At 68.8% G+C, this 56309-nt stretch carries 51 protein-coding genes (2 of these 51 only partly in view); 29 read left to right on the forward strand and 22 right to left on the reverse strand.

The annotated features are described in order from the left end of the window. A protein-coding gene (locus STARVERO_RS18355) for a sigma-54-dependent Fis family transcriptional regulator (protein ID WP_159600620.1) crosses the window boundary here: on the reverse strand, positions 1-1547 show its 5' portion. 442 nt of this gene lie to the left of the window's left edge; only the first 1547 of its 1989 coding nucleotides appear in the window; its start codon is at positions 1545-1547; the stop codon falls past the left edge of the window. Between the two features lie 296 nt (positions 1548-1843). Between STARVERO_RS18355 and STARVERO_RS18360 the strand changes: the two genes are divergently transcribed. Genes STARVERO_RS18360 through STARVERO_RS18390 form a run of 7 tightly spaced genes read left to right on the forward strand, consistent with a single transcriptional unit; the run spans position 1844 to position 8413 of the window. Next, positions 1844-2902 (forward strand): ATP-NAD kinase family protein, encoded by a 1059-nt coding sequence (locus STARVERO_RS18360; RefSeq protein ID WP_159600622.1) that lies wholly within the window; start codon positions 1844-1846, stop codon positions 2900-2902. A 26-nt stretch (positions 2903-2928) separates the two neighbouring features. Next, a complete protein-coding gene (locus STARVERO_RS18365) occupies positions 2929-3912 on the forward strand; it encodes a thiamine pyrophosphate-dependent dehydrogenase E1 component subunit alpha (RefSeq protein ID WP_144341187.1) in 984 nt (327 codons plus the stop codon). 44 nt (positions 3913-3956) lie between these two features. Next, a complete protein-coding gene (locus tag STARVERO_RS18370; RefSeq protein ID WP_144341188.1) occupies positions 3957-4976 on the forward strand; it encodes an alpha-ketoacid dehydrogenase subunit beta in 1020 nt (339 codons plus the stop codon). Positions 4977-4999: 23 nt separating this feature from the next. Further along, positions 5000-6115 carry an acetoin dehydrogenase dihydrolipoyllysine-residue acetyltransferase subunit gene (locus STARVERO_RS18375; protein ID WP_159600624.1) on the forward strand — a complete coding sequence of 372 codons (1116 nt, stop codon included), beginning with the start codon at positions 5000-5002 and terminating at the stop codon, positions 6113-6115. Between the two features lie 60 nt (positions 6116-6175). Next, on the forward strand, positions 6176-6961 hold the full coding sequence (locus tag STARVERO_RS18380; RefSeq protein WP_144341190.1) for a glucose 1-dehydrogenase: 786 nt from the start codon (positions 6176-6178) through the stop codon (positions 6959-6961). Positions 6962-6970: 9 nt separating this feature from the next. Continuing rightward, positions 6971-7324, forward strand: coding sequence for a carboxymuconolactone decarboxylase family protein (locus tag STARVERO_RS18385; protein ID WP_159600626.1), 354 nt, complete (start codon positions 6971-6973; stop codon positions 7322-7324). 15 nt (positions 7325-7339) lie between these two features. Continuing rightward, a complete protein-coding gene (locus STARVERO_RS18390) occupies positions 7340-8413 on the forward strand; it encodes a 2,3-butanediol dehydrogenase (protein WP_144341192.1) in 1074 nt (357 codons plus the stop codon). A 141-nt stretch (positions 8414-8554) separates the two neighbouring features. On the opposite strand, the gene STARVERO_RS18395 is transcribed toward STARVERO_RS18390, so the two are convergent. Beyond that, entirely contained in the window at positions 8555-9433 is an 879-nt protein-coding gene (locus tag STARVERO_RS18395) for a LysR family transcriptional regulator (protein ID WP_159600628.1), read from the reverse strand. Between STARVERO_RS18395 and STARVERO_RS18400 the strand changes: the two genes are divergently transcribed. The 6 genes from STARVERO_RS18400 to STARVERO_RS18425 all read left to right on the forward strand — a co-directional run bounded on the left by STARVERO_RS18400 (position 9411) and on the right by STARVERO_RS18425 (position 14187). Beyond that, a complete protein-coding gene (locus STARVERO_RS18400; protein WP_200837861.1) occupies positions 9411-10397 on the forward strand; it encodes a transporter substrate-binding domain-containing protein in 987 nt (328 codons plus the stop codon). The two genes, STARVERO_RS18395 and STARVERO_RS18400, sit on opposite strands and share 23 nt — an antisense overlap. A gap of 26 nt (positions 10398-10423) precedes the next feature. Then, entirely contained in the window at positions 10424-11242 is an 819-nt protein-coding gene (locus STARVERO_RS18405; RefSeq protein ID WP_244616817.1) for an amino acid ABC transporter ATP-binding protein, read from the forward strand. Further along, the gene (locus tag STARVERO_RS18410; RefSeq protein WP_144341196.1) at positions 11239-11913 is read left to right on the forward strand and encodes an amino acid ABC transporter permease; all 675 of its coding nucleotides are present in this window, start codon (positions 11239-11241) and stop codon (positions 11911-11913) included. The genes STARVERO_RS18405 and STARVERO_RS18410 overlap by 4 nt, the downstream gene beginning before the upstream one ends. Before the next feature lie 37 nt (positions 11914-11950). Then, the gene (locus STARVERO_RS18415; RefSeq protein WP_159600630.1) at positions 11951-13402 is read left to right on the forward strand and encodes an MmgE/PrpD family protein; all 1452 of its coding nucleotides are present in this window, start codon (positions 11951-11953) and stop codon (positions 13400-13402) included. Between the two features lie 67 nt (positions 13403-13469). After that, positions 13470-13814 carry a YidH family protein gene (locus STARVERO_RS18420; protein ID WP_159600632.1) on the forward strand — a complete coding sequence of 115 codons (345 nt, stop codon included), beginning with the start codon at positions 13470-13472 and terminating at the stop codon, positions 13812-13814. A gap of 7 nt (positions 13815-13821) precedes the next feature. Then, a complete protein-coding gene (locus STARVERO_RS18425) occupies positions 13822-14187 on the forward strand; it encodes a DUF202 domain-containing protein (RefSeq protein WP_159600634.1) in 366 nt (121 codons plus the stop codon). Between the two features lie 56 nt (positions 14188-14243). Here the strand turns inward: STARVERO_RS18425 and STARVERO_RS18430 are convergent, their stop codons facing one another. The 3 genes from STARVERO_RS18430 to STARVERO_RS18440 all read right to left on the reverse strand — a co-directional run bounded on the left by STARVERO_RS18430 (position 14244) and on the right by STARVERO_RS18440 (position 19732). Next, the gene (locus STARVERO_RS18430) at positions 14244-17708 is read right to left on the reverse strand and encodes an autotransporter domain-containing protein (RefSeq protein WP_159600636.1); all 3465 of its coding nucleotides are present in this window, start codon (positions 17706-17708) and stop codon (positions 14244-14246) included. A gap of 372 nt (positions 17709-18080) precedes the next feature. Further along, complete coding sequence (locus STARVERO_RS18435) at positions 18081-19106, reverse strand: helix-turn-helix domain-containing protein (protein WP_159600639.1); 1026 nt, start codon at positions 19104-19106, stop codon at positions 18081-18083. 182 nt (positions 19107-19288) lie between these two features. Beyond that, complete coding sequence (locus STARVERO_RS18440; protein ID WP_159600641.1) at positions 19289-19732, reverse strand: SRPBCC family protein; 444 nt, start codon at positions 19730-19732, stop codon at positions 19289-19291. A 275-nt stretch (positions 19733-20007) separates the two neighbouring features. Between STARVERO_RS18440 and STARVERO_RS18445 the strand changes: the two genes are divergently transcribed. From STARVERO_RS18445 to STARVERO_RS18470, 6 genes are read left to right on the forward strand one after another with little or no spacing between them, the layout of a single operon-like run. After that, on the forward strand, positions 20008-20424 hold the full coding sequence (locus STARVERO_RS18445; RefSeq protein ID WP_144341203.1) for a VOC family protein: 417 nt from the start codon (positions 20008-20010) through the stop codon (positions 20422-20424). Between the two features lie 12 nt (positions 20425-20436). Continuing rightward, positions 20437-21522, forward strand: a complete 1086-nt coding sequence (locus STARVERO_RS18450) for a WD40/YVTN/BNR-like repeat-containing protein (protein WP_159600643.1) — start codon at positions 20437-20439, stop codon at positions 21520-21522. 20 nt (positions 21523-21542) lie between these two features. After that, positions 21543-21830, forward strand: coding sequence for a ubiquitin family protein (locus STARVERO_RS18455; RefSeq protein WP_244616818.1), 288 nt, complete (start codon positions 21543-21545; stop codon positions 21828-21830). A gap of 26 nt (positions 21831-21856) precedes the next feature. Further along, entirely contained in the window at positions 21857-22228 is a 372-nt protein-coding gene (locus STARVERO_RS18460; RefSeq protein ID WP_144341206.1) for a YciI family protein, read from the forward strand. Then, entirely contained in the window at positions 22225-23490 is a 1266-nt protein-coding gene (locus STARVERO_RS18465) for an RNA polymerase sigma factor (RefSeq protein ID WP_159600647.1), read from the forward strand. Before STARVERO_RS18460 ends, STARVERO_RS18465 begins: the two co-directional genes overlap by 4 nt. Before the next feature lie 43 nt (positions 23491-23533). Continuing rightward, positions 23534-24106, forward strand: coding sequence for a hypothetical protein (locus STARVERO_RS18470; RefSeq protein ID WP_159600649.1), 573 nt, complete (start codon positions 23534-23536; stop codon positions 24104-24106). A gap of 7 nt (positions 24107-24113) precedes the next feature. On the opposite strand, the gene STARVERO_RS18475 is transcribed toward STARVERO_RS18470, so the two are convergent. After that, on the reverse strand, positions 24114-25385 hold the full coding sequence (locus STARVERO_RS18475) for a lipase family protein (RefSeq protein ID WP_159600651.1): 1272 nt from the start codon (positions 25383-25385) through the stop codon (positions 24114-24116). A gap of 310 nt (positions 25386-25695) precedes the next feature. Between STARVERO_RS18475 and STARVERO_RS18480 the strand changes: the two genes are divergently transcribed. Continuing rightward, positions 25696-25893, forward strand: coding sequence for a hypothetical protein (locus tag STARVERO_RS18480; protein ID WP_144341210.1), 198 nt, complete (start codon positions 25696-25698; stop codon positions 25891-25893). Positions 25894-25945: 52 nt separating this feature from the next. Here STARVERO_RS18480 and STARVERO_RS18485 read toward each other — a convergent pair whose 3' ends face one another. Continuing rightward, on the reverse strand, positions 25946-26953 hold the full coding sequence (locus STARVERO_RS18485; protein ID WP_159600653.1) for an AraC family transcriptional regulator: 1008 nt from the start codon (positions 26951-26953) through the stop codon (positions 25946-25948). An 82-nt stretch (positions 26954-27035) separates the two neighbouring features. Between STARVERO_RS18485 and STARVERO_RS18490 the strand changes: the two genes are divergently transcribed. Further along, positions 27036-28292, forward strand: coding sequence for an MFS transporter (locus STARVERO_RS18490; protein ID WP_159600655.1), 1257 nt, complete (start codon positions 27036-27038; stop codon positions 28290-28292). 24 nt (positions 28293-28316) lie between these two features. Here the strand turns inward: STARVERO_RS18490 and STARVERO_RS18495 are convergent, their stop codons facing one another. Beyond that, on the reverse strand, positions 28317-28919 hold the full coding sequence (locus STARVERO_RS18495; protein WP_159600657.1) for a TetR/AcrR family transcriptional regulator: 603 nt from the start codon (positions 28917-28919) through the stop codon (positions 28317-28319). A 62-nt stretch (positions 28920-28981) separates the two neighbouring features. Between STARVERO_RS18495 and STARVERO_RS18500 the strand changes: the two genes are divergently transcribed. From STARVERO_RS18500 to STARVERO_RS18515, 4 genes are all read left to right on the forward strand, one after another. Beyond that, positions 28982-29959 carry an alpha/beta hydrolase family protein gene (locus tag STARVERO_RS18500; RefSeq protein ID WP_200837863.1) on the forward strand — a complete coding sequence of 326 codons (978 nt, stop codon included), beginning with the start codon at positions 28982-28984 and terminating at the stop codon, positions 29957-29959. Between the two features lie 67 nt (positions 29960-30026). Continuing rightward, entirely contained in the window at positions 30027-30443 is a 417-nt protein-coding gene (locus tag STARVERO_RS18505) for a DoxX family protein (protein WP_144341214.1), read from the forward strand. Between the two features lie 91 nt (positions 30444-30534). After that, the gene (locus STARVERO_RS18510) at positions 30535-31314 is read left to right on the forward strand and encodes a VOC family protein (RefSeq protein ID WP_159600659.1); all 780 of its coding nucleotides are present in this window, start codon (positions 30535-30537) and stop codon (positions 31312-31314) included. 66 nt (positions 31315-31380) lie between these two features. Beyond that, on the forward strand, positions 31381-32310 hold the full coding sequence (locus STARVERO_RS18515; RefSeq protein ID WP_159600661.1) for a LysR family transcriptional regulator: 930 nt from the start codon (positions 31381-31383) through the stop codon (positions 32308-32310). A 53-nt stretch (positions 32311-32363) separates the two neighbouring features. On the opposite strand, the gene STARVERO_RS18520 is transcribed toward STARVERO_RS18515, so the two are convergent. Beyond that, entirely contained in the window at positions 32364-33218 is an 855-nt protein-coding gene (locus tag STARVERO_RS18520) for an SDR family oxidoreductase (protein ID WP_159600663.1), read from the reverse strand. Between the two features lie 92 nt (positions 33219-33310). Between STARVERO_RS18520 and STARVERO_RS18525 the strand changes: the two genes are divergently transcribed. The 3 genes from STARVERO_RS18525 to STARVERO_RS18535 are packed head-to-tail and all read left to right on the forward strand — an operon-like array spanning position 33311 to position 36657. Then, on the forward strand, positions 33311-33700 hold the full coding sequence (locus STARVERO_RS18525) for a winged helix-turn-helix transcriptional regulator (RefSeq protein ID WP_144341218.1): 390 nt from the start codon (positions 33311-33313) through the stop codon (positions 33698-33700). A gap of 39 nt (positions 33701-33739) precedes the next feature. Next, complete coding sequence (locus STARVERO_RS18530; protein ID WP_159600665.1) at positions 33740-35098, forward strand: MBL fold metallo-hydrolase RNA specificity domain-containing protein; 1359 nt, start codon at positions 33740-33742, stop codon at positions 35096-35098. Further along, positions 35095-36657, forward strand: a complete 1563-nt coding sequence (locus STARVERO_RS18535) for a thymidine phosphorylase family protein (RefSeq protein WP_159600667.1) — start codon at positions 35095-35097, stop codon at positions 36655-36657. The genes STARVERO_RS18530 and STARVERO_RS18535 overlap by 4 nt, the downstream gene beginning before the upstream one ends. A gap of 15 nt (positions 36658-36672) precedes the next feature. Here the strand turns inward: STARVERO_RS18535 and STARVERO_RS18540 are convergent, their stop codons facing one another. The 8 genes from STARVERO_RS18540 to STARVERO_RS18575 form a co-directional block, all read right to left on the reverse strand. After that, complete coding sequence (locus STARVERO_RS18540) at positions 36673-38406, reverse strand: ABC transporter permease subunit (RefSeq protein WP_159600669.1); 1734 nt, start codon at positions 38404-38406, stop codon at positions 36673-36675. Further along, complete coding sequence (locus STARVERO_RS18545) at positions 38399-39478, reverse strand: ABC transporter ATP-binding protein (RefSeq protein WP_159600671.1); 1080 nt, start codon at positions 39476-39478, stop codon at positions 38399-38401. Before STARVERO_RS18545 ends, STARVERO_RS18540 begins: the two co-directional genes overlap by 8 nt. 40 nt (positions 39479-39518) lie before the next feature. Then, positions 39519-40622, reverse strand: a complete 1104-nt coding sequence (locus tag STARVERO_RS18550; protein ID WP_159600673.1) for an ABC transporter substrate-binding protein — start codon at positions 40620-40622, stop codon at positions 39519-39521. A gap of 311 nt (positions 40623-40933) precedes the next feature. Further along, positions 40934-42967, reverse strand: a complete 2034-nt coding sequence (locus tag STARVERO_RS18555; RefSeq protein WP_159600675.1) for a sigma-54-dependent Fis family transcriptional regulator — start codon at positions 42965-42967, stop codon at positions 40934-40936. Between the two features lie 126 nt (positions 42968-43093). Further along, complete coding sequence (locus STARVERO_RS18560; RefSeq protein ID WP_159600677.1) at positions 43094-44362, reverse strand: D-arabinono-1,4-lactone oxidase; 1269 nt, start codon at positions 44360-44362, stop codon at positions 43094-43096. Between the two features lie 17 nt (positions 44363-44379). After that, complete coding sequence (locus STARVERO_RS18565; RefSeq protein WP_144341226.1) at positions 44380-45489, reverse strand: LLM class flavin-dependent oxidoreductase; 1110 nt, start codon at positions 45487-45489, stop codon at positions 44380-44382. Between the two features lie 181 nt (positions 45490-45670). Beyond that, complete coding sequence (locus tag STARVERO_RS18570; RefSeq protein ID WP_159600679.1) at positions 45671-46945, reverse strand: NAD(P)/FAD-dependent oxidoreductase; 1275 nt, start codon at positions 46943-46945, stop codon at positions 45671-45673. Positions 46946-46948: 3 nt separating this feature from the next. After that, on the reverse strand, positions 46949-48532 hold the full coding sequence (locus STARVERO_RS18575; protein WP_159600681.1) for a GMC family oxidoreductase: 1584 nt from the start codon (positions 48530-48532) through the stop codon (positions 46949-46951). A 568-nt stretch (positions 48533-49100) separates the two neighbouring features. Here STARVERO_RS18575 and STARVERO_RS18580 point away from each other — a divergent pair. After that, positions 49101-51014: a sigma-54-dependent Fis family transcriptional regulator gene (locus STARVERO_RS18580; RefSeq protein WP_159600683.1), complete on the forward strand. Its 1914-nt coding sequence runs from the start codon at positions 49101-49103 to the stop codon at positions 51012-51014. A gap of 3 nt (positions 51015-51017) precedes the next feature. Here STARVERO_RS18580 and STARVERO_RS18585 read toward each other — a convergent pair whose 3' ends face one another. The 5 genes from STARVERO_RS18585 to STARVERO_RS18605 all read right to left on the reverse strand — a co-directional run. Continuing rightward, positions 51018-52274, reverse strand: coding sequence for an NAD(P)/FAD-dependent oxidoreductase (locus STARVERO_RS18585; RefSeq protein ID WP_159600685.1), 1257 nt, complete (start codon positions 52272-52274; stop codon positions 51018-51020). 9 nt (positions 52275-52283) lie between these two features. Continuing rightward, on the reverse strand, positions 52284-53876 hold the full coding sequence (locus STARVERO_RS18590; protein ID WP_159600687.1) for a GMC family oxidoreductase: 1593 nt from the start codon (positions 53874-53876) through the stop codon (positions 52284-52286). A gap of 10 nt (positions 53877-53886) precedes the next feature. After that, on the reverse strand, positions 53887-55311 hold the full coding sequence (locus tag STARVERO_RS18595) for an FAD-dependent oxidoreductase (RefSeq protein ID WP_159600689.1): 1425 nt from the start codon (positions 55309-55311) through the stop codon (positions 53887-53889). 73 nt (positions 55312-55384) lie between these two features. Beyond that, positions 55385-55747 carry a RidA family protein gene (locus STARVERO_RS18600; protein WP_159600691.1) on the reverse strand — a complete coding sequence of 121 codons (363 nt, stop codon included), beginning with the start codon at positions 55745-55747 and terminating at the stop codon, positions 55385-55387. 78 nt (positions 55748-55825) lie between these two features. Continuing rightward, positions 55826-56309, reverse strand: partial view of an LLM class flavin-dependent oxidoreductase gene (locus STARVERO_RS18605; protein ID WP_144341234.1) — the 3' portion only. 623 nt of this gene lie beyond the right edge of the window; 484 of the gene's 1107 nt are visible here — the last part of the coding sequence; its start codon lies off the right edge, out of view; the stop codon is at positions 55826-55828.

The raw sequence follows: 56309 nt of genomic DNA on the forward strand, positions 1-56309 counted from the left end.
AGCCAGCCGAGATCGGCCCGCTCGCGCAGCGCCGGCAGCATGAGAACCGCGCCGCTCAGCCGGAAATAGAGATCCTCCCGGAAGCGCCCGGCCTTCACCTCGGCGACGAGGTCGCGATGGGTGGCGGCGATGACACGGATATTGACCGGCAGCGGCTTTGAGCGCCCCAGCGGGGTGACCTCGCGCTCCGCCAGCACGCGCAGCAGCCGCGTCTGCAGGGTGAGCGGCATGTCGCCGATCTCGTCGAGGAAGAGAGTGCCGCCGTCGGCCTCGACGACGAGCCCCTTCTTGCCCTTGGCGGCGGCGCCGGTGAAGGCGCCCGATTCATAGCCGAACAGTTCGCCCTCGATCAGCGATTCCGGCAGGGCGGCGCAGTTCACCGCGATGAAGGGCTTGCCGGCGCGCCCGCTGGAAGCGTGGATCGCCTTGGCGAGATGCTCCTTGCCGCTGCCGGTCTCGCCGCAGATCAACAGGCTCATCTGCGCGTTGACCAGCTTGGCGGCGCGGGAAACCACATGCTGCATCGCCGGCTCGTCGCGGAACAGCGCCCGCAGCGGTCTTGGCAGAGCGGGCGTCGCGGGCTCGCCGACGGGGGCGCCGGGGCGGCTCGGCGGCGCCACGCTCTGGGCGAACAGCGGCGTGCCGCTCGCCGCCAGCCGCACCATGCGCTGCGTGGCGGGCGATGACGGGGCGAAGCGTGACAGGTCGTCGACCGTCAGGTCGAAGAACTCCGTCAGCGAACGCCCGACCAGCGGACGATCGTCGGTCCGGTCCCCGCTCTCGCGCTGCAGCAGCTTGCGGGCCATGGAATTGAAACCGAGGATCCGCCCCGACCCGTCCGCCGCCAGCACATAGGCCGGCTCGACATCGGCGAATTCCGGCGAGGCGGCGAGCCTGATGATCCACTCGCGGCGGAAGCGGTTGATGAGATGGGCGGTCTCGATCTTGTGCGCGAAGGACTTCACGACCTGCAACGCCAGGAACTGGCTCTCCTTCGGCCCCGGCGAGCGCAGGGCGGAGATGTCCAGCACCGCGGCGAGGTTCCCGGCCGGATCGAAGAGCGGCGAGGCCGTGCAGGTGAGGGGAATATGGGTGGCGTCGAAATGGTCGGTCTGGTGCACGACCAGCGCCTGCCCGGTGGCGATGCAGGTGCCCACCGCGCAGGTGCCGGCATGCTGCTCGTTCCAGTCGGCGCCGAGATAGAGCCCGGCGCGCATCAGGTTGTTGTCGAAGGTCGGATCGCCGATGAAATCGACCGTGATGCCCTTCGAGTCAGTGAGCAGCATCACATAGCCGAGGCCGGTGACCTGCCGGTACAGCGTCTCCGCCCCGAAGCGCGCGGTGTAGAGGAACTCCTCCATCGCATCCTGATGTTCGCGCAGCTGGGCGCGCGTGACGATGCAGGGATCGCGGAGGATCTCCGGGGCGAGATTGTGCTCGCTGACGCAGCGCCGCCATGAATCATGGATGATGGCGTCGCGCCGGGTCGCATAACCATTCGCCGCCCGCACAAGCTCATCTATGTGCGCGGCCTGATCATGTCGCATGGGCGTCCTCCCGGATGCCGATCTTTCTTTTTATGCCGGGGAGTGTCGCGCCGTTCGGGGGCGCCTGCAAGCACCGCAGTCGCGAGGTCCGCCCGAAAGGGCGCCTTCCTCTACGTCATCCGAGCGCCACAACTGTAGCGCCACACGCCACACCTGTGGCGGCTCTGCCGCAACGCAAGCACCAGCGTTGCGAATTTGCGGATCAATCATATCAACAACTTAGCCGGATCCCGGCGCTTGGCCCGCCGCTTGCGGAGAAGAGCGTCAAAAAGAAAACGCCCAGGGAAGGAAGCCGGATGACGCCGAAGGTCGGCATTATCGCCAATCCGATTTCGGCGCGGGACATACGCCGCGTCGTCGCCAGCGCCAACAGCGTGCAGATCGCCGATCGTGCCAACATCGTGCAGCGGGCTCTCGCCGCCCTCTCCGCCTGCGGCATCGAGGAGGCGGTGATGATGCCGGAGCGCGGCGGCATCGCCAGCCATCTCCTGCGCAGCATGGAGCGCTCGTCCAACCAGGGCGAAGCACGTTTTCCGCGCCTCGGTTTCCTCGACATGAAGGTCACGGGCACGGTGGAGGATACGCGGACCGCCGCCCGGATGATGGCGAGCGCGGGTGATGTCGCGGCGATCATCGTGCTCGGTGGCGACGGCACCCACCGCGCCGTGGTGAGCGAATGCGGCGCGGTGCCGATCGCCGGCATCTCCACCGGTACGAACAATGCCTTCCCCGAGCATCGCGAGCCGACCATCACCGGGCTCGCCACCGGCCTCGCCGCCATGGGCCGGGTGCCGCCGGAGATCGCCTTCGCCGCCAACAAGAAGATCGAGGTCAGCATCGATGGCGGCGCGCCGGAGATCGCGCTGGTCGATGTCGCCGTCGTCACCGACCGCTTCATCGGCGCACGCGCGCTGTGGCGGCCGGAGACCTTCCGTGAACTCTATGTCGCCTTCGCCGATCCGGAAGTGATCGGCATGGCCGCCATCGCCGGGCTCGTCGAGCCGGTGACGCGCGTCGAGGCGGGCGGTCTCGCCGTGACCCTCGCCCCGGCCGGGCAGGGCGCGATGGAGGTGCGCGCGCCCATCGCCCCCGGCCTCATCGAGACCATCGGCCTGGAAAGCTGGCGGCGCATGCCGGCCGGTACGGTCCACCGGCCGTCTCTGGCGGCCGGCTCCATCGCCCTCGACGGCGAGCGCGAGCTGTTCTTCGACCCGCATCAGGACGTCGCGATCACCCTCATCGACCGCGCCTTCCGCACCGTCGACGTCTCGGCGGTGATGCGGTTCGCCGCGCGGCAGAAGCTGCTCGTCGGCGGCCTGACGGCCGCAAGGCCGCTGGAAGACGCCCACTCATAACGACCACCAAGGAGGAAACCGACGCCATGACGAACAACCCCTTCCCCCTGTCCCGGGATCAGCTGCTCGCCGCCTACCGCACCATGCGCACCATCCGCGATTTCGAGGAGCGGCTGCATGTGGAATTCGCCAAGGGCGACATTCCCGGCTTCGTGCATCTGTATGCCGGCGAGGAAGCCTGCGCGGCGGGCATCATGATGCACCTCACCGACATCGACCGCATCGCCTCCACCCATCGCGGCCACGGCCACTGCATCGCCAAGGGCGTCGATGTCCACGAGATGATGGGCGAGATCTACGGCAAATCGACCGGCGCCTGCCGCGGCAAGGGCGGCTCCATGCACATCGCCGACCTCTCCAAGGGCATGATGGGCGCCAACGGCATCCTCGGCGCCGGGGCGCCGCTGATCTGCGGCGCCGGCCTCGCGGCGAAGTTCCGCGGCGATGGCGGCGTGGGCATTACCTTCTTCGGCGATGGCGCCTCGAACCAGGGCACCGTGCTGGAGAGCATGAACCTCGCCGCGATCTGGAACCTGCCGGTCATCTTCGTGGTCGAGAACAACGGCTACGCCGAATCCACCTCGGTCGAATACGCCACGGCGGTGGATTCCTATGTCGATCGCGCCGCCGGCTTCGGCCTTCCCGGCGTGACGGTGGACGGCACCGACTTCTTCGCCGTCTACGAGGCCGCCGGCGAGATCGTCCGCCGGGCGCGCGAGGGCGGCGGGCCGGCGCTGCTGGAGTGCAAGACCGTGCGCTTCTTCGGCCATTTCGAGGGCGACGCCCAGACCTACAAGGCCAAGGGCGAGAACGACTTCAACCGCGCCAACCGCGACTGCCTGAAGATCTTCGCCAGCCGCGTCACCGCCGCCGGCGTGGTGAGCGAGGCGGAGATCGCCCTTGTCGACCGGGAGGTCGCCTCCCTCATCGACGCCGCCGTGGAGAGCGCCAAGGGCGCGCCCCTGCCGACGCCGCGCGAACTCCTGACCGACGTCTACGTCGCCTACTGAGCCGCACCGAACGGACGAACAGAACAACACCGGAGGAAACCAGAATGGCCCGCAAGATCAGCTACAAGCAGGCGATCAACGAGGCACTCGATCTCGAGATGCGCCGCGACCCGACCGTGATCGTGCTCGGCGAGGACATCGTCGGCGGCGCCGGCGCGCCCGGCGAGATCGACGCCTGGGGCGGCGTGCTCGGCGTCACCAAGGGGCTGCACGCCAAGCACGGCAACCGGCTGATGGACACCCCGCTGTCGGAGAGCGCCTATATCGGCGCCGCCATCGGCGCGGCCGCCTGCGGCATGCGCCCGGTCGCGGAACTCATGTTCCTCGACTTCATGGGCGTGTGCTTCGACCAGATCCTCAACCAAGCGGCGAAGTTCAAGTACATGTTCGGCGGCAAGGCGAAGACGCCGGTGGTGATCCGCGCCATGGTCGGCGCCGGCTTCCGTGCCGCCGCCCAGCACTCGCAAATGCTCACCCCGATGTTCACCCACGTGCCCGGGCTGAAGGTGGTGTGCCCTTCCAACGCCTATGACGCCAAGGGCCTGTTGATCCAATCGATCCGCGACGACGACCCGGTGATCTTCTGCGAGCACAAGGCCCTCTACGGCGCCGAATGCGACGTGCCGGAGGAGAGCTACGCCATCCCCTTCGCCGAGGCGAACATCGTGCGCGAGGGCAAGGACGTGACCATCGTCAGCTACGGCCTCACCGTGCACCGCGCGCTCGACGCCGCCGAGAAGCTGGCGAAGAGCGGGGTGCAGGCGGAGGTGATCGATCTGCGCACCCTCTCGCCCATCGACTGGGACACGGTGGTCGAGAGCGTCGAGAACACCGGCCGGCTGGTGGTGGTCGACGAAGCCAATCCGCGCTGCTCCATCGCCTCGGACGTCGCCTCCTACGTGGCGCAGAACGCCTTCGGGGCCCTGAAGGCCGCACCGCAGATGGTGACGGCGCCGCACACGCCGGTGCCGTTCTCGCCGGTGCTCGAAGACCTCTACATCCCCTCGGCCGACGCCATCGCCGCCGCCGTCAACAAGACCACTGCCCGCGCGCTCGCGGCCTGATGACCGCCGCGAAGGAGACCGGAATGAACGAACGCATCAAGCCGATCGTCATGCCCAAATGGGGGCTGTCGATGTCGGAGGGCAAGGTGACCGGCTGGCTCAAGCCAGCCGGTACCAGGGTGTCGGTCGGCGACGAGATCGTCGAGGTCGAGACCGACAAGATCGCCGGCGTGGTCGAGGCCAACGAGGCCGGCACGCTGCGCCGGGTGATCGGCGCCCCGGACACCATCTACCCGGTGAAGGCGCTGATCGGCGTCATCGCCGATGACGATGTGCCGGACGCCGATATCGATGCCTATGTCGCCGAATACGCCACCCATGCCGCGGAGGAGGACGACGCGCAGGAGGCGGGACCGCGCTACGAATTCGTCGAGACCCCGGCCGGACGCCTGCGCTACGCCAGGCGCGGCGAAGGCGAGCCCAGCGTCATCCTCATTCACGGCTTCGGCGGCGACCTCGACAACTGGCTGTTCAACATTGACGCGCTGGCCGAGGCCGGCACCGTCTACGCGCTCGACCTGCCCGGTCACGGCCAGTCCGACAAGACGGTGAAAGAGGCCTCGCTCGCCGGGCTTTCCGCCGCCGTCACCGGCTTCATGGACGCGCTGGACATCGCCTCGGCGCACCTCGTCGGCCACTCCATGGGCGGGGCGATCGCAGCGCGCACCGCGCTCGACCATCCCGACCGGGTGGCTTCGGTCACGCTGATCGGCTCGGCCGGGCTCGGTGAGGAGATCAACAGCGGCTACACCGACGGCTTCGTCGCCGCCGCCTCGCGCCGCGACCTGAAACCGGTGCTGGAGCAGCTGTTCCACGATCCCGCGACCGTCACCCGGCAACTCGTCGACGACCTGCTCAAATACAAGCGTCTCGACGGCGTCGACGCGGCGCTCACGGCGCTCGCCGCGGCTCTCTTCGCCGGCGGGCGGCAGAGCGCGGTGCTCGCCGAGGCCCTGAAGGCGACGGAAACCCCGGTGCTCGTCATCTGGGGCGAGAGCGACCAGGTGATCCCCGCCGCGCATGCCGGCGTTCTCGGCACGCGCGCCAGGGCCGAGATCATCAGCGAGGCCGGTCACATGGTGCAGATGGAGAAGGCCAACCGGGTCAACGAGCTGATGCTCGCCCATATCCGGACCTGACACCCCGCCTCATCGACCCACAATCAGGCCGCCGGACTCACGGACGGCCAGGGAGGAATCATGCCTATTCTCACGAACAAGAGCATCGTCATCACCGGCGCGGCCGGCGGCATCGGCGCCGCCATCGCCACGGCGCTCGCCGCCGACGGCGCCCATATCACCGTCGCCGACCTTTCGCAGGCCGCCGCCGACAAGGTGGCGGGGGAGATCGCCAAGGCGGGCGGCAAGGCCGTCGCGGTGGCGGTCGACGTACGCGAACGCGCGCAGGTCCGCGCCATGATCGACCGCGCGGTCGAGGCGTTCGGCCGGCTCGACGTGATCTTCAACAATGCCGGCGTCGCCCAGACCAGGCCCTTCCTCGACATCACCGAGGAGGACTGGCGCTTCATCACCGACGTCAACGCGCTCGGCGTGCTGATCGGCATGCAGGAGGCGGTCAAGACCTTCAAGCAGCAGGGCGGCGGCGGCAAGATCGTCAACACCGCCTCCATCGCCGGCAAGCAGGGCTACGAGCCTCTGGCCCATTACTGCGCCTCGAAATTCGCCGTGGTGGCGATGACGCAGGCCGTCGCCCGCGCCTTCGGCAAGGACGGCATCACCGCCAACTGCTTCTGCCCCGGCGTGGTGGCGACGCCGATGTGGGACACCATCGACAAGGGCTTCCGCGACAGCGGCCTCACCCACAAGGTCAACGAGGCCTTCGACAGCTTCGCCGCCGGCGCCGTGCTGGGACGCCCCTCGCGCGCCGACGATCTCGTGGGCGTCGCGCGGTATCTCGCCTCCTCCGACTCCGATTTCATGACCGGCCAGTCGCTGCTCGTCGACGGCGGCATGGTGTTCATCTGAGAGGGCGACATGGCATCGACCGAGAACATTACGCTTGAGCTCAAGGCCATGAACCAGCGCTTCAGTGCTCTGGCCAAGGCCGCGCCGCAGACCATGGTGGCCTATCGTTCGCTGATGATGGAGGCGTCGAAGCCAGGTCTGTTGCCGGCAAAGCTCAAGGAGCTCGTCGCCGTGGCCATCGCCGTCCATCAGGGTTGCGGCGACTGCATCCTGTTCCACGTCGCCAACGCCGCGGGCCACGGCGCCTCGCGCGAGGAACTGGCGGAGGTTCTGGCGGTGAGCATCGAAATGGGAGGCGGTCCCTCGACCGTCTATGCGGGACGCGCGCTCGAGGCGTTCGACGCCCTCGCCGGGAAAGCCTGATCAAGGAGGACACAGATGAAAGCCGCCCGCTTCCACGGCAAGCGCGACGTGCGCGTCGAGAACCTGCCCGAACCCGACCGGGACACGCTCGGCCCGCACGAGGTGCTCATCCGCAACCGCTTCTGCGGCATTTGCGGCACCGACCTGCACGAATACGCCGCCGGCCCGATCTTCATCCCCACGCAGCCCCACCCCTACACCGGTGCGAAGCTGCCGCAGGTGCTCGGCCATGAATATGGCGGCACCGTCATCGCTGTCGGCCCCGAGGTGAGCGATGTCGCCCCGGGCGACAAGGTGTCGGTGCAGCCGCTGGTGTCGCCGCGCGACGACTATTTCGGCCGGCGCGGCCTCTACCAGCTCAGCGACAAGCTCGGCATTGTCGGGCTGATGTGGCCATGGGGCGGCATGGCGGAATACTCGGTGGTCAACGACTACAACGTGTTCCGCATGCCGGACTCGGTGAGCGACGAGCAGGCCGCGCTGATCGAGCCGACGGCCGTGGCGGTCTATGCCGCGGACCGCGGCGGCGTGAAGCCGGGTTCCAGCGTGCTCGTCACCGGCGCGGGGCCGATCGGCCAGTTGCAGGTGCTGGCGGCGCGCGCGGCGGGTGCGAGCCGGATCTTCCTCTCCGACACCAACGACAACCGGCTCGCCATGGCCCGGCAGCTATTGCCGGATGTCATCACCCTCAACCCGAAGTCCGACGATGTGGTGGAGGCGATCCGCGACCAGACGGAAGGCCATGTCGGCGTCGATGTCGCGCTCGAATGCGTGGGCGCGGAGGCGGCGCTCGCCACCTGCATCGAGGCGGTGCGGCGGCAGGGCGTCGTCGTGCAGGTCGGCCTGCATGTCGGAAAGCCGGCGGTCGACGGCTTCACCGTGACCTTCAAGGACATCGATGTGCGCGGCTCGTGGTGCTACTCGACGCTGATGTGGCCGCGCGTCGCCTCGATGATCGGTGCCGGCATCCTGCCGGCGGAGAAGGTGGTGACGCGGCGCATCCGCCTCGACGATGTCGTTCGCGACGGCTTCGAAGCCCTGCTCAGCCCCGCCGGCACCGAACTGAAGATCCTCATCGATCTCCAGTAGACGCGGAACGCCGTCACCCTCCCACCTTGTCGGGGTCGGCCGATGGTCTGACCCCGCTCCTTCCCCGGAGGGACGAGGAACCCTCGCCGACCGGCCGCGGCGCGCCCGCCGGCGGCACGCCCCGCTCGCCGCGCGTCTCGCCTACCAGGGCCGCTCCGCGTCGAGCACGGAGTGGATCGACGCGACGAACCGTTCGACGGCCTTGCGCGCGATACGCCGCGCGCCCAGCGCCATGACCAGCGAGACCTTCAATTCCGGCTCGAACGGACGAACGGCCAGACCCTCGGCGGCGGCCCCGATCATGGTGAACTCGTCGACCAGCGTCGCGCCCATCCCCTGACGCACCAGATGAACGGCAATCGAATATCGGTTGGTTTCCGTCGCCGACTGCTGACGATTCAGGAAATCGGGAATGCCGGCCGCCAGCAGCATCACCAGCCGTGCGTCGGTCGTGATGTAGATCAGCTCGGCGGGATCGATCTCCTCCCACCGTATGGCGACCTGCGCAGCCAGCGGATGGGCGGTCGGCAGCACGCCCACGATCCGCCCGCGCCGGACGACCGTCAGTTCCTCCCTTTCGTCGGCTGTCGGTATCACGGCCAGCCCGAGATCGTACTGGCCGCGTTCGACCAGACCGGCGATCTCGTGGTTGAGATGCATGTCGAGCGCGAGGCCGAAGTCTGGCAGGTCCCGACGGAACATCGCCGCCGCGAGCGGCAGAAGGTTGAGGGCGAGAGCCGGCGTCGCGGCCACGCGCAACTGGCCGGCCCGCAGGTGACGCACATCGTCGAGATATCGGTCGAAGCGGGCGAGTTCGTCCTCGATCCGCAGGGCCTCCTCCAGCACCAGGGCCGCCTGGGCGGTGGGTATCAGCCGTCCCCGTATGCGCTCGAACAGGGGAAAGCCGAGGCGATGTTCCATCAACGCGATGGCCTTGCTCACCGACGGCTGGGCCATGTCGAGCGCGGTGGCCGCCGCGGTGACCGAGCCAAGCCGCATGACGGTGGTGAAGATCGTCATCTCGCGCCTGTCCATCTCATTCCTTCAGGCTATGAATCTTGAAAGATTTGATATTGGACAGAATGAGAAGCGCGCGCCACCCTTTCGGTACAAGCCAGAAAGGCGCTTCCGGCAATCGCTCAACGGCCGGACGATCCAGACCAGAGGACGGACAATGCAGTTCATGCGAAGCTTGACGCGTCGATTCCTGCCGGTTGCCCTGGCGGCGGTGACATATGCCGGCCTGGCAAGCCAGGACGTGCAGGCGCAGGTGCCCAGCGACTATCAAAAGATCGTCGACGCCAAACTGGTACGCGTGGGCGCCGTGCAGGCTCCGCCATGGTACGAGAAGAACCTCGCGAGCGGCGACTGGGGCGGCCTGGTACCCGACGTCATGGACGCGATCTTCTCGAAGATCGGCGTGAAGATCGAATACGTCGAAACCCAGTGGGGTACGGCGGTCGCCGGGCTCCAGTCGGACCGCTTCGATCTTCTCGGCGCCTATAACGCGACGCCCGAGCGCGAAAAGGCGATCGACTTCACCAAGCCGATGGGCGAGCTCAAATTCGCCATCCTCACGCTGAAGGGGCCTGCCGAGACTTACGCCACCTGGGAAAAGATCGACACCGCGTCGATCCGCCTCGCCGCGGTGGACGGGGCGGGCGCGACCCGCGCGCTGCAGCCTCTCATGCCCAAGACCAACTGGTCGATCGTGCAATCCAGCGACAACATGTATCTGGAACTGCAGAGCGGGCGCGCCGATGCCCTCGTCACCAGCGACGTGCAGATCGGCCAGTATCTCAAGGCCCGCAAGAACGGCATCATGGTCATTCCGACGCCCATGCGCACCCAGCCCACCAATATCGGCCTGCGCAAGAGCGACGACAAAACCCTGCGGGACTGGCTCGACGGCCAGCTCGACACACTGCGGGCCGATGGCACGCTTGAGAAGATCTGGGCGAAGTACGTCCCGACCTCCCAGTGAACGCCCCGACGCATGAGGCCAGACCGATGAGCGCCGTCAGCCCGCCCGTTTCCGCGGATGTGCCGCTGCTTGTGGTGGACGATCTGCGCAAGTCCTTCGGTGCGCACGAGGTGCTCAAGGGCGTGTCCCTCTCGGTGAAGCCCTCGCAGGTGGTCGGGCTGCTCGGCCGCAGCGGATCGGGCAAGTCGACGCTGCTGCGCTGCCTCAACATGCTGGAGGTGCCGAGCGCCGGCCGCATCCTGCTCGAAGGCGAGGAGATCGGCTTCGAGACCGGCGCTGGCGGGCGCCGCCGCCCGCTCCCGGCCGCGCGCCTCGCCCGCCAGCGGGCGGCGATGTCTATGGTGTTCCAGCACTTCAACCTGTGGCCGCACCGCACCGTGCTCGGCAATGTCACGGAGGGACCCGTGCAGGTGCTCGGCATGTCGAGGCACGAGGCCGAGGCGCGCGGGCTCGACCTGCTGGAGCGTGTCGGTCTGAAGGACAAGGCGGACAGCTATCCGATCCGACTGTCCGGCGGCCAGCAGCAGCGGGTGGCGATCGCCCGCGCACTCGCCATGCAGCCGAAGATCATGCTGTTCGACGAGCCGACCTCCGCGCTCGATCCGGAACTGGTCGGCGAGGTACTGCAGGTCATGCTCGATCTGGCCAGGAGCGGAACCACCATGGTGGTCGTGACCCACGAGATGAGTTTCGCGCGCAATGCGTGCGACGAAGTGGTGCTGCTGGAGGGCGGCCAGATCGTGGAGCGCGGCGCACCCGATTTCGTCATGAGCCGGTCGGACAACCCGCGCGCGCGACAGTTTTTCGCCAGTCACCGTCAGGAGAATGCGGGAGGCGCGGCGTGACCTACGAGTGGGATTTTTCGATCTTCAACGAATATCGCGGCCTGCTCCTCAATGCCGCACTGGTCACTTTCCAGCTCGTGGTGCTCTCGGTAGGCCTCGGCATCCTCGTCGGGCTCGTGCTGGCCCCGTTCCGCATGGCCGAACGCCGCCTGCTGCGCTACCCGGCGACGGCGGTCATCGAGGTGGTGCGGTCCATCCCGCCGCTGGTTCTGGTGGTGTGGTGCTATTACTGCCTGCCCATTCTGACGGGGCTCGCCCTTCCGGCGTTCTGGACCTGCGTCTTTGCCATCGCGCTCTATTCCGGCGTGTTCTATGCGGAAATCTTCCGGGCCGGCGTGCAGGCGGTAGACCGCGGCCTCATCGAGGCGGGACTGTCGGTCGGCATGCGCCCGGCGACGGTGATGCTCCGCGTAACCGGACCGCTCGCCTTCCTGCGTGTGCTGCCACCCTTCACCAGCCAGTGCGTCATGGCGATCAAGAACTCGGTGCTCGGAAGCTACATCGCGGTCGGTGAAATTCTCTACGAAGGGCAAAGGCTGTCGATCCACACCTTCCGCCCGCTGGAAGTCCTCACCATGGTCGCTGCCTTCTTCGTGGCGGTGATCCTGCCGCTGACGCTGACCGCCGGCGCCATCGAGCGACATGTCTTCCTCAAGTACTTCCGTCGCTGAATCCGCGCTGTTCCCGGCTTCCATTCCCGACATGATCATGGCCAAGCATCCGGCATCGCGCGATGCCTCCCACGACCCGTCGGCCCATCATGGGCCGGGCAGCGACCACGTCACCCGGGAGGTCGCGGGCTTTGCCGCGCAACTCGACTACGACGCGATCCCCGCAACCGTGCGCCATCGCATCAAGCTGCATCTCCTCGATACGATCGCCTGCGCCCTCGCGGGAGCCGGTCTCGACATCGCGCGCAACGCGCGGGCGGTCGCCGCACGCATGGGACCAGGGGGGACGTGCCGGGTCTTCGGAACGGCGGAGCGCTTCGCCCCGGTCGCCGCGACCTTCGCCAACAGCGTCATCGCCAACGCGCTCGACTATGACGACGGCTTCGAGGTGAATGGCAAGGGCATGGGGCACCCGAGCGCGAGCATCGTGCCGGCGGCGCTCGCCGCGCTAGGCGCAAGAAGGGTTTCCGGCCGCGAGTTTCTTGCCGCCCTCGCCGCCGCCTATGAGATCAACAACCGCCTGATCCTCGCCATGCAGCCGACCGCGCGCCGCTTCCGGCAGGTCTACGGCGTCGGCCAGCATCAGACGATCGGGGCCGCCGTCGCATTCGGCAGGCTCTCCGGCTTCGACGCGGCGGCGCTGCGCAATGCCCTCGGACTGGCGGGTGCGCTGACGCCCCTGCCGAGCCTGCACAAATACAACTGGCGCACGCGGCCGATCATTTCGCTGAAGGATGGCGTCGCGCCGGCGGCGCAGGCCGGCGTGCAGGCGGCGATCATGGGAGAGGAAGGGTTCGTCGGCAGCGCCGACCTGTTCGACGGACCCCAGGGCTACTGGCGGATGATCGGTTCGGATCGGTTCGACACCTCCCTCGTCACCGAAGGCCTCGGCAGGCAGTGGCTGGCCGGCAAGGGCAGCTTCAAGACCTATCCGGCATGTCGATGGCTCGCTCCGGCACTGGAGGCTTTCGAATTGGCCTACCGGCACGCCGGCCTTGCCGCATCGGACATCGTCGCGATCCGGATCGCGACTTTTGGCGTGGTGGCGGACAAGCTGATGGAGCGTCGCCCGGTCAATCCGATCGACGCGCAGTTCAGCCTGCCCTTCCTCATCGGGGCCATCGCGACCGGCCGTGCAGCCGGTGCCGGATGGTTCACAAGCGACGCCTTCGCCGATCCGCTCCTGCACGGCGTCGCCGACAAGGTGGAAGTCGCGATCGACCCGGCCATGGACGACCTGATGAACGGGAGCCGGCGCCGCCCGTCCGCCACCGCGACGGTGGTGGCAACGGACGGCCGTGAATTCCATCGTTCGATCGAGGCGCCGTTGGGTGGCGAACTCAGGCCCGTCGACGACGATCTCGTAATTGGGAAGGCCACCGAGAATATGAGGCTCGCCGGCATCGATCCGGCTAGCCTCATCTCCTCGATCCTCGATATTGATGGCGTCGCCGACGTCGCCGGAATGCTCGAGCCATGCTTTGCGTGAGCCCGCATACGTCGACGCAGCCGCCGCCACCGCGGACGGGCGGGAACCTCACCGGGCGGGTCGCCCCATGAAGTGGTGGCATTCGGGAACGCGGCCGGATTATCGCTTCTCTCTCGCCAATGAGCGGACCTTTCTGGCCTGGATCCGGACGGCGCTGGCGCTGATCGCCGGGGCCGTCGGGATCGACCAGTACGCCTCCCACCTCGCGACACCGCCGCTGCGACTCGCGCTGTCGCTCTTCCTGCTGGTTGTCGGCGGTCTGCTCGGCGGCTTCGCCTATCGCCGCTGGGCGGGAGCGGAACGCGCCATGCGCCACGCGCAGGATCTGCCCAGAAGCCTCATGCTGCCGCTGTTGACGCTGGTCGTCACCGCGATCGCCGCCATGCTGACCGGGCTCATCATCATCGGGTGAGGATACCATGATGGATGACAACCCCAGACACGCGCCCTCGCCGGCAAAGGACAGCGGCCTGCAGTTCGAGCGGACGGCCCTCGCCTGGCTGCGTTCCGGCTTTCTCGCCATGCTCGTGGCCGGCCTCACCGCGCGCAAGGCGCTCATCGCCTGGAGCCTGCCGCATCTGGCCTCGGCCGCGCTGCTCGGCGTCCTCGCAGGCTGCCTTTTCTGGGTTGGCTATCAGCGGGGGCATTATCCGACCGAGCGTGGCGCCTATGCCGTGCGGGAGCCTCGGAATGCGCCACGATGCGTCGGCCTGCTGTTGGCCGCCGCCGCCGCCGCGCAAGCCGCGATCACGCTTGGCGCGCTGATCTCCCTCATGCCGGCCTAGCCCTCTCCGCGGGAGCCGGCCGGCTTTGTCTCCGGGATTCGGGCGACGATCTCGGATCAGAACCTGACGGTCAGGTCGGCCTTGAAGCCGTTCTGCCGGGCATCGGAGGCGAGCTGGCCGTTATAGGCGATGCCGAGCGTCGCCTGCGGCGTCAGGCTGACATCGAGGCCCGCCTCGACGACGGCGGCATTGCGGGCGATCGGCACGCCGGCGACGGTGAAGGGATCGCCACCGGCGAAGGCCTGCGTCGACAGCGACGTGGTGTCGCCGAAGGCATGACGCCAACCGAGCGTGCCGCGCGCCGTCACGTCCATGCCGCCGATATCGAGCCCGGCCGCGATACGCAGGCCGAGCGTGGTGAAGGTGGTGTCCGTGGTCTGGCCGCCGGCATGGAGCGCCGCCGCACCCCATTGCTCGGTGAAGCCGTCGCTGTCGAAGCTCACATAGGCGAGGTTGGCGAAGGGCTCGAACGCCACGGACCGCACGTCGAAGCGGTAGCCGAACTCGCCGAAGGCTTGGAAGGTCGCCGCGTCGTAGCTGCTCTTCAGGTTCTCGCCGAAGCCCTGAAAGAGGACGGAGCGGCTGGTGTCGATCGCGTGCCACGTATAGGCGAGGCCGGAGCGGAAGCCGAGATTGCCCCATTGCGTGCCGGCATAGAGGCCGAGGGGATAATTGTCGCTGCTGCCGGAGGAGGCGCGGTCGTCGACGTCGAAATTCGTCCGGCTGTATCCGGCGAGGATGCCGAGCCGCCAGGTCTCGAAGATCGGCATATCGGCACCGATGAAGAAGCCACCGGTCGAGCTGTCGAGATGCGCGGCGTTACCGTCGCTGTCGAACTGGCCCCAGGAGCCGAAACCCTGTCCCCAGACGGCGAAACGATCGGTCGTCGGCGCCGCGAGCTGCGGTCCGCCCTCGCCATAGGCCATCACCGGTGGCGAAGAGGCGCCGACGCCGTCGAGCGCCGCCCGGAGGCGATCGACGGCCGCCTCGCGGACGAAGCGGCTGTCGTCGATCAGCACGCTCTTCGCCGAGGCGTGGACCTCGCCCGAGAGCTGGTCGAACGCATAGCGCGCCTGGCCCTGCGAGAGGCCGAGCACCGCATCGTAGACCGGATTGCCGAGGCCCAGGCTCTCCACACCGAAGCCCGTGGCGATCTGGTTGGGCGTCCAGCCGACGCTGCCGAAGCCCACATCGTTGCGGATGAGCGTGAGGTAGACGTTGTTGGGATCGTAGCTCAGCGTCGGATCGAGGAAGGCGAAGTCGGAGGCGACCGCCGCGAACGTGCCGTTCACGCCGCCATCGGCGGCAATGATGGTGTAGCTCTTGAACGGCGCGTAGGCACCACCGAGGCCGACATGCTGCACCGTGCCGCCATTGATCGTGACGGTGCCGGTGGCGTGGATCCGGTCGCCGGCCGTGCTGTTCGGATCGACCTCGACCTCGTAGATGCTTCCGGCCTCGAAGGTTGCATTGCCGGCGACGTTCAGCGTGCCGATGGAGTTTCCGGGTGCGATGACGGCGCCCCCGGCGATGTGCGTCGAGCCGACCGTGCCGGTGCCCTGCAGACGCCCGGCGAGAACGTCCAGCGTGCCGCCGAGTATCCCGTTCACCGCGAGAGTGCCGCCACTGACCGCCGTCGCGCCGGCGAAGCCGCTGGAATCGCCGGTCAGCACCGTGGTGCCGGAGAGAACGTCGATCGCGCCCGTACCGCTCATACCGGCGGAGAATTGATAGTCGGTCGAGCTGTGATTGAAGACGATGGCGCCGGCGCCCGGCCCGAACGTGATCGCGCTCGCCGCGAGCGTGCCCGGCGCGACGGCCGCCTGCCCTTCGGCGGCGCCGATGTTCAGCGTGCCGGACGAGGCGGCCCCCGCCGCGATCTGCGTCGTGCCACCGACCTCGACCCGGCCGCCTTCGGCGAGGGTAAGCACGCCGGTACCGTCGGCGCCGATGACGAGATCGCCGCTGTTCATCCAGGTCGCGCCGGCAACCGTCGCCTCGCCGATGCCGCCGGTCGAGGCGCCGATGGCGGCGACCACCGAATTCACCTGCCCGCCATTCTCGACGAACATCACCCCGTTGCCTTCCAGGCCGACGAGCAGGAATTCGTGGCTGGTGAGCGAGGAGCCGGCGCCGGTTATGGAAGCGCTGCCGCCGGAGCCGATTTCGCGCCCGAGAAGGACGCTCTGCGCCTCGACCGCGCCACCGGCCGTGATCGACACCGCGCCGGTGCCCTCGTCGCCGATCAGCATGTTCCCGGTGTTGACGAAGCTCGACCCCTCGCCCTCGACATTGAGGATGCCGACGCCGGTAGCGAAGCGGCCGACGAGCGAATCCAGCGTGTTCACCGTGCCCCCGGCGGTGACGTTGAGCGTGCCGAGACCGGAGTGCCCGACGGTGAAGGTCGAGTTGCTCGTCCAGTTGGCGCCGCCGGTCACGTTCGCGGTGCCGATGCCGAGGAGCGCGATCGTCGCTCCGTCGCTGGTCACGCCGGCGCCATCGGCGACGGTCAGCGTGCTCTCGCCGCTGGCGCCGACGAAGATGTTGCTGCTCGCCGTCAGGCTCGATCCCACTCCGGTGACCACGCCGGAGCCGGTGGAGAGCGAGAGGCTGACCGTGCCGAGCGCCGCCCCGGCCTCGATGCGCAGATGCCCCACGCCGTCGCTGCCGATGCCGGTGCTCGCCGTCGTGGTCCACGACGTGTCCGCGCCAGTGAGGGTGACGAAGCCCAATCCGGTCGACCCGAAACCGAGCACGAGGGTCTGCGATTCCACCGTAGCGCCGCCGGACACCGTGACGGTGCCGGTACCCTCGTCGCCGACCGTGAACTCGCTCGAGGCGATCCAGCGCGTCTCGCCGCCGCTTATGTCGAGGATGCCTTCCGAGCCGTTGCTGGCGCCGACGGTCACCCGCTCGGTGTTCACGGTGCCGCCCGTGTCGACATTGACCGTGCCGCTACCGAAATTGCCGACGATCAGGGGATCGGTCACGTTCCAGGTCGAATCCGTGCCGGTGACCGTCACGAGGCCCGAGCCGACATTGCCGACGAAGGAATCGTTGCTGGTGACCTCGCCGCCATTGGCGATCATCAATATGCCGTTGCCCTGGTCGCCGACGTAGAAGTCGCCCGTATTCGCCCAGGTCGACTCCGCGCCGACCACCGTGACGGCGCCGGTCGAGCCGAGCCCCCGGCCGAGATAGCCGGTCGTGGTCAGCAGCACGCCGCCATTTTGCACCACCAGCGAACCGACCGCGCTGTTGCCGACTGTGAGGTCGCGCGCATTGGCGCCGATGGCGAACACGGCGGGGGCATTGATGGCGATGTTGTCGATCTCGGCGTCGGTGACATTGTTCGGCAGTCCGGCACTCCAGTTGCCGGGGTCGAACCAGTTGTCCGAATTGGTGCCAGTCCAGGCCGTTTGCGCCCCCGCGGGCGAGGCATGGCCGAGGGCGATGGCGGCGGTTGTCGCCAGCAGGGCGGCGTGGAGGCGCGCCAGCCGGACCGACCCCGATGGCAACACCGGCCGAGGTGCTGACCGGAACTGAAATACCCCAGCAGTCCGCCCCTTTCGAAAACCCAGCCGCACCCGTGCCATTGATACCCCCCGAAACGCATGGCATCGCCGAGGCAGGCCGAAAAGGCGCTCGCGCTTCACCTGTACGAAGCGTGCGACGCCCTTCCGGGAACCTGCCTTCCCGGCAACGCGGGCGACTTTGGGTCAGGCATTATTGCGCGTGCAAGGAAATGAACGGCGCCGATCGCAAATGTATCCGGGGCTGCCGAATCCGTATCCGGCCGTGCAAATCCCACGACTATCTTGGTGGAATCGAGATGATCCGCATCTCTCGAATCGTATTGCGGCTGCCACGTCCGCCGATCTGCTCGGACGGTTTCACCGAAGCTGGCGGATCCAATGCCACATCGTGGTGTCGCCGCCGGGATCATCACGCATGCGGCGCCCCTCGGCGGCGTGCGCCCGCACCTCGCGCGGGGTGATGCCGAAAAGCTTGCGGAAGGCACGGACGAAATTGGTGCGGTAGGCGAAGCCGTGGAGCTCGGCGATATCCGCGATGCTCCGGCCCTGCTGAGCGGGATCGGCAAGCATCTTCCTCGCCCGCTGCAACCGCCCCCGCGTGACGTAGGACGCGACACCGCCATGCGCCTCGAACAGATAGTAGAGCTTGCGCGTCGAAATGCCGAAGGCCGCCGCGATCTCCTCGCTGGCGAGCGCCGGGTCGAGGAGACGCTCGTCGATGTAGCGGCCGATCTGCCCCGTCAGGGCGAGCTGGACGGCGGCGGCATTTTCCTCCGCTACCGAGGCATTGAGCGCGGCAGCGGCAAGCTCGATCGTCGGCTGGACGATCGCCTCGGCCTCCTCCGGGCTCATCCGGCCGGCACCGGCGTACAGGCCGCCCAGATGATTGCGCAGCAGCGCGGCGAGCGGGGCATCGCCCCGGATGCGGCGCAGGTTCTGCTCGTCCGGCGCCTTGAGCAGCGGCGCCAGCAGGCGGCGGGGTATGGTCAGGTTGAGGCTGTCGAACTCCGCCGTCGTCGCGGTCGCCTGTGCCTGCGCGAGATCGGCAATGAAGAAATCGCCCGGGTTGGCCTGATCGGCCGAGCCGCCGTCCCGCCTTCCGTGGCCGCCCCTGAGGCAGAGCTGGAGCGTGATGTGATCGAGCCCGTCCCGGCCGATCCGGGCACGTGTGCGGTCGAAGCTGTGCGCCACGCAGCGATAGCCGGTGAGCACGATCTCGCCGAGATGAAAGGCGTCGGCACTGAAGCTGAACGGATCGCCCTTGCTGCGCTGGCGGACGTCATAGAGGACGCCGATGCTCTCCTGCCAGGCGGCGACCGCTTCCTTCTGACCAAGCCCCCGCGTGTCCATGACGACATGCCGAACCCGCGACGCGGCGGTCATGGCTGCGGTCGGGTTGGAATTCGCGCCTTCCGCCATGCGGGCTCGCAGATGTTGCTGATGAACGCGGCTGCTCGACGTCCTTACCATAGGGCAGTCGGCAAGCATATGCTGTCCGCGACCCCATTATTGCTGCGGCTAAGCTTGTGCCGTCGCGCCGCGCGCGGAGCGGTATGTCCGAACCGCTACTGATTGATCTCGGGTTCGACCAGTCTTGCCAGGTTTCGCAACGACTCCTGCCAGCCGAGATAACAGGCCTCGGGTGGAATGAGGTCCGGGATGCCGGCCTGAACGATATCGAGATCGGTGCCGACCGAGACCTTCTTCAGCGTCACCGTCACCTGCATTTCCCCCGGCAGGTTGGGGTCGTCGAATGTGTCGGTGTAGCGCAGGCGCTCGCCGGGGATGAGCTCGACATATTCGCCGCCGAACGCATGGCCATGCCCGGTCGTGAAGTTCCGGAAAGACATCCTGAACGTGCCGCCGACCGTCGCCTCGAGATGATGCACGGTGCAGGTGAAGCCGTTGGGCGGCAGCCATTTCGCGAGGGCGTCGGCCTCGACGAATGCGCGATAGACCTTCTCGGGGCTGGTCGCGAGAACGCGGTGCAGGCGTACGGTGCTTGGCATGGGCGCTTGTCCTCCTGACATATCCGTCGTGCTCCAAGGACGCGCCCGACTTGCCAAAGCCGACACCGCGTCTCAGATTTTTCCAGAGGGCAGCTCCGCTCGCTGCGCCTCTCGACAGGACCCGCCCGAGGACGACCGGCGGGCGAAAGCGGCGCGAAGAACGTGCCGCGGGCGTGCCGGACGAAATTTCCGCGGTGATGTCGGCTCAGGCTTTCCCCATTCGTCCTCGTCTCGTCGATGTCGATGGCCGCGGATCGGCCAAGGGAGGAAATCCAATGAACGTGCAGGCTTATCTGATGTTCAACGGCCGCACCGAAGAGGCCATCGAATTCTACAGGAAGGCGGTCGGCGCGGAGGTCACCATGCTGATGCGCTTCCGCGAGGCGCCCGATCAGCCGCCGCCGGGCATGGTCCCCGACGATTGGGGCGACAAGATCATGCATTCGAGCTTCAAGATCGGCGACGCCGAGCTGATGGCCTCGGACGGCTGCCAGTCCGACGGCGCGGCGTTCTCCGGCATCTCGCTGGCGCTCTCCGTCGCCTCGCCCGAGGAGGCGGAAGCGACATTCGCCGCGCTCGCCGAGGGCGGACAGGTCACCATGCCGCTGACAAAGACCTTCTTCTCCCCGAGCTTCGGCACGCTGACCGACCGTTTCGGCGTGTCGTGGATGATCGTCGTCTCCACCACCTGACGGGAGGGCGTCATGGCGAAGAAGGTCTTCATCCTCGTCGGCACCCGCAAGGGCGCCTTCATCCTCGAGAGCGACGCCGCGCGCCGCTCCTGGGAGGTGCGCGGTCCGTTCTGCGAGACGTGGCCGACCAACCATGTCGTCGCCGATCCGGGAACCGGCACCCTCTATGCCGGCGGCGGCAATGAATGGTTCGGCCCGGCGGTGTGGAAATCGACCGATTTCGGCCGGACATGGAGCCATTCGAGCCAGGGCCTCGCCTATGAGGGCGGCGACGTGCCGGTGAAATCCGTGTGGAGCCTCGCCGCCGGCGCGGACGGCAGCCTCTATGCCGGCGTCGAGCCGGCCGGCCTGTTCCGCAGCACTGATGGCGGCGAGAGCTGGACCCATGTCGAAGGCCTGCAGAAGCACCCGACGCGACCGGAATGGAATCCCGGCGGCGCCGGGCTGATCCTGCATTCGCTGGTGCTCGACCCGGCGGACCGGAACAAGATCTGGGTCGGCATCTCCGCCGCCGGCGTCTTCGCCACCGAGGATGGCGGGAAAAGCTGGGAGACCCGCAACCGCGGCACCCGCGCCGACTTCCTGCCCGAGGGCCAGAACTATCCCGAGTTCGGCCAGTGCGTGCACTGCCTCGTCATGGCGCCGGGCGGCGGGGCGCGGCTCTACCAGCAGAACCATTGCGGCATGTACCGCTCGGACGATGGCGGCCGGAAATGGGAGAGCATCGAGGCCGGCCTGCCCTCCTCCTTCGGCTTCCCGGCCGCGGTGCATCCGCGCGATCCGGACGGCCTCTACCTCATCCCGCTGAACGGCGACATCAAGGGCCGCTTCATGCCGGAAGGAAAGACCGCCGTCTGGCGCACCCGCGACGGCGGGCAGAGCTGGCAGGCCATGCGCGAGGGCTTGCCGCAGGACGGCGCCTATTTCAACGTGCTGCGCCAGGCGATGGCGACCGACACGATGGAGCCGGCCGGGATCTATTTCGGCACCAATGCCGGCGGCCTCTATGCCAGCATCGACGAGGGCGACACATGGGACTGCGTCGCGCCATACCTGCCGACCATCACCTCGGTCGAGACGCTGGTGATCGAGCGGTGAGGACGAGGGACGAAAACGCGGTGCGGCAGCCGGCGGAGGAGGCCCCCATCCTCGTGCGCCTGCCGCCGCATCTCGTCGTGCTGTTCCCCGGCGCCGACCGGCTCGTCGCCCTGCCCGCCCGCAGCGTCGCCGAGATGGTGGACGGGCTCGACGCGCTCTGGCCCGGCATGCGCGAGCGCATCTGCGACGAGACGCCGGCGATCCGGCGCCATATCAACGTCTTTGTCGACGGCCGCCGCGCCGGGCTCTCGACACCGCTGGCGCCCGGCGCCGACGTCTTCGTCATCACCGCCATCAGCGGCGGCTGATCCTCACGCACCCCAGGAGGCCGCCCATGCTCTACGCCCTGCTTTGCTACCATCAGGAAGACGTCGTCTGCTCGTGGACCAAGGAGGAAGACGACGCGGTGATGGCGCGGCTCGCCGTGGTCCACGAGAAGCTGGCCAGCGCCGGCAAGCTCGGCCCGGCAGCACGCCTGCTGCCGACCACCGCCGCCACCACGCTGCGCAAGGACCAGGACCCGCCTCTCGTGCTGGACGGCCCCTTCGCCGAGACCAAGGAGCAGCTGCTCGGCTTCTACACCATCGATTGCGCCGATCTGGAAGAGGCGCTGTCCATCGCCCGCGAGCTCGCCCGCGCCAATCCCGGCGGCGCCTATGAGGTACGGCCGGTCAGCCTCTTCGTGCCCGGCACCTTCGCGCCATGACATCCGAGGAAGCGCACTGGATCGGCTCGACACTGACGGCCGCCCGGCCGCAGGCTGTCGCCGCCCTGCTGCGCTATTTCCGCGATCTCGACCTCGCCGAGGAAGCCTTTCAGGAAGCCTGCCTGCGCGCGCTGAAGAGCTGGCCGCAGAACGGCCCGCCGCGCGATCCCGCCGCCTGGCTGATCTTCGTCGGCCGCAATGTCGCGCTCGACGCGGTGCGTCGGCAGGCGAAGCAGACCGAGCTGCCGCCCGAGGAAGCGTTTTCCGACACGGAGGACACCGAGGCCGTGCTTGCCGAGCGCATGGACGGCGCGCATTACCGCGACGACGTGCTGCGCCTCTTGTTCATCTGCTGTCATCCCGACCTGCCCGCGACCCAGCAGATCGCGCTCGCCCTGCGCATCGTCTCGGGCCTGTCGGTAAAGCAGATCGCCCGCGCCTTCCTTGTCAGCGAGGCGGCGATGGAGCAGCGCGTCACCCGCGCCAAGGCGCGCATCGCCAAGGCCCAGAGCGGAGGCTCGGGCGTGCCCTTCGAGGCCCCGGGCGCGGTGGAGCGCTCGGAGCGGCTCGGCGCCGTCGCGGCCATGATCTATCTCGTCTTCAACGAGGGCTATTCCGCCGCCGGCGACACGTCGGCTGCCCGCGAGCCGCTCTGCGAGGAGGCGATCCGCCTCGCTCGTCTGCTGCTGCGCCTGTTCCCGGCGGAGCCGGAGATCATGGGGCTCACCGCGCTCATGCTGCTGCAGCATGCCCGCGCCGGCACGCGTTTCGACAAGGACGGCGCGGTGATCCTGCTCGACGATCAGGATCGTGGCCGGTGGAACGGCCCGATGATCGCCGAGGGGATCGCCTTGCTCGACAAGGCGATCCGCCACCACCGGCCGGGCCCCTATCAGGTACAGGCAGCGATCTCGGCCCTGCATGCCCGCGCCGCGACCCCCGAAGACACCGACTGGGGAGAGATCGATCTGCTCTACGCGACGCTGGAGATCATGCAGCCCTCGCCGGTGATCACGCTCAACCGCGCGGTCGCGGTCTCGAAGCTGCGGGGCGCGGAAGCGGCGCTCACCATGGTCGAGCCGCTGGGTGACAGGCTATCCGGCTATTTCCATTATCACGGCCTGCGCGGGGCGCTGCTGATGCAGCTCGGCCGCACAGGCGAGGCACGCGAGAGTTTCCTCACCGCCATCGGCCTCGCCACGAGCGCGGCGGAGGCCGCTCACATCCGTGCCCATCTGGACGGCTTGAAGAGAGAGGCCTAGGCGGCGGAAAACGACGTGCGGCATCGCAAGACCGAGCCTGTCCATGGATGACCCCATCCGCGATCGCGCGCATCATCGCGCCGCCATGACCGATCCGATTCTCTCCTCCGACGCGCGTCGGCGCCGTCATCCCCTGCGGGTCGCGCTCGGCTTCGTCTTTCGCGCGCTGTGCGCCGTCGTCATCATCCTCGACGAGCTGGTGCGCCCGATCTATCGCCCGCTCATCGCCCGGATCGCCGCGCTCCGGATCATGCACAGCTTCGAGCGCTGGGTCGGCGGCCTGCATCCACTGGCGATCCTCGTCCTGCTCGCCATTCCCTACGCCATCGTCGAGCCGCTGAAATTCGTCGGCCTGCTCTGGATCGCCAACGGCGCCGGACGATCGGGGACGATCCTGTTCCTCGCCGCGCATCTGGTGAGCTTCGTGCTGATCGAGCGCATCTTCAGCGCCGGCCGGAGCAAGCTCATGACCATCGGCTGGATGGCGTGGGTGATCGACACCGCGAACGCGGTGCGCCGGCGCATCACCGTCGCGCTGCACCTCGACGAGATGAAGGAAAGCCTGCGCCGCATGGCCCATCGCCTGCGGCTCCGGCTGCGGGCGCTGCTGCGCTGACCAGCCGTCAGCGGCGACCGGCCGGACCGTCGCCGGAGGTCGCCCCGCCGGCAAGCTGCGCGCAGTCGCTGGGAGGACGGGCACCCGCCAGCCGGGCCGCGAGCCAGCCGCTGGCGGCCGCCGCGCTGTCCATTTCCGCGCCGCCATGCGAGGCGAAGGGAATCTCCCGGTAGTCCAGCGCCACCCCGTCCCGGCAGAGCCGGCGGGCGTAGTCGCGCGTCGTCGATGGCTGCACCAGATCGTCGCCGTCGCCCTGCGCGAGGAACACCGGCACGCCGCGCGGCGTCGGCAGCGAATTGGCCGCGATCAGCCGGCTCCAGTCGGCATGACCGGTGGCATCCGGGCGCAGCGGCCCGGCCCCGCCATAGGCGAGGGTCGACAGGCCGACGGCGATCCGCTGGAACGGATCGAGGCTGCACAGCGTGGCGATATGCTCCAGCGCCGGCAGCGCCTGCGGCTGGACCACCTCGCCGAGCGGCACGTGATAGGCATGGCTCCACGACCAGGCCGCGAAGGAGGCGACCACCTCGCCGGCCGGCGTGCCGATGTCGTTCCTCAGCAGGCGGCCGAGCTCGGTCGGCGCGGAGACCGCCGCCGCCCCTTCGAAGGTCAGCTCCGGCGCGTAGCTGCGGGCCAGCGCGCCGGTGAACAGCGAGGCCTGCCCGCCTTCCGAGAAACCCCAGCTGGCGAAGCGGCGTCCGGCACGCAAGCCGGGAAGCTGCCGGGCGGCGCGCACGGCGTCAATCATCGCATGCGCCTCGCTGGCGCCGACGAGATAGGGGTGAACATGGCCAGCCCCGAGCCCCTGATAGTCGGTCGCCACCACGATATCGCCGTCGGCCAGCAGATCGTGCAGGCCGCCGATGCTCTCGAACGCATGGCGGGGAAAACGCGACGGCGCGCAGCCGGGCGCGATGCCGCTGGTGCCGTGGCCCCAGGTGACGACGGGCTCGCGCGCGGTGCCTTCCGGCGGCGCGGCGACCACGCCGGAAACCGCGACCGGCCGGCCATCGGCACCGCGCGAACGATAGAGGATGCGGTAGGCGACCGCCGCGCCGGCGGGCGCCGGCACGGGCTCGGCGCGGATCAGCGTCCCCGGACGGCCGGCCAGCGACGCTTCCGGCACCGCGTAGAAATCCGCCGGGTCGGCGGCGTGCACGGCGCCGCTCCACGACGACAGCAGCAGCGCGCCGCCGCACAGCGCCGGAACGGCCCTGTCGCGCAGGTACGCCATGACGGGGGACGCGACACCGATCGTCGCATGAATGCCGGAAGTCATCGCCGGGCCCTCGCCTTCGTCCGGCATGCGGCGCCCGGGAGCGCGCCGCCGGCGCATGCGCCGTCCCATCGACGGCCTGGCCATGCTGGCGGAGAAGGCGCCGCGCCTCTTTCGAAAGGGGGCGGATTTGTCCGGCCTGCCCGTTGGGAAGGCGCCCGAACGGAAGGATTATCCCAAGATATGGGGTTGACCAAATCCATTCATGATCCGGCTAAGCACAGGCATGATTCCGGCGATGGCCTCCCACTCCTAGCTTGGTGACACGACCGGGCGCCTTCCCTCGACCCGGCGTTCACACAGGAGAACCGCCATGAACAAGATCGTTTCGCTCGCCATCCTGTCGGCCACCATCGCCCTGGGCGCGGCTTCGGCCGAGGCCGCCACCTACAAGCCTGCCCCGCAGGCGCCCGTCGTGGAAGGCCGCAACGCCGCGGACGTTCTCGCCGCCCGCAACGCTGCGACCGCGATCCGCGAGCAGGTGGAGCTCAACTCCCGCTCCTCGCACTGACCTCCGGTCGGTACGCCGCCGCGCCTCGCGTGCGGCCATCATCGGCCCGGTCTCAGGACCGGGCCGAATGCGTTTGCGCCCGCAGCGCGCCCGGCGCCTGCCCGGTCACCCGCTTGAAAGCCCGGCTGAAGGCCGCCTGCGAGCCATAGCCGAGGCGGTGCGCCGCCTCCTCGATCGGCAGGTGGTCGCGGCCGATCCACTGCGCCGCCAGCCGCATGCGCAGCTCGGTGAGGTAGCGCAACGGCGTCATGCCGGTGACGGTGAGAAAGCGCTCGGCGAAAACCGAGCGGGAGCTGCCCATCTCGGCGGCGAGCTCCGCCACCGTCCAGTCGCGGCCGGGATCGCGGTGCACGGCGGCAAGGACCCGGCCAAGGCGCGGGTCACGCAGCGCCTCGATCCAGCCGCTCGCCTCGCCGCAGCCGCATTCGACCCAGGCGCGGACGATGAAGGCGGACACCACATCCGCCAGCCGGGCGAGAATGCCGGCGAAACCCGCGCGCTCGCCGCGCGTCTCGCGCTCCATCGCCTCCAGCATCGGCAGTATCTCGGGATAGCGCGACAGCAGCGTGCCAGCGAACATCTGCTCCGGCATCAGACCGATCAGCGGATTCATGCCGCCGAGATCGAATTCCATGCAGCCGCTGAACACCTGCACCCGCGGCGAGGAACAGTCCCCGCCGGCGCAGGCGGAAATGGCGCTGACGCTCGGGCAGAGCGGGGCGGCGGCGAAATCCGCCACGTCGCGGCCCGGCCGGTCCGGCTGCGAGACCAGATCGTGCCGTCCGCCGCGCGGCAGCAGCACCGCATCGCCGGTGTTCATGGCGTGCACGGCGCCGTCCTCCCGGCGCAGCAGCACCGGGCCGCAGGCGACGAAATGGAACTGCGCCCGCCCCGGCTCCCCGCCGAACCGCAGCCCGAAGGGCGGCGTGAGCTCGATGCGGCGATAATTCACGCCGACGAGCCGCATGCCCATGAGCAGCTCGCTCACCGCGTCGGCGGCGAGCCGGCTCCCGCTCCCGGCGCCGCGCGCGCCGTCATTGTCGGACTTACGATCAACCATTCCGGATTTGATGGCATAGATCGTCCGCCAGTTCCAGCCTACGGCTGCTGCAACGCACAACGCTTCTCCAAAAGGATCTCCCATGAGCGACGCATTGCAGTGGCGGGAGCAGACGGCCGACGCCCTTTCGCCGGAGGCCGTTTCTGAGCCATCCATCACCGAACCGGCGGCCCCCACCGGGTTCGCCGCCGAACCCGCCTGGGCCGCCGTCGGCTCGCTTACCCTCGGGGTTTTCGGCCTCGTCACGGCGGAATTCCTGCCCGCGAGCCTTCTCACCCCGATGGCCGCCGACCTCGGCATCAGCGAGGGAACGGCGGGGCAGGCGGTGACGGCGACCGCGACCGTCGCACTGGTGGCGAGCCTCATCGTCACCGCCGCGACCCGCACCATCGACCGCCGCCTCGTCCTGCTCGCCTTCTCGGTGCTGCTGGTGGCGTCGAACCTCATCGTCGCCTTCGCGCCGAACCTCACCCTGCTGCTGGTCGGCCGCGTGCTGCTCGGCGCGGCGCTCGGCGGCTTCTGGGCCATGTCGGCGGCGCTCGCCATGCGGCTGGTGCCGGAGGCGCTGGTGCCGCGCGCCCTGTCGATCATGTTCAGCGGCGTCTCCGCCGCCACCATCTTCGCCGCCCCGGTCGGCAGCTATGTCGGGCATCTCTTCGGCTGGCGGGTGGTGTTCCTCATCGCCGCCGCGCTGGCGGTGGTGACGCTCGTCGCCCAGTTCGCGACACTGCCGAAGATGGCGCCGAGCGGCACGGCGCGGCTGCGCACCCTCGTCGACGTGCTGCGGCGGCCGGGAATCGCCATCGGCGTGCTCTGCGCCATGCTGGTCTTCACCGGGCACTTCGCCTTCTTCACCTATATCCGGCCGTACCTCGAGACGGTGACCGGCGTCGGCATCAGCGCGGTCTCGGGCATCCTGCTCGGCTTCGGCGTGGCGAACTTCGCCGGCACGCTGCTCGCCGGGCCGCTGCTGGAGCGCAGCCTGCGCCTCACCCTCGTCGCCATGCCGCTGCTCATGGGCGCGCTGGGCCTCGGCCTGGTGACGCTGCAGGGCACGCCGGGCCTCGATTCCGTGCTGATCGCGCTGTGGGGCCTCGCCTTCGGCGCCGTTCCCGTCGCGTGGTCGACCTGGCTCACCCGCACCGTGCCCGATCAGGCGGAAACGGCGGGCGGCCTGCTGGTCGCGGCGGTGCAGTTCGCCATCTCGCTCGGCGCCGCCGGCGGCGGGCTGATCTTCGATCTCGACGGGGTCTCCTCGGTCTTCGCCGCGAGCAGCGCGGTCCTGCTGGCCGCCACCCTCATCATCCTCGTCGGCGTCCGCTCGCGGCGGACGGCATAGCGCGAGCCGGCGGCGGGCGGTTCCTCAGGGTGCCGCCCGCCGCGGCTCGTCCAGCGCGGCGCGCACGAGCCGGCAGGCGGCGCGGCCGGCCGATTCCATGTAGCCGGGGTCGCGATGGAGCAGCACGACCGCGAAGGAACCGTCGATCAGCAGCACCACCTGCCGCGCGAGATCGCGCGCCGCCGCGCTGTCGATGCCGGCGTCCTCGAACAGCCCGCATAGCCAGTCCTCCAGCCGCGTCTTGTGGGCCCGCCCGGCGCGCATCGCCGGGTGTCCCGGCATATTGAAGAGCTCGACCGAGGTGCGCAGGAAACCGCACCCCTTCCAGCGGGCATGGCCGGCGGCGCTCGCGAGCGCGCGGAACACCGCCTCGATGCGCGCGGCGACGTCGCCCTCCGCCTCGGCATACTGCCGCCGGAACCAGGCGAGGTTGGGCGGGTCCCGCGTCTCCAGATAGGCGGCGATCAGCTCGTCCTTGCTGCGGAAGTGATAATAGAGCGTGCGCTTGGTGACGCCCGCCTTCTCCGCCACCGCATCCACGCTCACCGCGCGGATGCCCTCGCCATAGAAGAGCTTTCCGGCGGCCTGAAGAATGCGCTCGCGGGTAGGCAGGGCAACGGTTTCCATGCCGGGAAAGTATACTGCCTAGTGAATATACACCATCGCGGCTTCGCTCTAGCGTCGCCGGCATGAGCACGGGAAGCCCCATCGCCGAGATCGAGCCGCGCAGCGTGGCGATCGCCTGCCGGGACGGCGTCGTCCTCGGCGGGCATTTCTGGCCGGCGCAAGGACGGGCCCCGCTGGGCGCCGTCGTCATCAACCCGGCGACCGGGGTGCTGGCGCGCTATTACCACCGCTACGCCCGCTTCCTCGCCGGCCACGGCTTCGACGTGCTGACCTTCGACTATCGCGGCATCGGCCTGTCGCGGCCGACCGGCCTGCGCGGCTGCGGCTATCGCTGGCGCGACTGGGGCGAACAGGACGTCGACGCGGCGCTGCGCTTCATGGCGGAGGAGTCCCCGACCGGCCCGCTGATGGTGGTCGGCCACAGCATCGGCGGCTTCCTGCCGGGACTGGCGGAAAGCGGACGACGGATCGGGCGCATGCTCACCGTCGGCGCGCAATATGCGTGGTGGATGGACTACGCGCCGCGCCGGCGGCTGGGCCTGCTGTGGCGGTGGCATCTCGTCATGCCGGCAGCCACCCTGCTCTGTGGCTATTTCCCCGGCCGCCGGCTCGGCTGGCTGGAGGACCTGCCCGCCGGGGTCGCCCGCGAATGGAGCTTCCGCGGCCCGCGCTTCGAGACCAGCCACCCGCGCGGGAAGCGGGCGGAGGTGCTGTCGCGCATGGCCGGCGTGCGGGCATCCATTCTCGCCGTCTCGGCCTCGGACGATGAATTCGGCACGATCCCGGCCCTGCGGCGCGCGCTTTCCTACTACACCGGCGCCGGGCGCACGCAGGTGCAGATCGATCCGGTGGACTATGGCCGCGAGACGATCGGCCATTTCCAGCTCTTCCACGACAGCCACGCCGCCGGCTTCTGGCTGGATACGCTGATCTGGCTGCGCGACGGACGGAACCCGTGGCCGCGCCGCGTGGTGGAGGAACTGGGCGGTGCCCCTGACGCTCCTCCAATTCATTCCGAATTGGAAATGGTGTCTCGGTGATCGACCAGATTATCATCTGATCCGACATGGCCGACATTCCGCGCATCTTTCTTGCGGAGTTCCCATCATGATCGACAATCGCACCGCCCCCTATGCGGCCCTCGTTCTGCGCCTCTCCCTCGGCATTCTCTTCCTCGCCCATGCCGGCCTGAAGATCTTCGTCTTCACCCCGGCCGGTACCGCCGCCTTCTTCGGTTCGCTCGGCCTGCCCGGCGCGCTCGCCTACGTCACCATCGTCTGGGAAGTCGTCGGCGCCATCGCCCTCATCCTCGGCATCTGGCCGCGCATCGCCGCTCTCGCCCTGATCCCGGTGCTCCTCGGCGCCATCGCCACCGTGCACGGCCCGGCCGGCTTCTTCTTCACCAATCCGAATGGCGGCTGGGAATTCCTGGCGCTGTGGATCGCCGGCCTCCTCGCCCTCGCCCTTCTCGGCGATGGTCCCTTCGCCCTGAAGACCGGCTCGAACGGCGCGTCCGGCCGCTGACGCCGCCACGGAGGTCGCAACCGTGACCACACAGGCAACATCCGCCGCGCGGGAGGCTTCTCCCGCGCCGGCCAGCTCCCCGTCTCTCTCCATGGGACGCGTGGCCCTGACCGTGAACGATCTCGACCGCGTCGCCGATTTCTACGAGCGCGCGGTCGGCCTTCACCGGCTACGGCGCGACGGCGAGACCGCGCAGCTCGGCGCGGGCAATACGGTGCTGCTCGAACTGCGCCGCGACGCATCGGCCCGGCGCCGGTCGCCGCGCGAGGCGGGCCTGTTCCACACCGCCTTCCTGCTGCCGGCGCGCGCCGATCTCGGCCGTTGGCTGATGCACGCCGCACAGGAACGGGTGCCGCTCGTCGGCGCCTCCGACCATGCGGTGAGCGAGGCGCTCTACCTCACCGATCCCGAAGGCAACGGCATCGAGATCTATGCCGACCGGCCGCGCGACAGCTGGACCTGGCATGACGGGCTGGTGCACATGTCCACCGAGGCGCTCGACCTCCCCGATCTCGCCGCCAGCGCCGGACAGGGCCGCTGGACCGGCTTCCCGGAAGGCGCCCGCGTCGGCCACGTGCACCTGCAGGTCGGCGCCATCGGCCCGGCGGAGGAGTTTTACACGGGCACGCTCGGCTTCGACATCACCGCCCGCTATCCCGGCGGCAGCTTCTTCGCCGCCGACGGCTACCACCACCATCTGGCGACCAACATCTGGAACAGCCGCGGCGCCGGCCCGCGGAGCTACCCCTCGACGGGCCTTGCGGAGGTGGAGATCCGGCAGCGCTCCCCCGCCACCCCGCCGCGCACCGAGCTGGCGGATCCGTGGGGCACGGCCATCGCGCTGATCGGCGAGGCCGTCACCTCCGGTTGAGGCGAAGACGGCGGCGGGCGGCTATGATCGCGCCGCCCGCCGCGTCGCCGGCCCCGGAAGATCGCCATGGACCGCCTCGACTGTGACCGCATGCTCGTCGCCGTGCTCGACACCGGCAGCTTCGCCGAGGCGGCAAGGCGGCTTGGCGTCAGCCCCGGCCAGGCCTCGAAGCTCGTCTCCAGGCTCGAATCCGATCTCGGGGTGCAGCTCATCAAGCGCACCACCCGCGCCCTGTCGCCGACCGAGGTCGGGCAGGCCTATTACGAGCGGGTGAAGCTGCTGCTGGACGAGTTCGACACGCTGGACGCCTCCGTGCGCAACGCCTCCGGCGCGCCGGCGGGCCGCCTGCGCCTCACCGCGCCGATGTCCTTCGGCCGCATCCAGCTCATGCCGCTGCTGCTCGCCTTCGCCGACGCCTTTCCCGACATCCAGCTCGACGTGAACTTCTCCGACCGGGTGGTGAACCTCGTCGACGAGGGCTTCGACATGGCGGTGCGGGTCGGCAAGCCGACGGACAGCCGGCTGATCGCGCGCAAGCTGTGCGATGCCCATGTGGTCGTCGTCGCCGCGCCGGCCTATCTCGACAAGCACGGCGAGCCGGCGACCCCGGAGGATCTGGCCCGGCACGAGTGCATCGTCGACGACAATTTCCGCGACCCGCTCAACTGGCGCTTCCAGGCGGGAGCGCGCAGGGACCCGACCTCGGGCGGGGCCGGCGCCATCACGGTCGCGATCTCCGGGCGGCTGCGCTTCTCCAACGGCGAGGCCTGCCTCGCGGCGGCGGAAGCCGGCTTCGGCATCGCCCGCGTGCCGAGCTTCATCGCCGAGGCCAGCCTCCGCGAGGGCCGCGTGCGGCAGCTCCTGACCGAGCCGGAAGAGCCGCCGCTCGGCATCTTCGCGCTCTACCCGCCGGCCAAGCACCTCGCGCTCAAGGTGCGCACGCTCGTCGACTTCCTCGCCAACAGCTTCCGGCCGGAGCGGGACTGGAACCGCTGAATACGGGACGCCGGACGGCGCCCCGCATGCCGGCGGCTCCGCCCGCGCGGCCTCTACGCGCCGACGGCTTCCTTCACCGTCTGCCGCCACGGCGTGGTGGGGCGGCCGATCAGGCGACTGAGCACATGGCTGTCGTCGAACAGCGCTCCGCCGGCGGTCTTGGCGCTGCTGTCGGCGAGGATATGGGCGAAGGGACCGGGAAGGCCCGCCTGCTCCAGCGCGGCGCCATATTCGGCTTCCGGCAGGTCACGATAGACGACCGGCTTGCCGCTGAACTCGGCCAGCGCGGCGGCGAGCTCGTCCTGCGTGAAGGCTTCGTCGCCGGCCAGCTCATAGACCTGCGTGGCGACGGACGTGCCCGCGAGCACCGCCACCGCCGCCGCCGCGTAATCCGCCCGCGCCGCCGCCGAGGTGCGCCCACTCCCGGCGCTGCCGAGCAGCACGCCATGGGCGATGGCGGGAGCCGCGCCGGCGGTGAAGTTCTCGGTGTACCAGCCATTGCGCAGCACGGCGTGCGGTATCCCGCTCGCCTTCAGCGCCTCTTCGGTGGCGCGGTGCTCGACGGCGAGGTCGAGCGGGTTGGTGTCGGCATGCAGGATGCTGGTGTAGGCGATGAATTTCACCCCCGCCGCCTTGGCGGCGTCGATCACGGCCTGGTGCTGCGCCGCGCGCTGGCCGACCTCGCTGGAGGAGATCAGCAGCAGGCGCTCGACGCCGGCCAGTGCCGGCGCGAGGGTGTCCGGCCTGCTGTAGTCGAAGCGGCGGACCTGAGCCCCCTTCCCCGCCGCGTCGGCGGCCTTGGCCGGATCGCGCACCAGCGCGACGACGGCGCCGGGGGCGACCTTCTGGATCAGGGCGTCGATGACGAGGCGGCCGAGCTGCCCCGAGGCTCCGGTGACGGCATACATGGCGGGTCTCCAGCGGTTGCGAATGTGGTTCCGGAGCCGGTATAGTCCCCTAACTTACTTTCGAGAAGTACTTACATAAAGGTAAGTGTTTGATGTTGAAGCGCCTTTCCTCGCGCATCGCCGACCGCCTGGAGCGCGGCGACGTCTTCGAGCCGCGCTGTCCCTCGCGCGAGGTGATGAAGCACGTCACCAGCAGCTGGGGCATCCTGGCCCTCATCGCGCTGCAATCCGGCACGCTGCGCTTCAGCGAACTGCGCCGCAAGGTGAACGGGGTGAGCGAGCGCATGCTCGCCCAGACGCTGCAGCAGCTGGAAGCCGACGGGCTGGTCAACCGGAAGAGCTTCCCCGTCGTGCCCCCGCATGTGGAGTACACGCTGACCCCGCTGGGCGAGGAGGCCGCCGCCCTCGTCGAAGCACTGGCCGACTGGATCGAGGACCGCCTCCCGGCGCTCCGCCCCTCGACGTCCGCGCCGGCGGCGTAACCGCGCCGCCATCTCCAATCCCTCGCGTGGCAGGACAGCATGCTGACCCTCACCTCCCTCGGCGGCGCCGGCACCGTCACCGGCTCCAAGCACCTTCTCCAGTACGGCGACCGGCGCATCCTGATCGACTGCGGCCTGTTCCAGGGCCTCAAGAACCTGCGCGAGCTGAACTGGGAGCCGCTGCCGGTGGCGCCCTCCAGCATCGATGCGGTCATCCTTACCCACGCCCATCTCGACCATTCGGGCTACCTCCCCAAGCTGGTGCGGGACGGCTTCCGCGGCCGTATCCATGCGACCGCCGCCACGCGCGACGTGGCCGAGCTGATCCTGAAGGACAGCGGGCACCTGAACGAGAAGGATGCCGAATACGCCAACCGCAAGGGCTTCTCGAAGCATGCGCCGGCCCTGCCGCTCTACGGCGTGCGGGAGGCGGAACGGGCGCTCGAATTCTTCGCCCTCGCGCCGTTCAATGAGCCGGTCGAGATCGCCGGTGGCGCGCGGCTGACTTTCCGCCATGCCGGCCACATCCTCGGCGCGGCGACCGCCGAGGTCGAATGGGGCGGCCGGCGCATCGCCTTTTCGGGCGACCTCGGCCGCTACGGCGATCCGGTGATGCCGGACCCGGAGCCCGTGCCGGAAGCCGACTACGTCGTCGTCGAATCGACCTATGGCGACCGCCTGCACGACCCGACCGACCCCACCGAGGCGCTGGGTGTCGTCGTCGAGCGGACCATCGCGCGCGGCGGCACGGTGGTCATCCCGGCCTTCGCGGTCGGGCGCGCGCAGTCGCTGCTCTATCATCTCTGGAAGCTCAAGGCCGCCGGCCGCCTCGCGCAGGTGCCGGTCTATCTCGACAGCCCCATGGCGATCGACGCCACCGAGCTGCTCGACGCCCATCGCGCCGACCATCGCCTGACGGCGGAGATGTGCGCCGCCATGGACGCGATCGCCACCTACACGCGCGACGTCGAAGGCTCCAAGGCGATTTCCGCCGGCCGTTTTCCCAAGGTGGTGATCTCGGCGAGCGGCATGGCGACCGGCGGGCGCGTGCTGCATCACCTCAAGGCCTTCGCGCCCGATCCGCGCAACACCATCCTGTTCTCCGGCTTCCAGGCCGCCGGCACGCGCGGCCGCGCCATGCTGCAGGGTGCCCGCGAGATCAAGATCCATGGCGAGTGGATCCCCGTCCGCGCCGAGGTCGACGACCTGTCGATGCTCTCGGCGCACGCCGATGCCGGCGAACTCATGCGCTGGCTCTCCGGCTTCCGCCGCCCGCCCGCTCGCGTGTTCATCGTGCATGGCGAGGCCGAGGCCGCCGAGGCGTTGCGGGTACGGATCGGCCGTGAACTCGGCTGGAACGCCACCGTCCCGCGCCAGGATCAGGTCTTCGACCTATGACGATGCCTCCCTCACCCGCCGCGCCTCCCGCCACGGGCAATGGCAGCCCCAACGGCCTCGCCCAGCCGCCGCTGCGCGCGCGCCGGCTCGGCCTCTACACCCAGCACCAGCCCATCGTCTTCATGCGCACCGATTGCCATGTCTGCCGCTCGGAAGGTCTTTCCGCGCGCTCGCAGGTGCTCGTCACCGCCGGCGCACGGCAGGTGCAGGCGACGCTCTTCCAGGTGGACGGCGACCGCCTGCTGGCGCGCGAGGAAGTGGGCCTCTCCGAAACCGCCTGGGAATTCCTCGGCGTGGCCGAGGGCGACGAGATCCGGGTCAGCCACCCGCCGGCCCTCGAATCGCTCGCCAACGTCCGTCGGCGCATCTACGGCAACCGGCTCGACCAGCGGGCCTTTTCCGAGATCGTCACCGACATCGTGGCCGGGCGCTATACCGAGGTCCACCTCGCCGCCTTCCTCACCGCGAGCGCCGCGCTGCCGCTCGACGAGGACGAGACGACGAGCCTGACGCGCGCCATGGTCGATGTCGGCGACCGCCTGCGCTGGAACGCGCCGGTCGTCGTCGACAAGCATTGCGTCGGCGGCCTTCCCGGCAACCGGACCACGCCGATCATCGTCGCCATCGTCGCCGCGAACGGGCTGGTGATGCCGAAAACTTCCTCCCGTGCCATCACCTCCCCGGCCGGGACCGCCGACACCATGGAGACGCTGGCGCCGGTCGATCTGGACATCGCCGCGCTGAAGCGCGTGGTCGAGGCGGAAGGCGGCTGCATCGCCTGGGGCGGGGCGGTGCATCTGAGCCCGGCCGACGACATCTTCCTGCGCGTCGAGCGCGAACTCGACATCGACACCGAGGGCCAGCTCATCGCCTCGGTGCTGTCCAAGAAGATCTCGGCGGGCTCGACCCATGTCGTCATCGACATCCCGGTCGGCCCGACCGCCAAGGTGCGCGGCGAGGACGCCGCCACCCATCTGGCGGCACGCATCGACGCCGTCGCGGCCCGTTTCGGCCTGTCCACGACCTGCGTCCAGACCGACGGCACCCAGCCGGTCGGTCGGGGAATCGGCCCCGCGCTTGAAGCCTTCGACGTGCTGGCCGTGCTTCGGAACGCGCCGGGGGCTCCGGACGACCTGCGCCGCCGCGCTATCACGCTGGCCGGCGCCGCTCTGGAGATCGGCGGCAAGGCGGCGGAGGGGGAGGGCGCCGCCCTGGCCCATGCGACGCTCGAAAGCGGCGCCGCCTGGGTCAAGTTCCAGGCGATCTGCGCCGCGCAGGGCGGCCTGCGCGAACCGCCGCGGGCCACCTATGTCCGCCCGTTGCTCGCTCCGCGCGCCGGGCGCGTGGTCTACATCAACAACCGCAAGCTCTCGCGCCTGGCCAAGCTCGCCGGGGCGCCCGAGGCGAAGGCTGCCGGCCTCCACATGGAGACCCGCCTCGGCGAGGAAGTCGACAAGGGACAGCCCCTGCTGCGCATCCATGCGCAGACCACCGGCGAGATGGCCTACGCGCTCGATTATGTCGCGCGGGCAGGCGACATCATCGAAGTGGAGCCGTGACCCGAAACGGCGGGCTCAGGACGAGCCCGCCGCGCCCGACGTTCCGCGGAACACCAGCCGGTTGCAGACCAGGATCGCCAGCAGCGAGCCCACCCCGACCAGCGTGAAGATGGCGTTCACCGACGGGGTGAAGCCGAAGCGCATCTGGTTCCACACCCAGATCGGCAGGGTCGGTGCCGTGCCGGAGAGGAACAGCGTCACCATCACGTCGTCCGCCGACAGGGTGAAGCCGAGCAGCGCACCGCCGATGATCGCCCCCCGTATCGAGGGGAACAGCACATGGACGAAGCTCTGCCAATGATTGGCGCCGGCATCCATCGAGGCTTCCAGCAGCGCCCCGTCGAGTCGTCGCAGCCGGGCGAGGATGATCATCAGGATCACCGGCATGACGAAGCTCGACTGGCCGATCACCGTGCGGAAGATGCCGGACGGCACCTGTACCAGCTGCGTCGCCAGCACCATGACGATGCCGAGCACGACGCCGGGGATGGCGACCGGGAGGGCCAGCGCGAACTCGAAGAAGCGCGCCTGCCGCACCCGCCCGTAATGGATCGCGAAGGCGAAGCCGGTCGCCGCGACGGTCGAGACGAGGACCACGGTGAAGCCGACGACGAGGCTGCGCCGCACCGCTTCCAGCATCGACGCGTTCTCCGCCAGCTCGGCGTACCAGCGCAGCGTCGCGCCCTGCAGGGGAAAGGCCTGCACGGAGGAATCGTTGAACGACATCAGCACCATGATGGCGAGCGGCGCGTAGAGGAACAGGTAGGGCAGGGTGAAGGCGGCGGCGGCGAGGCTGCGCAACACTCGCCGGCCGGGGCTGAGCCGGGCGCGCGAGACGGCGGGCCGCGCCCCCTCGTCGCCCATCAGCACGCCCTTCGTCTGCCCGGCCCACATGACGAGGGCGAGCACCACGCCGACGCTCAGCATCAGGCAGACGGCGATGGCCGACCCGTAGGGCCAGTTGTTGGCGATGCCGAACTGCGAGGCGATGACCATGCCGATCATCGTGCCGTCGATGCCCCCGACCATGGAGGGCGTGATGTAGTCGCCCACCGTCATCAGGAAGGCGAGCGAGAAGCCGATGGCGACGCTCGGCCGCGACAGCGGCCACACGACGTGCCGGAAAGTCTGCCAGGCGGAAGCGCCGCTGTCCTGCGACGCCTCGATCAGCGAATGCGGGATCTTCTCCAGCGCCGTGAAGATGGCGACGAAGCAGAAGGGAATCGAGATGTAGGTGTAGGTCAGCAGCACCGAGAAGCCGGTGTAGAGGAACGCCTCGCTCGGCTGATCGAGGACGCCGCTGCCGACAAGGAACGAGTTCAGAATGCCGTTCTGGCCGAGGATCATGCGCCAGGCGAAGACGCGCATCAGCAAGCTGATCCACAGCGGGATGATCACCAGCAGCACCAGGATGGAACGGTTCCTCTGCACCACCCGCGCCGCGTAATAGGCCATGGGATAGGCGATCAGGCAGCCGATGGCGGCGGCGCCGAAGCTGGTGGCGAGCGTCTTCAGCAGCAGGAACTGGAAGCTTGAGGACTTCCACAGCCGCATATAGCTGGCGATGCTGGGATCGAACACGATCAGCCCGTTGGAGGTGCGCAGGAAGCTGGCGCCGATCAGCAGGAGGTTGGGCACCAGCACCAGGGCGATGAACCAGGCATAGACCGGCCAGCCCAGGGGGCTGAAGCTGCGGAAACGGAGCGGGCGGGCGGCGGACATCGGGATATCGGAGGCGATGTCAGCCATGGAACACCGTCGCGTTGCTGGCGTCGAACAGGACGCGCACCTCGCGGCCGGGCGCGTAGCCCTCGCCGCCGGCGGATGGAACCGCGGCGATGATGTTCAGCCCGCCGCAGCGCACGTTCACCTCCAGCGCGTTGCCGAGGAACAGCACGTCCTCGACCGTGCCCGCCACGCTGCAGGCGCCGTTGGCCGGCTGGTCCGCGGCGGCGAGGCGCACGCATTCGAAGCGGATCGCCATCCGCGCCGGACCCGGCCGCGGCGTCGCGACGCCGGAGAGCGGCTGGCCGTCCAGCAGGGCGGTGCAGCCGCCCTCGCCCGGCACGCCGTCGATGGGCAGCAGGTTGGAGCGCCCGACGAACTGGGCGACGAACTCCGAGGACGGGTCGAAATAGATCTCGCGCGGCGTGCCGAGCTGGGCGATGCGCCCTTCGCTCATCACCGCCACGCGATCCGACATGGAGAGCGCCTCTCCCTGGTCGTGGGTCACGTAGACGAAGGCGATGCCGAGCTCGCGCTGGAGCGAGACCAGCATGTGCTGCATCTGCTGGCGCAGCCGCAGGTCCAGCGCCCCGAGCGGCTCGTCGAGCAGCAGGATGCGCGGACGACAGACGATGGCGCGCGCCAGCGCCACGCGCTGGCGCTGGCCGCCGGAGAGCTGGTGCGGCAGGCGGGCGGCGAAGTCGCCCATGCTCACCAGCTCGAGGCATTCGCGCGCCTTGGCGAGGCGCTCGGCCTTGCGCGCGCCGGCCATGCGCAGCGGATAGGCCACGTTCTCCAGCACGCTCATATGGGGGAACAGCGCATAGCTCTGGAAGACGGTGCGCACGTCGCGGCGGAACGGCGGGACATGGGTGATGTCCTCGCCGTCCATCAGGATGCGGCCGACATCCGGCTGCTCGAAGCCGGCGATCATCCGCAGCAAGGTGGTCTTGCCCGAGCCGCTGGGGCCGAGGATGGAGAAGAACTCCCCGGGCTCGACCGAGAAGGAAATCCGGTCGAGGGCCGGTCGGGTCGCCCCGTCATAGGTCTTGTCGACCCCCGCGACGGTCAGGATCGCCTGCGAAGACTTTGCCATCACTCGTGCTCCGATATGCGCGTCAGGGTGGGCACGCTCGTCAGAGCGTGCCGGCCTTGAAGTCGTTCCAGATCTGCAGCCGGCGTTCGAAATCTTCCGGCTTCTGCAGGATCACGAGCTTTTCCCAGAAGTCGCCGGCCTGCGAATCCGGGATGTTGGTGCGCTGGAGCGTCTTCTCGCTCACGCCGCCCGCCTTGGCTTCGGCGAGGTCGAGCACGCCGTTATTGGTCGAGGCCTCGATGAAGCGGGCCTGCCACTTGGTGGAGAGGTTGTCGTTGATGAACTTGTAGACGATGTCGCGGTTGCCCTTCTTGGAAACGCCGGCGCAGTCGATCCAGGTCGGGGTGCCTTCCTTCGGCAGCGCATAGTTGAAGTTCTTGCCCTTGTCCTGCAGCGAGGTCACGACGGCGATGTTCTGGCAGTAGCCGATGACCGCGTCGCCGGCGGCGTAGATCGTCACCGCGTCGTCGAAGCCGCGGGCGATGGTGCGCACCTGCTGGCGCAGCGCGCGCAGAGCCTTCTCGCAGGCCTCGAAGTCGGCATCCGTCAGGTTGAAGGGATCCTTGGCGCCGACATGGAGCGCGATCATCGGGAACACGATCGTGCAGTCGTCGAAGATATTGACCTTGCCGCGGTACTTCTCGTCCCACAGCGCCGCCCAGCTGTCCGGCGACGTGATGAGATCGGCGTTGTACATCAGCGGCTGGGTGCCCCAGTTGTAGGGCACGCCGACGATCTCGCCGCCGACATTGGTGTATTTCTTCCAGTCGAGCTTGGGGGTGATGTTGGAGATGTTCGGCACCTTGGCGGTGTCGAAGGGCACGATGAGGCCGGCCTCCTTGAAGCGCGGCAGCGAGCCGGTCTCGATATACATCACGTCCGGCTGCACGGCGCCGGAGAAGGGCTGCGAGAACAGCTCATCCACCGAGCCGATGACCACCGGCTTGACCTCGACGCCATTGGCCTCGCTCCACTCCTTGCACCAGGCCGGGTCGTGGTAGGTCTCCCAGGTGAGGAGCACGATGGGCTCCTGGGCATGGGCGCGGCGCAGCACGCCCGGCGCGGCCAGGGCCGCTGCCGCAAGGCCCATGCCCTTCATGACACTGCGGCGCGACGGCGCCCGGTTCCCGCTTTGGAAGGTCATTTTTATCCCCTGTGTTCGGGCCTTTTTGGCCGACACGTGGTTCGGCAACTATCGTGCCATCTGCGCCGGTGCAATTTCGGCAAGGTGAGATCACATCATCGTGTCGTCAATCGACGTGTTGTTAAAATAACAAATAATGTACTTTTAATTATAATTCAGCATTCGACTACCGATATACTTGATCAACGTCGAGACATGATCTCGCTCATGAGGCGGGATGAGACACCCGGACACAAAGGCGGGGAAGTTGCATGAATGAGCCGGCGGGTGTCGCAGATGCGCGACAGCCCGCCGCCGGTTGCGCCGGCGTCTCAATGGACGATCTGGTAGCGCTGGAGCTTGCGATAGAGCGTGGCGCGGCTGAGCTGGAGCGCGGCGGCGGCCGCCTTCACATTACCCCCGCAGCGCGCCAGCGTGGCGACGATGGCCTCGCGCTCGGCCGCCGCGATGGCGTGCCGGGCGCTGCCGGCCGCCTCGATCTCCGGTCCGCACGCCTCCGCCCCGGCAAAGGACATGGGTGAGACCGGGGCCGCCGCGAACGGGCCCGGCGCGACGGCGGCAGCCATGCGGGCGCCTGGGCGGATGGCGACGTCGCGCGCCGTCAGCACGCCCCCCTCGCACACATGCACGGCGCGGTTCAGCACGTGGCGCAGCTCGCGCACATTGCCGGGCCAGTCATGGTTCATCAGCAGCGCCAGCGCATCCGGCGCGAGGGTAAGACGGCGCCCCTCGGCGAGGCTCGCGAAGACCGCCTCGATCAGCTCGCGCCGGTCGGTCCTCTCCCGCAGGGCGGGAATGTCGATCACGGCGCCGGCGAGGCGATAATAGAGGTCCTGCCGGAACAGGCCGCGCGCGATCTGCGCCTCCAGGTTCTGGTTGGTCGCGGCGATCACCTGCACGTCGATGCGGCGCGGCTTGCCGGAACCGAGCGGCGTGACCTCGCCGGATTCGAGCACATGCAGCAAACGCGTCTGCTGGCTGATCGGCATGTCGCCGATCTCGTCGAGAAACAGCGTGCCGCCGTCGGCTTCCACCAGCCGGCCCGGGCTGCCCTCGCGGCGCGCGCCGGTGAAGGCGCCGCTGCCATAGCCGAACAGCTCGCTGTCGATCAGCGTGTCCGGCACCGAGGCGCAGTTGAAGGCGACGAAGGGCGCGGCCCGGCGCGGGCTTTCCTCATGGACGGCACGGGCGAAGGCGTCCTTGCCGACGCCGGTCTCGCCGAGCAGCAGGATCGGCAGCGAGCCGCCCAGCACGCGGCGCACGAAGCGCACATTGGTCGTCATGCGCGGGTCGCTGCCGGCGCAGTCGTCCAGCGTCAGCACGCGGGCCGAAGGGCGTGCCGGCGCCGGGGCGGGACGCATGCGCGGCGCCGGATCGGCCGACGCCGCCGGGCGGGCGCCGGCGGACGGCACCTCCATCGGCCCGCTCAGCGAGACGGTGATGGCATCGCCGCCCTTCTGCAGATGCAGGGTGAGCTCGGCGCCACCGAGGCGGGCGAGGTCGATGAGGCGATGGTCGCGCTCGAACACCGCCCAGAGGCTGCGCACGCGGGCGAGCTGCACCCGGTCGCGCAGCATCTCGCGCGCCGCGTGGTTGAGACCGACGAGCTGGAAGTCGCCGTCGAAGGCGATGAGCCCGTGATCCACCGGGCCGGTCGCGAATTTGAGAATGTAGTTGCGACGGAAGGCCTTGCGGAACATCCGCTCGCCGATGCGGTCGGCGAGGCCCGAGGTCAGGCCGAGCACCACCTTCAGCGTCTCGCGCTGGAGCTCGGGATTGCGGATCGAGATGTTGATGGCGCCGAGCAGCTCGTCGTCGGGGCTGAACAGCGGCGCGCTGGCGCAGGACAGCGCCGAGAACTCGTAGAAGAAGTGGTCGTTGGTGTAGACGCCGACCGGCTGGCGCTCCACCAGGCAGGTGCCGATGGCGTTGGTGCCGGCGGACGGCTCCGCCCAGGCGGTGCCCGCCCGTTCCACCTCGCTGTAGAATTCGGGATTGTAGTTGGCGCGTTCGCTGATGATGTAGCCGTCGATATTACCGAGGCTGATGCTGAATCCCGAAAGCGAGACGGCGCCGAACATGGCGTCGATCTCCGGCCGGGCGAAATGGATCAGCTCGTCATTGGCCTCGCGCTGCAGCTTCAGCTCGGCCTCGCTCACCGATTCGATGCGGAACTTGGCGCCGGGATCGAAGCGGTAGCCTTCCATGCAGCGCCGCCAGGAGGCGGCCATGGTGTCGGCGGCGCGGAGCGCGCGGAATTTGCCCTCGGCGGCGGCGCCCGGGGGCAGGGCCAGCTGGTTCGCGCTCGAAACGATCCGGGAAACGTGACTGCGCAGGTCCAGCATCGCGAACTCCGGTTCCGACCCCCCGCTTAAATTCTGCGCAGCACAAATCTTGGTCGTCAACCCGAATTCCCTCCCGCTCGGCCGTCCCCCGCAAACGAAAACGGGCCGGCAGTGCCGGCCCGTTCCTCATGCGAAGAGCATGCGCAGATGATCGTTGAGGAAGACCCCGTCGGGGTCCATCTCCCGGCGCAGGCGCTTGAAGGCATCGTATTTCGGATAGATCCGCTCCAGCCGCTCCGGGGTCATGAAGTGGTGCTTGCCCCAGTGCGGGCGCGCGTCGTAGCGGTCGAGGATCGCATCGGCGTCGCGCAGCATGCCCCAGGTCCATTCTTCTAGCGGACCAGAGATGGAAAGCGCGTAGCCGTCCCGCTCGGAATAGGCGGAGAGATAGGTGTCGTCGCCCTTCACCGCCCGGCATTCCACGGGATAGACCGCGTCGGGATACTTCGTCTGGAACATGTGCCGCACGTCCGCGAAGCATTCCTCGAAGCGGCCGAAGGGCACGGCGTATTCGATCTCGCGGAAATTCGGGATGTAGTCGTTGGGGTAGATGATGGAGGAGTGGTCGAACTCCTCCCCCGGCCCCAGCTCCGGCGCCGGCTCCGCCACCGGCACCGCGTTGTAGGTGCGCATGTGGCAGATGTCGAAGTCGCGCGTCGCCTTCGAGGGCACCACACCGCCCGGCAGCTCGTAGAGATCGGCCGATTCCTTGCGCGGCAGCCAGAAGAACCAGAAGGTCCGGTTGGCGTCGAGCAGCTCGTGCAGATGGCCGAGGCAGTCCTCGGTGTCGGTGTTCCACGAGCGCTTGTAGATATTGTAGGACGGCACCGCCTGGAGGGTCAGCGAGACCACCAGCCCGAACATGCCGATCGAGGTGCGGAACGCCTTGAACAGCTCGCCGTCGGCCTGCGAGAGGTCGCGCAATTCGCCCTCCGCCGTGACGATGCGCGCGCCGATGAGCTGCGCGGAGAGGCAGGGCAGCTTCTTGCCGGCGCCGTGGGTGCCGGTCATCAGCGCGCCGATGATCGCCTGCCGGTCGATATCGCCCTGGTTGTTGAGCGACATGCCCTGCTCGCGCAGGAACTTGGTCAGCGCGCTGATGCGCATGCCCGGCCGCACCGTGACCTGCAGCTTCTCCCTGTCGACGGCGACGACCTGGTTGAAGTCGTCGAAGTCGATGTGGATGCCGGGCGTCGGCACGATGGCGGGGTTGGAATGGCCGGCCCCGCTGGCACGGATCGGCAGGCCGAGCTTGCGCGCCTCGCGCACGATGGCGCACACCTCCTCCTCGGAGGTCGGCCGCGCGGTGTAGCGCGGCACGAAATACTGCTCTCCGAACCAGTTCCACCAGAGTTTGCCGGGCTGCAGCACGCCCGTCTTGTCCACGCTCAGCATCTTCTTCCTCCGCCCGCTCAGACCGCCATCGCCGGCACGTTTTCGCCCAGGGCCGCATTGACGGCGGGCATGACGCGCTTGGCAAGCAGCTCCATCGAGCGGCGCATGGCCGGCTTGTCCACCCATTCGTGCGAGGTCATCATCAGCGTGCCGAACGGACCGACCTCCTCGCGCAGCGCGAGGATCTTGCGGGCGACCGTCTCCGGGCTGCCGTAGATCACGAAATTGTCGCGCACCATCTGGTGGGTGATGGTGGCCGGGTCGGTGTCGCGGAACGGAGCGAGCAGGGCGCCGGCGCCCATGCGCTCATACACCCGGTACATGTAGTCGTAGTACCAGTCATAGGCGCCGCCAGCGGTCTTCACGAGGCGCTCGGCCTCCTCGTCGGTATCCGCCACATGGATGGAGCGGGCGACGCGCCACTTCGAGCCGTCCGGCGTCTTGCCGAGCTTGGCGAGCTCGTCGCAATAGGTCTCCCAATGGGTCTTCACCACCCAGGAGGCGACGAAATTGGCCGAGATCGGCATGAAGTCGTTGCGGGCGGCGACGCGCATCGAGCCGGAGTAGGGGCTCGACACCGAGACGGCGAGCGGGGGATGCGGACGGGTCAGCGTCTTGGGCAGGATGCCGACGCCAAGGTCCGGCCAGTAGTTCCTGGAGAGCTTCACGTCCCAGAACTTGCCGGGGATGTCGTAGGGCGGGTCGGAGGCCCAGATCTTCTTCATGATCTCGATGGAGTCGAGCATCATGGCCGTGCGGTCGGCCTGCTCCATGCCGAACACCTCGAAGTCCGAGCCGAGGCCGCCGGTGCCGATGCCGAGCAGCAGGCGCCCGGGGGCGAGGTGGTCGAGCAGGGCGATGTGCGAGGCCGCCATCACCGGGTGATAGAGCGGGAGCGGCAGCACGCCGGTGCCGAGCTTGATGCGCTTGGTCTGCGGCGCCATGTGCGCCAGGAACATCAGCGGCGAGGAAATCTGTTCGATATCGGCGGAGTAGTGCTCACCGATCCACGCTTCCTCGAAGCCGAGCTCGTCGGCCAGCTTGAAGGCCTCGACGTCCTCGGCCAGCGCGGTCGGATAGTGTCGATTGACCGAATGAAGCGGCATCATGAAGAAGGAAAGCAGCACGACCGGACTCCCTTGACTGCGACCGGCGTCACGCCGGCAGCACCATGTCGGCAAGGCTCGTGCCACTCCCTCACATCATTGATTTAACTGGATAAATCCTCTCTCCCTCGCATCCGCCGGCCGGCCGTGTCTCATCCCGGAGAAACCGGCCGCGCCGATGCGAAAGGGCCGGCGCGCGAGATCAGAACCGCGTCGGCGCGAAGGGCGTGATGTCGAAGGCCGGCGGCCGGCCGGCAAGGAGATCGGCGACCGTCATGCCGGTGCGCGCGGCCGAGGCAAGGCCGACATGGCCATGCCCGAAGGCGTACACCACGTCCGGGCTGGCGCTGGCGCGGCCGATCACCGGCAGCGAATCCGGCATGCTCGGCCGGAATCCCATCCAGCGCGACACGCGCTCCTGCGGGTAGTCCGGCGCGAGGCCGGGAAACAGCCGCCGGCCGAGGGTGAGCAGGTAGTCGGCCCGCGTCCAGTTCGGCGGCGCCTCGAGCCCGGCGAACTCGACCGTGCCGGCCATGCGCAGCCCGGTCTCCATCGGCGTCGAGACGAATTTGGCGCTGGCGTCGAGGATGGGCCGGCGAGGCAACGTCTCGGGATCGGCGATCAGCACGTGGTAGCCGCGTTCGGTGTCGAGCGGGATGCTGTCGCCCAGCCCGGCGGCGAGCGGGCGCGAATGGGCGCCGGCCGCCACCACGGCGGCATCGGCGGGAATGAGGCCGGCGGCGGTCTCGACCCCCGTGAGCGTCGTTCCCTGGCGGGCGAAGCCGCGCGCCTGCGCGGCCACGATGCGCCCGCCATCGCGCTGGAACTGTTCGGCGACCGTGCGCACCAGCCGGTTCGGGTTCACCGTGTTGCCCGCCTGCGGGAACAGCACGCCGATCGTGTAGTCGTGCGAGACGCTGGGCTCGAACTGCCACAGCTCGTCCTCGCGCAGCACCTCGAAGGCGATGTCGTTGTCGCGGCGGAGCCGGTAGCCGAGCGCGTCGCCCTCGAAATCGGCCTGGCTGCGATAGACGGCGAGGAAGCCGTCGCGGCGGATCAGCGCCTCGTCGCCGGCATTGCGCACCAGCGGCAGCCAGGCGCCGTAGGAATCGTGCAGCAGCGGCGTGAGGGCGCGGGCCTGCGCGCGCACGCCGGCCTGCGTCCCCGCCCGCACGAAGCGGACAAGCCACGGCGCCAGCGTCGGCAGGTAGCTCCAGCGGATCGACAGCGGCCCGAGCGGGTCGAGCAGGTAGCCGGGAACCTTGGCCAGCGTGCCCGGCATCGACATGGGCACCACCGAGGAGGGCGCGAAGACGCCGGCATTGCCGAAGGAGGCTCCCTCGCCGATGCCGCCGCGCTCGATCAGCACCACGTCGTGCCCATCGCGCAGCAGGAAGCTTGCGGTCGCGACGCCCACCGCGCCGCCGCCGATGACGGCGACGGTGCGCTTCTTGTCTGCCTTGCCGGAAGTAACCATGGTTCAGGCCGCCTTGAGGAAGTCGGCGCAGCGCTCGCCGATCATGATGCAGTTCGCATTGAGATTGCCGCTGACGATGACCGGCATGATCGAGGCGTCGGCGACGTAGAGATTCGACAGGCCGCGCACCTTCAGCCCCTCGTCGACCACCGCCATGGGATCGCTGCCCATCTTGCAGGTGCCGGCGGGGTGGTAGATGCCGATGGAGGTCTCGCGGACATAGGCGGCCCACTCGTCATCGCTCTGCACCTCCTTGCCCGGCTTGAACTCGCCGAGGACATGGCGCGCCATCGGCGGCGCCTCGAAGATGGCGCGCAGCCTCTTCGCGCCGGCGATCAGCGTGTCGAGGTCGCGCGCGTCGCCCAGGAGGTTCGGCTGGATGGCCGGGGCCGCGGAAGGATCGCGCGAGGCCAGCCGCACATGGCCGCGCGAATGGGGGCGGTGAATGTTGTTCAGCGCCGTCACCGCCGGCTTGTCGAACAGGATCGGCCCGGTATCGGTGAGGTCGTAGCCGACCGGCGTGAAGTGATACTGGAGATCGCAGCGCGCCAGTTCGGGACGCGAGCGGGTGAAGGCCAGCACATGCGCGTCCGGCGTCGTCCCCGGCCCGCGCCCGGCGAAGAGCCAGAGCGCCCCATAGAGCATGGCGTGGAACAGCGTGTGCTGCACATTGTAGGTGGGCTGGTCCACCCAGACGATATGGCTGGTGCCGGGATGATCGTGGAAGTTCTCGCCCACGCCCGGCAGGTCGTGCACCACCTCGATGCCCTGCTCGCGCAGATGCGCCTGCGGCCCGACGCCGGAGAGCATGAGGATCTGCGGCGAGCCGAAGGCCCCGGCCGCGAGCACCACGCCCTTGCCCGCCCGCGCCACGACGAGCCGGCCCTGCCGCTCGAACTCGACGCCGATGGCCCGGCGGCCCTCGAACAGCACGCGCCGGACCTGCGCCTGTGTCAGCACGGTGAGATTGGGACGCTTGCGCCAGAGATAGGCCCGCGCCGAGCTGCACCGCCAGCCGCCCCGCTGCGTCGCCTGCACATAGCCGATACCGCCCTGCGGCGGGCGGTTGAGATCGGGCGTCGCCTCGAGGCCCGCCTCGACGCCGGCGCGCAGAAAGGCCTCCGACAGCGGGTGCGAGGTGCGCAGGTTCTGCACCCCGAGCGGCCCCCCGACACCGTGATCGGCATCGGCTCCGTTCTCATTGTCCTCGGCGCGGCGGAAATAGGGGCGCACGCTCTCGAAATCCCAGCCGGCGCAGCCATTCGCCGCCCAGTCGTCGAAATCCTCCGGCTGGCCGCGCACATAGAGCATGCCGTTGATGGAGGACGAGCCGCCGAGCACCTTGCCGCGCGGCATGTAGTCGGTGCGCCCGCCGCGCGAGGGATCGGGCGCCGAGGTCAGCCGCCAGTCGAAGCGGGGATTGCCGATGGCGTAGAGATAGGTCGCCGCCGGCATCAGCACCGGCAACCGTCGATCCGAGCCGCCGGCTTCCAGCACGAGGACGCGGGAGCCCCCGTCTTCCGCGAGTCGCCCGGCAACGCTACTGCCACCGGACCCGGAGCCGACAACGATGTAATCGAATTCCATGGGATCTACACTGCACCCGAAGCGACACGGCGCCCATTGCGCGAATATCTTTTAATATGTCACCAATGATGTGAAGTATAGTTAGAAGTGCATGGCCCATTATTTCTCACTTATGAGACATTCTATTCTCAGTAGCGAGAATCGCCCTCGTCGCGGCCCGTCGATCCGCGAAACCTTCGCAACGCGGCCGCAGGCGCGCGGCCGCCGCGCTCGCGGTATCGGGCAACGCGGGAGATCGTGGGACGTCCGGCAGGGCTTCCACTTTTGCGCGCAGGACGTACAATCCGCCTCTCCCCCGGCGCGGGCGTGAAAGCCGCTTTCCGTCGACGGACGGCCGACACGGCCCCGTCACAATACGGCTTGCCAAAAAAATGGGCGTGCCGCATCATGGATCAATTCAAGGGCGCCGAAGAATTCGCCCGGGACGATTCGTTTTATTTGCCAGAGCCTTGCGTGCTCACAGTGCGGCATTTGGATGTGAGCCGGCGTTGAGGCGCTTCGCGCTGACAGCTTCCCGAGCTCCGCATGCAGAGCGGGATCGAGCGCTATGATGGATCACGGTCAAAGGGTGCTGACCACTCTCCGTACCGCGCCGGGACTGGTTCCGGTCGGACAGGATTTCCCCTATCGCTCCTGGTCGCGCTGCGTCGAGGAGTACGGGCTGGAGCCGGGACGCTGCGGCGCGCTTCCGCTGGTCGGGCACCGGGAAATCAACGTTGCGCGCGAGGCGCTCGAGGACAAGCTGATCTTCGCCTATGAGGAGATCGACTTCCTCTATTCCATCGTCGGGCGCATCGGATACTGCGTGACGCTGACCAACGCCGAGGGCGTGACCGTCGCCGAACGCGCCGACCGCTCCTCGCGCTACTATTCCGACACCGAGCGCCCCGGCTCAGTATGGAGCGAGCGCCATGCCGGCACCAACGGCGTGGGCACCTGCCTTCGCGACGCGACCGTGACCTCGGTCTATCAGGACGAGCACTTCTTCGAAGACTTCATCGAGATGTCCTGCGCGGCGATGCCGCTCTTCGCGCCGGACGGCGCGCTCTGGGCGGCGCTCAACATCACCGTGCGCAACCCGAAGCTCCAGCGCGAGACGCACGCCATCGCGCTGGAGGTGGTGCGCAAATCCGCCGAGCGCCTGTCCGAGGCGATCTTCCGGCGCACCTATGCAAACCGCACCGTCCTCAAGCTGTGGAAACCGGACGGGCAACCCTGCCTTCTGGCGGTCGATGCTGATCATGCGGTGGTCGGGGCGGACGCCGCGGCACGCCAGCTTCTCAGCCTGCCGAAGACCGACTTCTCGCCCTTCTCGCTCTGGCGCCTGTTCGCGCGCGATCCTTCCGCGATCAAGGACCGCTCCGGCCCTTCGCTGCCGCTGGAACTGATCCGCCTCGACGGCTCGCCCCTGCGCGGCTACGCCTACGGGCCGCTGCGCGAGCCCGCCCCCACGACACCGCGCGCCCGGCCCACCCCCGCGCCGGCACCGGAAGCCGCGGAAGCGGCACCGGTTACGCTCGACCAGTGGGCCGGCACCGAGCCGCGCCTGAAGCGCAATGTCGACATACTGCGCCGCCTCAGCCGTACCGGCCTGCCGATCCTGGTGCTGGGGGAGACCGGCGTCGGCAAGGACACGCTGGCGCGCGCCTATCACACGGAATCACCGCGCGCCGCCCAGCCCTTCGTCGCGCTCAACTGCGCGGCGATGCCCGAGACGCTGATCGAGAGCGAGCTTTTCGGCTATGCCGGCGGTGCCTTCACCGGGGCGCGCAAGGAGGGCTCGGCCGGGCGCTTCGTGCAGGCCCATGGCGGCACGCTGTTCCTCGACGAGATCGGCGACATGCCGCTCCATCTGCAGACGCGGCTGCTGCGCGTGCTCGAATCCGGCGAAGTCGCCCCGCTCGGCTCCGGCAAGATCCAGCGCGTCGACGTGCAGGTCATCGCCGCCACCAACCAGAAGCTGGAACAGCGCATCGCGCAGGGCGCCTTCCGCGCCGACCTCTACTACCGGCTCGCCGGCGTCGTCATCAACGTCCCCTCCCTGCGCGAGCGCGCGGACAAGGAGGCAGTGATCGACGACTGCATCACGCGCACGGCCGGCAGGCTCGGCATCCGCGTCTCGCCCGCCGCGCGGCGCATCCTCCTGCAGCATTGCTGGCCGGGAAACCTGCGCGAGCTCTATCTCGTCGTCAGTCGCGCCACCTCGCTGGCCGAAGGCAAGATGATCGAGTCACACGATCTCCTGCTGGCCCCCTCGGTGATGCCAGTGGAGGCACCGCTCACCGCCGCGCCATTGACCGACGCGGGCGAGCGCCGGCCAGCCGGCATGCGCGCGCGGGTCGACGAAGCTGAGCGTGCGGCCATCCTCGACAATATCGAGGCCTGCCGGGGCGACATTGCCGCCGCCGCGCGCAATCTCGGCATGAGCCGCGCCACGCTCTACCGCCGCCTCAAGGCGCACGGCATCACGCGCCGCGGCTGATCGCTAGCCGCGATTGAACCGCACGAGGCTGTAGGGCGCCGGATCGATCACCGGCGGAGTGCCGGTCACGAGATCGCGGATGAGCCGCGCCGTGGTGCTCGCGCCCACCATGCCAGTATGGCCGTGACCAGTCGCCACGTATAGCCCGGGGACACGAGGTACGGGACCGATCGCCGCCACGCTGTCGGGCAGCGAGGGGCGGAAGCCCAGCCATTTACGGTACGAGATCGCCTGTAGCCCCGGGAAGACCAGCCGCGCCCGGTCCATGAGCTGGCGAGCCCGCTTCTCGTCCGGCGGCGCGTCGAGACCGGCGATCTCCACCGTGCCGGCAAGGCGCAGCCCTTCCTCCATCGGCGTGATCGCCATGCCGCCGTCGCGCAGCAGCAATGGCAGTCGCGGCTCGATATTGGCGCCCTCCAGCATCAGGTGATAGCCGCGCTCGGTCTCCAGCGGCAACCTCATGCCGAGCGGATGCAGCAGCCGGCCCGTCCAGGCGCCGGCGGCGAGGATGACCGTACGGGCACGCCAGTCGCCGAGATTGCCGAACAACTCGAAGCCGCTCTCGGTCGGCCGTACCGACAGGACCTTCTGGGCGAGAACGCGCCCGCCCGCCTCGATAAAAAGCCGGCTAATCACTTGCGTCAGTCGACCGGGATTCACCGTCCAGCCATTGTGCGGGAAGTACAGACCACGCTGCGCGATGGGGCCGATGCCCGGAAACATCTCCTTGAGGGCGGCGTGATCGAGATTCTCCACCACGATGCCGTGCCGGTCGATGAGATGGCGGATGAAGCCCTCATTGCGGCTCGGCCTGCCGTTGTAGAACACATTGACGCTGCCCTCGGTGCGGATGAGCTCGGCGAAAAGCGCCGGGCCGAGCATCTCGCGATAGCCGTCCATCGTATCCCGATGCAGCGCCCGCAGCGCATCCGAAGCGGCATGCACGGTCGAGGTGCGGCTGGCAAGGATCCACCGGGCGAGCCACGGCGCGGCGGTCGGCAGGTAGCGATAGCGTAGCGCCAGCGGTCCCTCCGGATTGGTGAGCCATCCGGGCACATTGCGCCAGAAACCGGGCAGCGCGACCGGATTGTTGGTGCCGGCGCTGAGCAGGCCGGCATTCCCGTAGGAGGTGGCGGTGCCCGGCGGCAGCGGATCGACCACGGTGACGGAACGGCCGGCGCGCTGGAGTAGCAACGCAGCCGACAGGCCGATGATGCCGGCACCGACAACGACGATGTCCGCTTCGGAAAGATTGGCCATAGCGCGCCCTCAGCCCCGGTTGCCGCGAATGAAGTCCGCCGCACGCTCGCCGATCATGATGGTCGGCCCGTTGAGATTGCCGGAGACGACGTAAGGCATGACCGACGAATCCGCGACGCGCAGGCCGTCGACGCCCCGCACCCGCAGTTGCGGATCGACCACCGCCATATCGTCCGCACCCATCTTGCACGCGCCGGACAGATGCAGCGCACCCTGCGTTTCGCGCCGGACATATTCGTCGTAGTCAGCCCGCGTCTTCAGCGGCCTCGACGGCTTGTGGGAAGCGGCGATGTACTTGGCGATGGATGGACGTGACATGATTTCCTCGCCCTTCTTCACGCCCTCGATGAGCACGTCGACATCGCGCTGATCGGCGAGGTAGTTCGCTTCGATCTTGAGCGGCACCGAAGGGTCGGCCGAGCGCAGGCTGACATAGCCGCGCGAGCGCGGACGGCAGCCATAGACGTTGAGCGTGCAGCCATTGCCGCTCGGCGTGCCGTCGACCCCGACTTCGACGCCGGCCCCGGCGAGGAAATGGTACTGAAGGTCCGGCAGCGGGTCGGAGGCGTCCCCCCACCAGAAGGCGCCGCCCTCGCACACATTGGACGCCACCGGGCCGGTGCGGAACAGCGCATATTCCAGCCCCGCGACCGCCTGCCAGCGCAGCTTCTTGTACTTGTCGTAGCTGTAGGGGCCGTTGAGATCGTAGATCAGGAAGCAGTCGGTATGGTCCTGCAGGTTCTGGCCGACGCCGGGCAGATCATGCTTCACCTCGACGCCGACGCCGCGCAAATCATCCGCCGGGCCGACACCGGAGAGCAGCAGCAGGCGCGGCGAGCCGATGGCGCCGGCACTGATCACCACCTCGCGCTCGGCCCGCACGACCCTGCGCTCGCGGCCGTCGCGATATTCCACGCCGACCGCGCGGCCGTTTTCGATCAGGATGCGCAGCACCGGCTTACCGGTGAGAACGGTGAGATTCTTCCGGCCGCGCGCCGGCTTGAGATAGGCCACCGCGGCGCTGCAACGCCTGCCGTCGCGCATCGTCACCTGATAGAGGCCGCAGCCGGCCTGCGTGCCGGAGTTGAAGTCGGGATTGTAGGGCAGCCCCGCCTCCTGGCAGGCCTTCAGCCATTCCTTGGTCAGCGGGCTGGTGAAGCGCTGGTCGGAGACCGAGAGCGGGCCTTCCGTGCCGTGCGCCTCACCCGACAGGCTCTCATTCGCTTCCGCCTTCCTGAAGTAGGGCAGCACGTCGCGATAGGACCAGCCCTCGGCGCCCGACTCCTCCCAGCGGTCATAATCCTGCGGGCAGCCACGGATATAGACCATCGCGTTGACCGAGCTGCCGCCGCCCAGAACACGCGCCTGGCCGGTGTCCGGCGCCATGTTGAACTGGTGCCGCAGCGGCTCGAGCTGGATCCGGCGAAGCATGCGCTGCGTCTTGTAATAGGTCACCGGCATATGGATGAACGGGCTGCGGTCGGACGGGCCGGACTCGAACAGCAGCACCGACGAATCCGGGTCCTCCGACAGGCGCGAGGCGATGGTGCACCCTGCCGAACCACCTCCGACGACGATGTAGTCGCATGTCCTGATGGTCATCTTGGCTCCGTCAACGCGTTCCGATGGTAAGATTGAAAAGCCGCGGCAGCGCAGCGACGGCGCGGGCAAGGGACGGCGCGCGCCGTCCCTCCTCCTCGGCGTCCTCGCAGGCAAGGATCGCGCGGCGGATGGCGCAGCCGCCCAGATAGCGCGCCGGCTCAGGCGGCAGGACCGGCAGTTCCCGCCGGCAAAAGGGTGAGCGCGTCCACTCGTCGCGTTGCCCCAGCGCCAGCGAGGCGAGGCACTGGCCGATGATCCAGCTCGGATTGACGCCATGGCCGGAGAAGCCGAGGCCATAGGCGATGCGGCCTCCGCCGAGCGTGCCGGCGAACGGGAAACGGTCGGAGGACACATCGATCGCTCCTCCCCAACGGGAGGCCACGGCGGCGCCCGCCAGCATGGGGAAGAGCCGCCCGACGCCGCGCTCGGAACGCGCGAAAGAAGCCGCGTCCCGCGTCATCGCCGCGCTCTCGACACGTGCGCCATAGGCGATGGGGCCGGAGCCGGTTCCCATCAGCAGGCGCCCGTCCGGCGTGCGACGGGAATAATGCAGGAACGAGCGCGCATCGACGATGCTGGTCGGCGAGGTCCAGCCGGCGGCGGCAAGCCTGTCCGGCATGGGCTGGCTCATCATGGCGTAGCTGGAAAAGGCCATGAAACGTCGCCCGATATCCCCATGGGCGATCTGCCCGGCATTGGTCGCCAGCACCACGGCATCGGCGGTGACGGAACCGCCCGGCGTGGTGATGCGGCATGCTCCGCCGGCTTCCGCGAACTTGAGCATGGGCGTGCCCTCGTGGAGGCCGATCTCCGCATCGAGCACGGCCGCGCGCAGGGCGCGGGCGAGACGGCCGGGATGGACCGTCGCCTCCTCCGGGAAATACAGCCCCTTGCGAAAGACCGGCGAGGCGCAGATGTCGCCGATTTCCGCGCGCGTGAGGGGACGGGCGAAACGGCCGGCATCGAGCTCGGCCATCGCTTGGGCGCCGGCATCGATCACCGCGTCCTGCGCCGGAGCGGTCGAGACCTTGAGGCCGCCGCCCTCGCGCCACCAGACATCGCGCCCGCAGGTGGAGATGAAGGCACGGATCGCGTCCTGTGCCCGCGAACCGAGGCGCGCCATGTCCCATGCCGCATCCGCCCCGAGGAGGCGCGCGAGGCGCGGCAGGGTGGTCCAGTAGCCGTGAACCTTGCCGGCATTCTTGCCGCTGGCTCCGGCGCCGCAGACATCGCGCTCGATCACCGTCACCGAGATGTTCGGCCGGCGGCTGCGCAGCGCAAGCGCGGTCCACAACCCGGTGAAGCCGCCGCCGACGATGGCGACGTCGGTACGCACATCGCCAGCGAGGGGTGGGGCTGGGCGGGCAGACCCCTCGCTGGTGAGTGCCTCGGACAGCCACCACGATGTGGCCCCGGCGGCGGATGTCACGCTCATGATCCGGTTCCCGACACCGCCGGAGCGCCGACGCCCGAGGCATCGATACTCCGGACGGCTTCGACGGCGATGCTCACAGGACGGCCGTCGCCATCATCTCGACGAGGTTGGCGCCGGCGCCGGCAAGCCGGGACTCGACGGTCGCGCGCGCCGGCTCATTGCCGGCCTCCACCCATGCGTCCCACACCCGGTTCATAGCCTCGAAATGTGCCATGTCGTGCAGCCAGATGTTGACGCGCAGCAAGCGGCTCTTGTCGCTGCCGACCTGTGCGAGATGAGCGTCGATCTGGGCCAGCACGTCCGCGGTCTGGGCCGCGACGTCCGGCGTCTTCACCTTGGCGGTGACGCCGGACATGTAGACCATGCCGTTGTACACGACGACCCGCGAGAGCCGGCCGTTGGAATCGAAGCGCTGGATGGAGTTTTGGGACTGCATGTCTTCACCACGTTGTTGGGCATATGCCCGGTCGCAAAGGCGCGCTCCCGCGCGGTCAGCGCGGGAGCGCGGAGAGCCTCACTCGGCGGCGATCCTGGAGCTGCAATAGTCGCGGAGCTTCGGCATCACCTCCTGCGCCAGCAGGCGCATGGACTTCTGCTGCACCGCGGGGTCGTCCCATTCCTTGAAGGTCTGGAGCAGGGTGCCGAAGGGACCGCCGAGGTAGTCGACGAGCGCCACCAGCTTGTCGAGCACGGTCGCCGGCGAGCCGGAAATGATCATCGTGTCCATGCAGTATTTCAGCGTCACATCCTCGTCGGCCATCGACGGGTCGTGCTTCAGCACGGGCAGGATGTTGTAGGTGCGCATGTCATCGAGCACGAAGTCATAGTACCAGGCGTGGGAATTGCCCTCGCTGGCGAGGTACTCCGCCGCCTCGGCATCGCTGTCGGCCACGAAGACCGAGCGCGCCACGCGCCACTTCTTGCGGTCGGGCTTGCGGCCCGCCTTCTCGGCACCGATCACGTACTGCTCCCAGTGCGACTTCACCCAGCACTCCTGG

This window comes from Starkeya nomas (assembly GCF_902703545.1).
Lineage (GTDB): Bacteria > Pseudomonadota > Alphaproteobacteria > Rhizobiales > Xanthobacteraceae > Ancylobacter > Ancylobacter moscoviensis.

What these genes read in the sequence shown, in the direction of transcription:
- STARVERO_RS18360 (WP_159600622.1), top strand. Translation starts at nt 1,844, where the DNA reads ATGACGCCGAAGGTCGGCATTATCGCCAATCCGATTTCGGCGCGGGAC.
- STARVERO_RS18365 (WP_144341187.1), top strand. Translation starts at nt 2,929, where the DNA reads ATGACGAACAACCCCTTCCCCCTGTCCCGGGATCAGCTGCTCGCCGCC.
- STARVERO_RS18370 (WP_144341188.1), top strand. Translation starts at nt 3,957, where the DNA reads ATGGCCCGCAAGATCAGCTACAAGCAGGCGATCAACGAGGCACTCGAT.
- STARVERO_RS18375 (WP_159600624.1), top strand. Translation starts at nt 5,000, where the DNA reads ATGAACGAACGCATCAAGCCGATCGTCATGCCCAAATGGGGGCTGTCG.
- STARVERO_RS18380 (WP_144341190.1), top strand. Translation starts at nt 6,176, where the DNA reads ATGCCTATTCTCACGAACAAGAGCATCGTCATCACCGGCGCGGCCGGC.
- STARVERO_RS18385 (WP_159600626.1), top strand. Translation starts at nt 6,971, where the DNA reads ATGGCATCGACCGAGAACATTACGCTTGAGCTCAAGGCCATGAACCAG.
- STARVERO_RS18390 (WP_144341192.1), top strand. Translation starts at nt 7,340, where the DNA reads ATGAAAGCCGCCCGCTTCCACGGCAAGCGCGACGTGCGCGTCGAGAAC.
- STARVERO_RS18400 (WP_200837861.1), top strand. Translation starts at nt 9,411, where the DNA reads ATGACGGTGGTGAAGATCGTCATCTCGCGCCTGTCCATCTCATTCCTT.
- STARVERO_RS18395 (WP_159600628.1), bottom strand. Translation starts at nt 9,433, where the DNA reads ATGACGATCTTCACCACCGTCATGCGGCTTGGCTCGGTCACCGCGGCG.
- STARVERO_RS18405 (WP_244616817.1), top strand. Translation starts at nt 10,424, where the DNA reads ATGAGCGCCGTCAGCCCGCCCGTTTCCGCGGATGTGCCGCTGCTTGTG.
- STARVERO_RS18415 (WP_159600630.1), top strand. Translation starts at nt 11,951, where the DNA reads ATGGCCAAGCATCCGGCATCGCGCGATGCCTCCCACGACCCGTCGGCC.
- STARVERO_RS18420 (WP_159600632.1), top strand. Translation starts at nt 13,470, where the DNA reads ATGAAGTGGTGGCATTCGGGAACGCGGCCGGATTATCGCTTCTCTCTC.
- STARVERO_RS18425 (WP_159600634.1), top strand. Translation starts at nt 13,822, where the DNA reads ATGATGGATGACAACCCCAGACACGCGCCCTCGCCGGCAAAGGACAGC.
- STARVERO_RS18435 (WP_159600639.1), bottom strand. Translation starts at nt 19,106, where the DNA reads ATGACCGCCGCGTCGCGGGTTCGGCATGTCGTCATGGACACGCGGGGG.
- STARVERO_RS18440 (WP_159600641.1), bottom strand. Translation starts at nt 19,732, where the DNA reads ATGCCAAGCACCGTACGCCTGCACCGCGTTCTCGCGACCAGCCCCGAG.
- STARVERO_RS18445 (WP_144341203.1), top strand. Translation starts at nt 20,008, where the DNA reads ATGAACGTGCAGGCTTATCTGATGTTCAACGGCCGCACCGAAGAGGCC.
- STARVERO_RS18450 (WP_159600643.1), top strand. Translation starts at nt 20,437, where the DNA reads ATGGCGAAGAAGGTCTTCATCCTCGTCGGCACCCGCAAGGGCGCCTTC.
- STARVERO_RS18460 (WP_144341206.1), top strand. Translation starts at nt 21,857, where the DNA reads ATGCTCTACGCCCTGCTTTGCTACCATCAGGAAGACGTCGTCTGCTCG.
- STARVERO_RS18465 (WP_159600647.1), top strand. Translation starts at nt 22,225, where the DNA reads ATGACATCCGAGGAAGCGCACTGGATCGGCTCGACACTGACGGCCGCC.
- STARVERO_RS18470 (WP_159600649.1), top strand. Translation starts at nt 23,534, where the DNA reads ATGGATGACCCCATCCGCGATCGCGCGCATCATCGCGCCGCCATGACC.
- STARVERO_RS18475 (WP_159600651.1), bottom strand. Translation starts at nt 25,385, where the DNA reads ATGACTTCCGGCATTCATGCGACGATCGGTGTCGCGTCCCCCGTCATG.
- STARVERO_RS18480 (WP_144341210.1), top strand. Translation starts at nt 25,696, where the DNA reads ATGAACAAGATCGTTTCGCTCGCCATCCTGTCGGCCACCATCGCCCTG.
- STARVERO_RS18485 (WP_159600653.1), bottom strand. Translation starts at nt 26,953, where the DNA reads ATGGTTGATCGTAAGTCCGACAATGACGGCGCGCGCGGCGCCGGGAGC.
- STARVERO_RS18490 (WP_159600655.1), top strand. Translation starts at nt 27,036, where the DNA reads ATGAGCGACGCATTGCAGTGGCGGGAGCAGACGGCCGACGCCCTTTCG.
- STARVERO_RS18495 (WP_159600657.1), bottom strand. Translation starts at nt 28,919, where the DNA reads ATGGAAACCGTTGCCCTGCCTACCCGCGAGCGCATTCTTCAGGCCGCC.
- STARVERO_RS18500 (WP_200837863.1), top strand. Translation starts at nt 28,982, where the DNA reads ATGAGCACGGGAAGCCCCATCGCCGAGATCGAGCCGCGCAGCGTGGCG.
- STARVERO_RS18505 (WP_144341214.1), top strand. Translation starts at nt 30,027, where the DNA reads ATGATCGACAATCGCACCGCCCCCTATGCGGCCCTCGTTCTGCGCCTC.
- STARVERO_RS18510 (WP_159600659.1), top strand. Translation starts at nt 30,535, where the DNA reads ATGGGACGCGTGGCCCTGACCGTGAACGATCTCGACCGCGTCGCCGAT.
- STARVERO_RS18515 (WP_159600661.1), top strand. Translation starts at nt 31,381, where the DNA reads ATGGACCGCCTCGACTGTGACCGCATGCTCGTCGCCGTGCTCGACACC.
- STARVERO_RS18520 (WP_159600663.1), bottom strand. Translation starts at nt 33,218, where the DNA reads ATGTATGCCGTCACCGGAGCCTCGGGGCAGCTCGGCCGCCTCGTCATC.
- STARVERO_RS18525 (WP_144341218.1), top strand. Translation starts at nt 33,311, where the DNA reads ATGTTGAAGCGCCTTTCCTCGCGCATCGCCGACCGCCTGGAGCGCGGC.
- STARVERO_RS18530 (WP_159600665.1), top strand. Translation starts at nt 33,740, where the DNA reads ATGCTGACCCTCACCTCCCTCGGCGGCGCCGGCACCGTCACCGGCTCC.
- STARVERO_RS18535 (WP_159600667.1), top strand. Translation starts at nt 35,095, where the DNA reads ATGACGATGCCTCCCTCACCCGCCGCGCCTCCCGCCACGGGCAATGGC.
- STARVERO_RS18540 (WP_159600669.1), bottom strand. Translation starts at nt 38,406, where the DNA reads ATGGCTGACATCGCCTCCGATATCCCGATGTCCGCCGCCCGCCCGCTC.
- STARVERO_RS18545 (WP_159600671.1), bottom strand. Translation starts at nt 39,478, where the DNA reads ATGGCAAAGTCTTCGCAGGCGATCCTGACCGTCGCGGGGGTCGACAAG.
- STARVERO_RS18550 (WP_159600673.1), bottom strand. Translation starts at nt 40,622, where the DNA reads ATGACCTTCCAAAGCGGGAACCGGGCGCCGTCGCGCCGCAGTGTCATG.
- STARVERO_RS18555 (WP_159600675.1), bottom strand. Translation starts at nt 42,967, where the DNA reads ATGCTGGACCTGCGCAGTCACGTTTCCCGGATCGTTTCGAGCGCGAAC.
- STARVERO_RS18560 (WP_159600677.1), bottom strand. Translation starts at nt 44,362, where the DNA reads ATGCTGAGCGTGGACAAGACGGGCGTGCTGCAGCCCGGCAAACTCTGG.
- STARVERO_RS18570 (WP_159600679.1), bottom strand. Translation starts at nt 46,945, where the DNA reads ATGGTTACTTCCGGCAAGGCAGACAAGAAGCGCACCGTCGCCGTCATC.
- STARVERO_RS18575 (WP_159600681.1), bottom strand. Translation starts at nt 48,532, where the DNA reads ATGGAATTCGATTACATCGTTGTCGGCTCCGGGTCCGGTGGCAGTAGC.
- STARVERO_RS18585 (WP_159600685.1), bottom strand. Translation starts at nt 52,274, where the DNA reads ATGGCCAATCTTTCCGAAGCGGACATCGTCGTTGTCGGTGCCGGCATC.
- STARVERO_RS18590 (WP_159600687.1), bottom strand. Translation starts at nt 53,876, where the DNA reads ATGACCATCAGGACATGCGACTACATCGTCGTCGGAGGTGGTTCGGCA.
- STARVERO_RS18595 (WP_159600689.1), bottom strand. Translation starts at nt 55,311, where the DNA reads ATGAGCGTGACATCCGCCGCCGGGGCCACATCGTGGTGGCTGTCCGAG.
- STARVERO_RS18600 (WP_159600691.1), bottom strand. Translation starts at nt 55,747, where the DNA reads ATGCAGTCCCAAAACTCCATCCAGCGCTTCGATTCCAACGGCCGGCTC.